This is a genomic window from Zoogloea sp. (genome assembly GCF_028689785.1).
Lineage (GTDB): Bacteria > Pseudomonadota > Gammaproteobacteria > Burkholderiales > Rhodocyclaceae > Zoogloea.
In genome coordinates this window covers 1-57,671 of record NZ_JAQVCN010000029.1, presented here as the reverse complement: position 1 = coordinate 57,671, position 57,671 = coordinate 1, and the positions used below count along the sequence as shown (strand labels likewise).

The window sequence follows — 57,671 nt, the reverse complement described above, 5'->3', positions numbered from 1 at the left end:
GCGCCCACCGGCAGATCACCCTGGTCCGCGACACCATCCGCCTCGAAGAGCAGGCGGCGAAGAAGAAGGTGCTCAACGCCGGCCCCGGCGACAGCGGCCCGCGCATCGGCGTCATCACCTTGCCCGGCTTCTACGAAGACTTCCAGGGCCGCCGCAGCGGCGACAAGGACTACCGCAGCGCCAGCCGCGACGTGGCCCGCCTGATCGACGAACTGAAAGCAGAGAAGGTGGACGGCCTGATCCTCGACCTGCGCAACAATGGCGGCGGCTCCCTGCGCGAAGCCGTCGAGCTGACCGGCCTGTTCATCGACACCGGCCCCGTCGTGCAGCAGCGCCGGGCCGACGGCAAGATCGAGGTGGAGAGCGACGAGAAGGCCGGCACCGCCTGGGACGGCCCCATGGCGGTGATGATCAACCGGGGCTCCGCCTCGGCCTCCGAGATCCTTGCCGCCGCCCTGCAGGACTACGGGCGCGCCGTCATCGTCGGCGAGACCAGCTTCGGCAAGGGCACCGTCCAGTCCCTCATCAACCTCGACCAGATCGCCCGCAACGACACGCCCCGCTACGGCGAGCTGAAGATGACCATCGCCCAGTTCTTCCGGGTCAATGGCGGCACCACCCAACTCAGGGGCGTGACCCCCGACATCCGTTTCCCCTCGGCCTTCGACGACGCGGAGTTTGGCGAGGCCGCCTTCGACAACGCCCTGCCCTGGCGCCAGATCCCTGCCGCCCGCTTCACCCCCGCCGGCACCCTGGGCCCGATCCTGCCCGAACTCCAGCGCCGCCACGACGCCCGCATCCGCAATGACAAGGCCTTCAAGGAACTACAGGAAGATGTCGCCGAGGCCCTCCGCCTCAAGGCCCTGCGCAGCCTGTCCCTGGTCGAAGCCGAGCGCCGCAAGGAGAAGGACGCCCGCGAAGCCCGCCTCCGCAGCCGCAACACCCAGGACGCCGCCGCCCTCCGCGACGACGGCCTGCAGTCCGGAGAACGCAGCCTGAAGGCCGAAATCGACTCCGAGAAAGCACTGAAGGGCCGCAAGGACACCCCTCTCGACGAAGCCGTCCACATCGTCGCCGACGCCGCCACCCTGCAGACCGCAAAACAGGCCAGCCGGTAGCCCGCCCGGGCCTGTTCGCGGGGTCGCGTTCATCCGCTCCCCCCGAGGGCTGGCGATGCTCAGGGCAGGGTCGCGGCGTCCCAGTGTTCGACGATCCTGCCGTCCTGGATGCGGAAGAGGTCGAACCAGGTGGAGGTATAGGTCTTGCCGGGAGCCCTCGGGTCCGGGTACTCCCGCACGAAAGCGAGGCTGACCAGATCACCCTCCGCCACGATGCTGACGAGGGGCGTACGCACCCGGGCCTCGATCGGCACCGCTTTGACGCGCTTGCCGAAGAACTCCACGAAGGCCGCACGGCCCGTCGGAACCCGCGGGTTGTGCTGAATGTAGGACTCGGCCAGGTAGTGCTCGGCCCGGTCCAGATGGCCGCCCTCGAAAACCTCCCGCCAGAAGTCATACACCAGCCGCTTGTTGGCGGCGAGGCGGGGGTCGGGGCTGGCGAGCAGGCGGGCGTGGTCGGCTTCGCCCTGGACCGGCACCTGAGCCGCGACACGGCCCCCCAAAAGCAGGCCACCCACGAGCAGCAAGAACACAAAACGGATTTTCATCGGACGATTACCTGAAGGAAAAGGGAAAGCCCGGACAGCGTGCAAGGATCGGGCCGGTCTGCGCAAGCCCGCCGACCGGCCTTCCGCCGGTGGTCACCACACCCCCGGCTGCTGCGATCGCAGACATTCCGTTGCCCGGGTGTTCGGCACGCAGCAGCTCAAGCCTCGTCCCCCAAGCCCCTCCGGCATCTGCCGATGCCACGCAAACCGCGCTCATCCCGGGCCCGCACATGCTTTGCCGGTGCCGGATGAAAGCTGGCCCCGGACTTGCAAAAGGGAGGCAATCCAGCGAGGAGCCTACGCAACATGAAACCCACCAACACACACCCCACACCACCGTGGTTTGCCTTCTGGCATGCCTTCATGGAGGTGCTTCTGCCCAGCCGGCCCCACCGCGGGCGGCGCAAACCGCCCCCCATCCCGGTGCAAGCCCGTCTCGCCCCCATGCACGGGGCGCAACAGCCCGCCGCACAGGCCTGATGAGCAGGCAACAGCCAGGCTCGGCCGCCCTCCGCGCCGAACAGGAAGCCCCCCTACGGATCAAGACCTTGCCCGACTGCCTCGTCTTCGCCAAGCCGGCGCGAATGTTGCAACTCACGACCGGAGGATGCGTCGCCAGGCGCCTCCCGACATTTCATATTCAGCCAAGAAAGACATCATGAAAACCGCTTTCCTCCTCGCCGCCCTGCTGGCCGCCGGCACCACCAGCGTCTTTGCCCAACAGGCCGCCCCCGCCCAACCTGCTGCGGCTGCAGCCAAGCCCTACGTCGCCCCGCCCTGGACCTACAAGACCAAACAGCTCAGCCGCGCCGAGATCGACGCCCTGCTGGCCAAGCCCGGCGAAGTGCTGGTGCTCGACGTGCGCCGCCCCGACGAACTCATCACCCGCGGCAGCTTTCCGATCTTCCTGAGCGTCCAGTTCAACGAAGTCGAGAAGTACCTGGCCTACATCCCCAAGGACCGCAACATCATCACCGTCTCCAACCGCGCCCACCGGGCCGGGGACATCGGCGACAAGCTCAGCGCCAAGGGCTACAAGATCGCGGGCGCCGCCGGCTCCCTCGACTACGAAGACCAGGGCGGCAAGGTTGCCCGCATCACCGCCCCGCCCCCCCGCGCCGCGGCCAACTGAGCCCGCCGCCATCAAGGCTGCAACCTCCTGACGGCACCGGAGGCCGGCAGCCTGACCGCACACCATCCCAGCGCCCCGCCGCGGGCAGGAGACTCCATGAAGCGCCTCGTCGGCGGCCTGTGTGCCGTGGCAGCCTTCGGCAGCGTCGGCGCAGCCGGCCTGCCGGCCCTCAAACCCGAAGCCCGCCAGGCCGACGCCGCGCGCTACACCGCCCAGCTTCTGGGGCACGCCCACTACCTGCCCACCGCCCTCGACGACGCCCGCTCCGAGCAGATCTTCGAGCGCTACATCCGGGCCCTGGACCCGGAGCGGATGTTCCTGCTGCAGAGCGACATCGATGGCTGGAAAGAAGCCCGCACCCGCCTCGACGACGCCATCCTGTCCCGCGACCTGGCACTGCCCTTCGCGCTTTACCGGCGCCAGGCCGAACGGGCCGATGCCACCTTCGCCCGGGCCCTGACACTGCTGCGTCGCGGCTTCGACTTCCAGGTGGACGAGAGCTACCGGCTGAGCCGCAAGGATGCCCCCTGGGCCACCTCTCCGGACGAACTGGCCGAACTGTGGCGCAAGCGCCTCAAGCACGAATGGCTGCAACTGCGCCTGGCCGGGCAGGACGACACCCGGGTTGCCGCCGCCCTGGAGCGCCGCTACCTTGCCGCCCGACGGCGCCTGGCGCGCATGCAGAGCGATGATGTATTCCAGATCTTCATGGGGGCCTACACCGGCAGCGTCGATCCGCATACCGGCTACTTGGGCCCCCGCGCCGCCGGCGAGTTCGACATCTCCATGCGCCTGTCGCTGGTGGGCATCGGCGCCATGCTGGAAGAGAAGGACGACTTTGCCACCATCCGCGAGCTGACCCCGGGCGGCCCGGCGGCCCGCTCCGGCCGCCTGCAGGTGGGTGACCGCATCGTCGGGGTCGGCCAGGGCGAGCGCGGCCGCATCGAGGACGTGCAGGGCTGGCGCCTTGACGAGGTCGTCGCCAAGGTTCGCGGTGGCCCCGACTCGGTGGTACGGCTCGACGTGCTGCCCGGTGACGCCACCCTGGGCGGCACCCAGCGCACCGTGGCCCTGGTGCGCAAGACGGTCGGGCTGGAAGACCAGGCCGCACGCAAAGGTGTCGTCAATATCACTGACGGGCGACGCGTCGGCATCATCACCCTACCCACCTTCTACCAGGACTTCACAGCCCGCAACCGGGGCGAGAAGGGCTATCGCAGCGCCACCCGAGACGTGGCGCGCCTGCTTGGCGAGCTACGCAGCGAGGGCGTGGACGCGGTGGTGATGGACCTGCGCAACAACGGTGGCGGCGCCCTCGACGAAGCCATCGAACTGACTGGCCTGTTCATCGAGACTGGCCCCGTGGTACAGCAGCGGGACGGCCACGGGCGGGTTCAGGTGAACGGCGACCACGACCCGGCGATGGCCTGGAGCGGCCCCCTGGCCGTGCTCATCGACCGCCACTCCGCCTCAGCCTCGGAGATCTTCGCCGCCGCCATCCAGGACTACCGGCGCGGCGTCGTGCTCGGCGAAAACAGCTTTGGCAAGGGCAGCGTGCAAAGCATGGTCAAGCTCGAACGCCTGGGCGCCCAAGCTGCTCCGGGGCTCGGCGAGCTCAGGCTCACCATCGCCCAGTTTTTCCGCATCAACGGCGCCACCACCCAACTGCGCGGCGTGAAGCCCGACATCGCCCTGCCCATGCTGCCGACCCACGACGCCGCGGGCGAGACCGGCTTCGACAACGCCCTGCCCTTCATGCGCATCCGCGCCGCCAATTACGACACCCTGGCCGGGCTGGACGAAACCCTGCCGCACCTGGAGGAACGCCACCGCGCCCGGATCGCGGCCAACCCCGAGTTCGGCCGCCTGCTCGGCGAGATCGCCCGCCGCAAGGCCCTCCAGGCCCGCACCGAGATTTCCCTGCACGAGCCCACCCGGCGGGCCGATCCCGCACCCCTGCCGGCACGGGCAACGCCTGCCGACGGCCCGGACCTGCTCCAGGTGGAAGCGGCCCATATCGTCGTGGATCGGATCGAGCTGGAGCGCCCCGGTCAGCAGGCCGGGGGCCGATGAGCGGGGGCGGCTTCATCCCGCCTCGGACGCCGGATCGACGGCATGCTGGTCACTGGCGTGAACAGGTCGAGTAAATTCGACCCCACGGGCGATCCGGATGCACCGGGGGCGGCTGGAGGGACGATAGGGGCGACTTCAGTCGCCCGCGGACTTCGATCAAGGGCATGACGGCAATCAACACGCGGATGGGCGGCTGAAGTCGCCCCTGCGGAGAGACCGCGTCGACCGTCAGACGACGCGTCAGTCAGGGGCGGCACCGCCCTGTCGGGCTCAGTCCTTCTTGCGGAAGTCGTCGTGGCAGCCCTTGCAAGTGGCACCGAGCTTGCCGAAGGCCACCTTGACGGCGGCGGCGTCGCCGGTGGCGGCGACCTTGGCGAGTTCGTTGGATTCGGTGACGAACTTGCGTGCGGCCTCACCGGCCTTGGCGGTGTCGGTGAACAGCTCGGGCTTGACCGTGGTTTCACGCCAGCCCTTGCCGGTTTCGGTGCCGGCCGGGTAGAGGGCGCCGAGGCCGGAGTTGGCGATGGCGGCGATGGCGTTGGCGGCGCGGATCACTTCATCCTTGTTGTAAGTGCCGTCCACACTGGCCTTGATGCGGCCATTGTTCCAGGCCAGCACCTGGTAGACCGACTGACGCCACTTGATGACCTGTTCGGGTTTGGGCGCCTGCTGGGCGAAGGCGGCCGAGGCGGCGGTGAGGGCGAGGACGGCGAGCAGAGGTTTGACGAGTTGTTTCATTGAAGCTCCGGATGGATGAGGTTTGGATTGAAGGTGGGAGGAAGGGATTGCCCCGTGCGGAACTCAGGCCTTGAGGTGTGTCCTGAAGAAATCCACCGTGCGCTGCCAGGCGAGCTTGGCGGCGGCCGGCTGGTAGCGGGGCGTGGTGTTGTTGTTGAAGCCGTGCAGGGTGTCGGGATAGAAGTAGATCTGGTGCTTCACCCCGGCGGCGGTGAGGGCGGCCTCGAACTTCGGCCATCCGGCGTTGATGCGTTCGTCGTCGGAGGCGTAATGAACCAGCAGCGGCGCCTTGATCTTCGCCACGTCCTCCAGCGGCGGCTGGCCGCCGTAAAAAGGCACGGCCGCGGCCAGGTCGGGGATTCGGGTGGCCAGGAAGTTGGAGATGCCGCCGCCGTAGCAGAAGCCGGTAACCCCCACCTTGCCGTTGCCCTGGGGCAGGCCCTTGAGGATGGCGACGGCGGCGATGAAGTCTTCCCGGCTCTTGGTCTGGTCGAGCTTGGGAAAAAGCTCCCGGGCCTTGTCCTCGTCGCCGGGGTAGCCGCCGAGGGGAAACAGGGCATCCGGGGCAAAGGCGATGAAACCGTCCAGGGCCAGGCGCCGGGCGATGTCCTCGATGTGCGGGTTGAGGCCGCGGTTCTCGTGCACCACCAGCACGGTGGGCAGCCTGCCTTTGGCACCAGCAGGCTGCACCAGGTAGCCGCGCAGGGTGCCGTAGCCCTTGGGCGAGGGGTATTCCACGTAGCGGGCCTGGATGCGCGGGTCGCTGTGCTGCACTTCCTGGGCGTCGGCAAAGCGCGGGCTGAGGGCGTTGAGCAGCCCCTCGGCGGTCACGCCGGCCACGGCGTACTGGCCGGCGCGGGCCAGAAACTCCCGGCGCGGGATGAGGCCATGGACGTACTTGTCGAAGAGCTGGAGCACTTCGGGCTTGAAATCGGCGGCGGTTTTAAGGCTCATGGCGGACTCCGGAAAAACGGGAAACTTACTTGACGCGACCGGCGTAGCCGGCGGTCAGCACCGGAATGCGCCAGGCCGAGCCGCTGCCCACGACGTAGAGGGTCTTCTTGCCCGGGCCGGCAAACGCCAGGTTCTGGGGGCGCTTGGGCAGGGCGATCACGCCCAGGGCCTCACCCTTGGGGCTGAACACCTGGACACCAGCATTGGAAGCCACGTAAAGACGCCCCTCCGCATCCACGGCCAGGCCGTCGGCGCCACTGGTGGGGCCGCTGCCAGTACCACTATCGGCCTGGCGGAAGCCCTCCAGCCTGGCAAACTCGCGCTTCGCGCCGAGCTTGCCGTTGGCGGCGATGTCATAGGCCAGCACGTGCTCGCCGGCGGTGTTGGCCACGTAGAGGGTCTTCTCGTCGGGGCTGAGCTGGATGCCGTTGGGGCGTTCGATATCGTTGGCCAGGCGCTCGATGGCGAACTCCGGCGAGATGCGATACACCGCCGGCTTGGCGATCTTGCTGGTGTCGGGCTTGGGGTTGGCATTGGCATTCACGCCCGAATCGGTGAAATACACAAAGCCCTTGCGGTCCACCACCAGATCGTTGGGCCGCCCAAAGCCCAAGCCACCGTCCACCTTGGCGGCCAGGGTGCGGATATTGCCGACGGGCAGGATCACCCCGACCTTCGGGTCGAGGGTCTGCACGGCCACCAGATCGCCGTTGGGGGCGTAGGCCAGGGCATTGACGCCGTTGGTGTTGTCGAGAAACACCGAGGTGCTGCCATCCGGCGCGATGCGGATGACCCGGGCGTTCTGGTTCTCGGTGAACAGCACGCTGCCATCGGGCGCGGCGATGGGGCCTTCGGTGCCCTTGAAGCCGTCCTTGATCAGCTCGATCCGGGTGCCGGCATTGACGACCCCGGCGATGGCGGGGGTCAGGGCTTCCTGGGCCTGGGCGGCCTGGAAGGTGGTCAGGGTCAGCAGGGTGGCCAGCACGGCCTTGACGGGAGCATTCACGGTGGCAGTCACTTTCATGGCAGGAATCGGCAAAAACACGGGCAACACGGGCCTTGGCCCACGTCCCCACTTTGCACGGGGCGTGCCAGCCCGCCGGCAAGCGCCCCCATAACCGCCCCCGGGTGGCCCCATTCACTTGATTCATCAGGACAAATCCGACCAGGCGGAAGGGTTATGGGCCCCGGCCGCCCGCTCCATGCTGCACTACGGACTGTTGCCGGGCGCGCACCCGGCCCGGCCGACCTGCTCGAAATTCAACGGCGTTGCTGCACTGCGTGCACTCAGGGCTGGCGGGTGAGCCGCGCCAGGGCCTCGCTCAAGGCGGCGGCCTCGGCACTTCGGCCACGCCGGCTCTCCACCTGTGCCAGCAGACGCAGCAGGGACGGATCGTCGGGCCGGCGCTGGCGGCTGTTTTCGAGCACACCTGCGGCGGTATCCAGGCGCCCGGCCTCCATCAGCGCCACCGCCACCACCAGGGCGTAGCGGCCCTCGTCCGGGGCCAGGGATGCGGCCTCCTGGAGCAGCGGCAAAGCCTCGGCCCGCCGCCCCTGGCGCACCCGCAGCAGACCCAGGGCATGGCACGCCTCGGCAGAACGGGGCGCTGCGGCGACGGCCCGCAGCAGCAGGCCCTCCGCCTCCCCGTCGCGCCCCGCCGCCCGGTGCAGGTCGGCCAGGTTGATCAGGGCTGGCACGAAGGCGGGGTCGAGCCTGAGGGCCATCGTCAGGGCCTGCCCGGCTGCCGCGCCATCGCCCCGGGCCTGGAGCAGGCGGGCCCGGTTGACGTGGGCTTCGGGCCGGTCGGCAGCCACGCCTTCGGCTTGCAGGGCCTCCGCCATACCAGCCTCAAGGCGGGCGCGGAGTGGCTGGGGCAACGGGTCGCTGCTGCGCCCGGCCAGGCTGCGGGCGGCCTCGATGCGCACCGCCCGCAGGGGGTCGTCCAGCAGGGGCGTGCCGATGGCCAGCGCCTGAGGGGGCGGCAGCGCCACCAGGGCCCGGGCCAGGCCCAGGCGCAGCAGGCCGTCCCTGTCTGCCGCCGCCTGGCTGAGCACATCGGGGGACGGCAGGGGGCGCCCCGCCGTCAGGCCGGCGAGCAGGCTGGCGCGCTGAATGCCCGGATAGCTCAGTTCCAGGGCCTGGCCAAGGGAAAGGGGCCCCAGCCAGCCGCCCCGCCACTGGGCGGCCAGGGCGCCGGCCAGGGGTGGCTCTCGGCCTTCGCCCCGGCCCCGGCGGGCCAGCGCGGCGGCGGCCCAGGCCGGCCCCTTGTCGGTATGGCAGGCACGGCAGGCGTCGGGCGTCCCGAGCCGCCCGGACTGGGCCGGCCGGGGTACGGAGAAGCGGTGGTCGTGGCGCACATGCACGCCCATGTAGGTGCGGGTGGGCATGTGGCAGGCTGTGCAAGCCGCGCCGGGTGAGCCGGCCCGGTGGCCGTGGTGGGCGGCAACGTCATAACGGGCCGGCAGGTGGCACTGGGCGCACAGGGCATTGCCCGGGGCCCGGGGCCGGCCGTCGTGGGGGTCGTGGCAGTGGGTGCAGCTCACCCCGGCCCGGTGCATGGCGCTCTGGGCAAAAGAGCCGTATTCAAACACCTCGTCGTCGATCTGCCCGTCGGAGAAATACAGGCCGGGCTCCACCAGCGCGGGGGTGTAGCCGTCGAGAAAGGGCGCCTCCGGCCGGGGCGCCGCCACCAGCTGCTGGCGCCGGGCATGGCAGGGGGCACAAACCTCGGTCGTGCGCTGGCCGGCGCCAGCCTCGCCGCGCAAGCGGGCGATGGGGGCGGTGCCGTCGAAGGCAAACACCTGGCGCCGCAGCCGGGCAGTGAGCACCGGCAGCCCTGCGCCGGCCCGGGGCGCCCGGGCATGATCGGCGCCAGCGCCGTGGCAGGCCTCGCAGCCCACCCCGATCTCGGCCTGGTGGCCTGCCGGGCGGCCGCTGCCCGGGTCGGCCGCCTGCACCCGCCCGGTGGTGTGGCAGGCGGCGCACATGAAGTTCCACTCCAGCTCTCGCCCGGTCCAGTGCAGGGCCTCGCCGGGCCGGGCCCCGGCATGGGCGGCCAGGGCAAACCAGCGCTGCCCGCCCTCCTCGCGGGGCCGCGCATCCCAGGCAACATCAAAGGCCTGCAGGCGGCCGCCGGGCAGGGGCAGCAGGTATTGCTGCAGGGGATACACGCCGATGGTGTGGCTGACCCGGAAATCCCCGGGCCGGCCGTCGGGCCCTTCAGTGCGGATGAAAAAGCCGTCGCCCCGCCGAAAGAAGCGCACCCGGCGTTGGCCATCGACGAAATCCACACCGGCAAAATCCCCCAGCACGCGCTGCGGGCTGGCCACCTGCATGGCCAGGGCATGGTGGGAAGCCTGCCAGCGCCGTCCCTCCTCCGCGTGGCAGCTGATGCAGGCAGCACTGCCGGCGTGGGCCGGCCGCCCGGCCTCGGCCCGGAGCAGGCCGGGGCATACCAGCAGCAGGCCCAGGAGAGCCACCCACGCCAGGTAGGCGGCGCGGCTCAGAGCAGCTCCACCTCGACCTTGTCCAGGCGGCCGGTAAAGCTGAAGGGCACGGCGTAATCCCGGCTCACCGGGGTGCCCAGGTCGGCGCCCACGTCGAGGGTGTCGTAGCTGCCATAGGCGATCTTGCTGATGCGCCCCTCGCCCACCTGGCGCCCATCGACGAACAGCCGCCCGACGCCGGGCACCGCCGGCTGGGGCTGACCGGGCGCCGGATTGGTGACGGCGGCCGGCGGGGTGCCCTCGGGGGTGAAGCGGAACTCCACCTTCACCGGGCCCCGGGGCAGGCGCCCGTCGGCCACGATGTGGCTGCTGCGGTGGCCGTGGGCGTTGGATTCGTACACCAGCCGCCCGTCCTTGACGAACAGGCTGAAGCCGCCCCAGCGCCCACCGTTGGCAATGATGACCCCGTCGCCGCCCTTGCCCGACAAATCCAGCTCGGCGCTGATGCGGTGGGCCCGGCGGGTGACGTCCGGGCCGTTACGGGACGGAATCCGCCCCACCCCGGCGCGATAGGTGAACAGGGTGCGGCCGGCGGTCAGGCTGGGCCGGCCCACGCCCACGTCGGGCTGCAGGGGGTATACGTCGTTGGCCCAGGCTTCCTTGTCGAAGGCGGCCACCAGCTCGGCCAGCTTCTCGGGGTGGGTGGCAGCCAGGTTGCGGGACTGGGTGAAGTCTTCCTGCAGGTTGTAGAGCTCCCACTGGCGGGTGCCGAAGGGCGCCTGGTTGAGGGCCGAATTGGCCCCCGGATTGACCTGCCGCGACCCGGCCCACCAGCCATCCTTGTAGATGCCCCGGCTGCCGCGGATCTCGAAATACTGCACCCCGCGCGGGCTGGCGGCGCCGGGCTGATCGAAGCTGTAACGGAGGCTCCTGCCCGCCAGGGGCACCTGGTCCACGCCCTCCACCTTGTGGGGAAACGGGATGCCGGCGAGCTCGTAGATGGTCGGCGCGATGTCGGTGGCGTGGCTGAACTGACTGCGCACCGTGCCCCTGTCCTTGATGCCCTTGGGCCAGGACACCACCAGGGGGTTGCGGGTGCCGCCCAGGTAGGCCGGGATGCCCTTGCCGTACTGGAAGGAGGTGTTGTCGGTCCATGCCCAGGCGGAGCCCACCTGGTTGTCGAAGGCCGGGCCGCCCAGCTCCTCGATGCGCCGGACCCGCTCGGCCACCGTGGCCGGGGTGCCGTCCGGCGCCACCAGGTCGCGGCCCAGCAGAGCGGTGTTGGCCTCGGCGCCGTTGTCGCCGACGATGTAGAAGACGATGGTGTTGTCCCCCTTGCCCTGGGCACGGATCTCGGCCAGCAGGCGGCCCACTTGATAGTCGGTGTAGGCCAGGAAAGCGGCGGTGACCTCGGCCTCCCGGGCGAGCAGGCGGCGCTGCTCGGCGGGCAGGGAATCCCAGGCCGGCAGCTCGGGCGGACGCGGGGTCAGCACGGCGTTGGCGGGGATCACACCCTTGGCTTTCTGGCGCGCAAAGATCTCCTCCCGCAGGCTGTCCCAGCCCTTGTCGAACTTGCCCTTGTAGCGCTCGATCCAGTCCTTGGGCACGTGGTGGGGCCAGTGGGTGCCGCCAGGGGCAAACCACACGAAGAAGGGCTTGTCGGGGTACACCGCGTCCACATTACGCAGCCAACGGGTGGCCTCGTCGGTCATGTCGGCGGTCAGGTGGTAGCCCTGGGCCGGGGTGGCCCTGGGCTCCACGGCGCTGGTGTTGCGGAACAGGCGCGGCTCCCACTGGTTGTCGGCGCCGCCATGAAAGCCATAGAAGAACTCGAAGCCCAGGCTGGTGGGCCAGTGATCGAAGGGGCCTACCGGGGTGATCTCCCACTCCGGCGTGTTGTGCCATTTGCCGAAGGCCGCCGTGCTGTAGCCGTTCTGGCGCAGCACCTCGGCCAGGGATACGGTGTCCTTGGCCCACACCGAGTTGTAGCCCGGAAAGCCCGCGGAGGCGTTGGCCACATTGCCGAAACCGACCTCGTGGTGGTTGCGCCCGGTAAGGAGCGCGGCGCGGGTCGGCGAGCACAGGCTGGCCACGTGGAACTGGTTGTAGGACAGGCCACTGCGGGCCAGCTCCTCCAGGGCCGGGGTTTCGGCCACACCACCAAAGGTCGAGGCCTGACCGAAGCCCACATCGTCGAGGAGCACCACCACCACGTTGGGGGCGCCGGGGGCCGCCTTCACCTGTTTGGGCCAGGCGGGGGTGGACCGGGTCTTGTCCTGATCAATGCGGCCGGCAAAGGGCTCAGGCGGGCGGGGCAGATCCTGGGCGAGCACGACCTGGGACACCAGGGCGAGGCCCACGGCAAGGGGAAGGGTCTTGGGTCTCATGGACAAAAAGGCGTTTCCGGTGACGAAGGGACGGGACGAGCCTCAGCACGGACCGTACCAGGCAAAACCCGCCCCGCAGCCCGCCCGCCACCGCCTGCGGGCCACCGCGGCTGCTGGCCAGCCAACCGCAGTGCAGCAAAGCTGTTGCCCAGCCAACACAGGCCCCGCCGACCCCTCAGCCCCAAAGCCGCATCCGGCGGGCCCCGGCGGCCGTGGAACGGATATTGCCCAGGGAAAGGGTTTGCTTGCTCCCGGCGCGCCAGCCCCTGCCCCCATGTGGATCGTCAACATCGCCCTGCGGCGCCCCTACACCTTCCTGGTGATGGCGCTGCTCATCCTGCTGTCCATGCCCTATGTGCTGCGGAAGATGTCCGTGGACATCTTTCCGTCCATCGACATCCCGGTGGTGGCGATGCTCTACAACTACAACGGGCTGCCGGCGCCGGAGATCTACAGCCGCATCACCCGCTCGGCCGAGCGGGCCATGACCCAGTCGGTGGACAACATCGAGCACACCGAGTCCATCTCGGTGGCCGGCGGAGCCATCATCAAGGTGTTCTTCCAGCCCGGCACCGACATCGGCACCGCCCTGGCCCAGGTGCAGTCGGGGGCCAACGCCGCCTACCGGTCGCTGCCGGTGGGCATCGCCCCGCCCCAGGTGGTGCAGTACTCGGCCACCGACCTGCCCCTGCTGCAGCTGGGCGTGTCCAGCGCCACGGTGCCCGAGACCGAGGTGGGCGAGCTGACCAATGACGTGGTGCGCAACACCCTGCGCACCAAGCGTGGGGTGGAGCTGACCGCCCCCTTCGGCGCCCGCAACCGCCAGATTTCGGTGGACATCGACACCCCCTCCCTGCTGGCCCGCGGCCTCACCCCCGCCGACGTGACCAATGCCATCGGCAACCAGACCCTGACCCTGCCCACCGGCATCATCAAGATCGGTAGCCAGGAGTACGACGTGGCCCTCAACGGCTCGGTGGCCACCATTGCCCGCATCGGCGACATCCCCATCCGCAGCGTGGACGGCCGGACCATCCATGTGCGTGACGTGGCCAGCGTGCGGGACGGCGCCGGGCCGCTACAGACCATCGTGCGGCAGAACGGCGAGCGCGGCATCCTGACCTCGGTGTTCAAGGTGGGTGGCGTGTCCACCCTGGAGGTGGTGGACCAGGTGCGCCGGGAGATTCCCCGCATCATGGAGAAGCTGCCCGAGGACATGACGGTCAAGCTGATGTTCGACCAGTCCCTGTTCGTGCGGGCGGCCATCGGCAACGTGCTCCACGAAGCCCTCATCGCCGCCTCCCTGACCGCCGCGATGATCCTGCTGTTTCTGGGCAACTGGCGCACCACCGGCATCATCGCCGTGTCCATCCCCCTGTCCATCTGCGTCTCCCTGATCGTCCTCTACCTGCTCGGCGAAACCCTCAACCTGATGACCCTGGGCGGCCTGGCCCTGGCCGTGGGCATTCTGGTGGATGACGCCACCGTGGAGATCGAGAACATCGAGCGTCAGATGGCCCTGGGCAAGCCCCCCCACCAGGCCATCCTCGACGGCGCCCAGGAGATCGCCGCCCCGGCCTTCGTGTCCACCCTGTGCATCTGCATCGTCTTCGTGCCGATGTTCTTCCTCACCGGGGTGGCCCGCTCCCTCTTCGTGCCCCTGGCCGAGGCGGTGATCTTTGCCATGCTGGCCTCCTACCTGCTGTCGCGGACCCTGGTGCCCACCCTGGTGATGTACATGATGCGCCGCCACCCCGGCGGCCACGCCCCGGCCCCGGCCAGCGGGCTGGCGGCGCGCCTGCATGGCATCCACCTGGGCTTCGAGGCCGGCTTCGGCCGCTTCAGGGCCCACTACACGGTGCTGCTGGCAGCCCTGCTGCGCCAGCGCCGACGCTTCGGCAGCGCCTTCCTGGGGCTGTGCCTGCTGTCCCTGGGGCTGGTGCCCCTGCTCGGGCAGGACCTCTTTCCGGCAGTGGATGCAGGCCAGATCCGCCTGCACCTGCGGGCCGCCTCGGGCATCCGCCTGGAGGAGATGCCCCGGCTGGTGGATCAAGTGGAGGCGACGATCCGCGAGACCGTGCCCGCCGCCGAGCTGGAGGACATCCTGGACATCGTCGGCGGCCCCTACTCCACCCGCAACACCCTGTTCGGCAACTCCGGCACGGCCGAGACCGCCGACACCGAGATCATGGTATCCCTCAAGCGCGGGCACGCCCCCAGCGGCGACTACATCACCCGCCTGCGCGCCCTGCTGCCCGAGCGCTTCCCAGGCATCGAGTTCTACTTCCAGCCCGCCGACCAGGTCAGCCAGACCCTCAACTTCGGCACCCCGGCGCCCATCGACATCCAGTTCACGGGGGGCAAGCCCGCCGACATCGCCCCTCTGGCGGTCGAGCTCAACAACCGCCTGCGCGCCGTGCCGGGCGTCGTGGACGCCCACGTCTATCAGCGCTGGAGCAAACCTGCCCTGGCCCTGGACATGGACCGGGTGCGCCTGCAGCAGCTCGGCCTGGCCGCCCGCGATGTGGCCCAGAACGTGATGATCTCCCTGTCGGGCAGCATGCAGGCCTCCCCGGCCTACTGGCTCAACCCCGCCAACGGCAACACCTACACCATCGGCGTGCGCACGCCGGAGACCGCCATGGAAACCCTCGACGCCCTGCTGCGTACCCCCGTGGGCAGCAACGCCGACGGCGCCCAGCTGCTGGGCAACGTGGTGTCCCTGAGCCGCCAGGCCATGGCCCCGGTGGTCACCACCTACAACACGGTGCAGACCTTCAACGTGTACGCCAACGTGGAAGGGCGCGACCTGGGCAGCGTGAGCCGGGAGATCGGCGCCATCCTCGACGAGATCCGCCCGCGCTTGCCCCGGGGCGCCGAGCTGACCCTGCGCGGCCAGGTTGAAACCCTGCACGACGCCTACGCCGGCCTGGCCCTTGGGCTGGCCGTGGCCATCGTGCTGGTGTACCTGCTGCTGGTGGTCAACTTCCAGTCCTGGCTGGACCCCCTGATCATCATCAGCGCCCTGCCCGCGGCCCTGGCCGGCATCGCCTGGCTGCTCTTCCTGAGCGGCACGCCCCTGAGCGTGCCGGCCCTGACCGGCACCATCATGACCATGGGGGTGGCCACCGCCAACGCCATCCTGCTGGTGTCCTTTGCCCGGACCCGCCTCGCCGAAGGCGTACCCCCCGTCACCGCGGCCCTGGAGGCCGGCGCCACCCGCCTGCGCCCGGTGCTGATGACCGCCTTCGCCATGATCGCCGGCATGCTGCCCATGGCCCTCGGGGTGGGTGAAGGGGCCGAGCAGAACGCCCCCCTCGGCCGCGCCGTGATTGGCGGGCTGGCTTTTGCCACCACCTCCACCCTGCTCTTCGTCCCCCTCGTCTTTGCCGCGGTCCACCTGTGGCTGGAAGGCCGCGCCCCCCGCGCCAGCCTGGCCCACGCCTGACCGTCACCGGAAGCCCCACCATGTCCGACACCCCCGCCTCTCCCCTCGCCGCCCACACCAACGGCAAGACCCTGCGCTACGCCCGCTTCGCCGGGGTCAGCCTGCTCGGCCTGCTGCTGGCCGGCGGCGGCCTGCGCCTGGCCCTGGAACACCAGGAAGCCCGCGCCCTGGAACAGCGCACCGCCGACAGCCTGACCCGCAACGTATCCACCGTGGTAGCCCGCCCCGGCAATGGCCAGCGCAGCGTGACCCTGCCCGCCACCCTCCGGGGGCGCAGCGAAACCACCATCCTGGCCCGCAGCGGCGGCTACCTGGCCGCCTGGCACAAGACCATCGGTGACAGGGTGGGCAAGGGCGAGCTGCTGGCCACCATCGAAGCCCCCGAGCAGGACCAGGAACTGGCCCAGGCCCGGGCCGCCCGTGACCAGGTGCGGGTCCGCGTGGACCTCACCCGCGACACCCTCAAGCGCTGGGAGCACCTCTCCAGCCTGGACAGCGTGGCCCGGCAGGACCTGGACGAAAAACGCAGCGCCGCCGCCCAGGCCCGGGCCGACCTGGCTGCCGTCGAAGCCAACGTGCGCCGCCTGGAGCAGCTCAAAGGCTTCCGCCGCATCGTGGCCCCCTTCGCCGGCGTCATCACCCGGCGCAGCGTCGAAGTAGGCGACCTGGTGGCAGCCAACGGCAAGGAACTCTTCGCCCTCGCCCAGACCGACCCCCTGCGCCTGAGCCTGTGGATTCCCCAGGTATATGCCAGCGAGATCAGCACCGGCCAGGAGGTGAGCCTGGGCATTCCGGAGCTCCCCGGCAAGACCTTCACCGCCCGGGTGGCCCACGCCGCCGGAGCCCTCGACCCCACCACCCGCACCCGCCAGGTCGAACTGGAACTGCCCAACCCCGACGGCAGCTTGCTGCCCGGCACCTACGGCGAAGTCAGCTTCAAGCTCTCTGCCAGCAGCAAGGCCCTTCTCGTACCCACCAACGTGCTTGTCACCGGCCAGCACGGCAACCAGGTGCTGGTGGTGGACGGAGACAACAAGGTGGCCTTCCGCAAGGTCACCCTGGGCCGCGACCTGGGCCGGGACATCGAGATCCTGTCGGGCCTGAAGGCTGGCGAGGTGCTGGTCAGCAGCCCCTCCGACCTGCTCGCCGAGGGCGAGACGGTCAATCCCCGCGCCCTGCCCGACAAGAAGGGCAAGGGCGGCGCCAACACGCCCCCCGCCACAAAGGCCGCCGCCAACGACGCCACCCCCGACACCCCGAAAGCCCCCAGGGGCTGAGCCCCACCGGAGAACCGCCCCATGAAAGCCCTTTACGCCATTGCCCTCATTGCCACCACCGGCACCGCCGCGCCGGCCCTGGCCGGCCCCATCGACAACGGAGCCTGGACCCACGCCTGCGGCCCCCGCCCCGCGGCCGTGAGCCTCGACCTGAAGAACGCCGACGCCTTCAACAAAAGCGTCGGCACGGTCAATGCCTACCGCCAGGCCCAGCGCGCCTGGCTCGACTGCCTTCAGAAGGAAGGCAACGCCGACATCAAGGCCACCAGTGACCTGATCAGCCAGACCATCAACAGCGAAGCCCAGGCCGCTCGGGAAGCCAACGAAAAGATCGCCGCCGACGCAAAGGCGGCGGACAGCAAGTTCGGCGGCGGGAAGTGAGCCTGCCCCTTTGACGAACACATCGGCGCCCCCATGACGCACAAACTGACCACCGCTGGCCTGGTGCTCGCCGCCCTGGCCCTCTACGCCGCCGGCGCCGACAGCGGCAGTGCCGGCTTCGTCATCGCTGGCGTGGCCTTCGAGATGGCATTCTGGGTCCGGCGCCTGCCCCGGCGGCAGGACGCAGGCTGAGCCTCGCGCAGCAATGACGCCTCGCCTCCCGGCGAAGATGGCCTTCACCGGTCTGCTCGCGCTGGTCGGCCTGACTGGCTGCGCGAGCTTCGAAGGCCTGCAGAGCAGCCTGATCTTCCGGCCCACCGATACGAAGCTGACCATCGACACCCCCGCCCTGACGGAAATGCAGGAACGGTGGATCGATTTCACTTCGGAAGCATCGGGCAAGCCCGTACGCCTGCATGGTCTCTGGCAGGAGGCCACCAGCGGGGCGACCGATGCACCGATCATCCTGTTCCTGCACGGCGCCCGCTGGGACGTGACCAGCTCGTCCTACCGCTTCCGGCGGCTACGGGACCTGGGTTTCGCGGTGCTCGGCATCGACTACCGGGGCTTCGGCAAGAGCAGCCCCGACCGGCCCACCGAGACCCTGGCCTACGAGGACGCCCGCGCCGCCTGGGCATGGCTGGCCCGGCACCATCCCCAGCGGGCCCGGTACGTCTACGGCCACTCCCTGGGTGGCGCCATCGCCAACTCGTCCTGCACGGCGACGCCGCCAAGTACGCGCCGGCCCTGGCCGAGCTGTTCAGGCTGCCACGGGCGGAGCGCTAAGTGGAAGACAGCAGGCCGAGTGGTGCTTCCGTGGGGTCGAATTCATCCTAGAAAACTCAGTTGACCGTGCATTTCCGGCTGAAAGCCTTATGGGACAAGGGTTTCGGCAATTTCTGTCCAACTGCTCTGCAGATAGCACAGACTCGCCGAAACCCGCGCTGACAAAGGATTTCAGCCTGCCAAGGCCTTTCAACTGAGGTTTTTAGGTTCATTCGACCGCGGACTTTGATCATCGGCTTGCCGGTCATTGCGTGAGCAGGTCGAATAACTTCGACCCCACGGGGAAAGCCACGGAGCCCCCGGCTCAACACCTCCCAGCCACCTCACGAGCAGGCCTGGGCGCCCTCGGGGATGCGGCCGGCGAGGGTGCTGGCGGTGGCCAGCACTGCACCGTCGCGGAAAGCCCACAGGGTGCCGGCCGGCATGGCCACCCAGTGTTCGTTGCGGGTCAGGGGCACGGTGGCCAGCAGTACGGTACGCATGCCCGGGTCAAGGCTGGTGGTGAGGTCCAGGCCCAGGTTGGCGTCCTGCAGATGCACTTCACCGAAGGGCGCCTGCCGGATCACGTAGTGCAGGCGGGTCGAGCAATGGGCCAGCATCACGTCACCGTCGGAGAGCAGGAAGTTGATGACCCCGTGGCGGGTCAGGGTGATGGCGGCCTCGCCGAGCCACCCGAAGAGCCGGTCGAGGGACGGGCGGACCTGGCCGAAGTGGCGGCGCATCTCCTGCATCAGCCAGCAGAAGGCCCGCTCGCTGTCGGTGGTGCCGACGGGGCGGAAGCTCCCGTCGAAGTCCGGGGTGAAGTCGAGCAGCGTGCCGTTGTGGGCAAAGGCCCAGTTGCTGCCCCATTGCTCCCGGGCGAAGGGGTGGGTGTTTTCCAGGCGCACGGCGCCCACGGTGGCCTTGCGGATGTGGGCCACCACGTTGCTGGCCGGAAAGGGGTGGTGGCTGATCATCTCTGCCAGGGCCGAGCGGCAGGAGGGCTGCGGCTCATTGACGATGTGCAGCCCGGGGCCGTCGAAGAAGGCGATGCCCCAGCCGTCCCCATGCACGTCCGTGCCGCCGCCCCGGGCCTTGAAGCCCTTGAAGGAGAAGCAGATGTCTGTGGGCAAATTGCTGTTGAGCCCGAGGAGCTGGCACATGGTCGCCGGAATCGGAAAAAAGTCGGTGGGCCGGACGGTGCCGGGGCCTGTAGGGTTGAGAACGCGCGAAGCCGGCGCCAGGTGGACCGGCTTCGGAAATCCGGCTGCCGGCCCGTGATGTGGGTCACGGGCCGTTACCGCCTTACCAGCTATACCCGGCCTTCAGGTAGGCAAAGCGGCCGTTGAAGCCAAAGGGCGAGCTCTGACTGTAGGGCAGCACGGTATTGGGCGTGGTGGCCGCGGTGAGGCGGTTGGGATAGCGGTCGGTGAGGTTGTCCACCCCGGCCGTGAAAGTCCACTTGCGCAGCTTGTAACTGGTGGCCAGGTCCAGCACCCAGGCGGCGTTGAAGGTCTGGTCCAGGGCCGGGTTGCTGGCGTGGAAGGCGGTGAACTCGCCGTAACGGGTGAGCAGCCCGCGCAGGTTCCAGGCGCCAAAGCCATAGTCGGCGCCGAGGGTCAGCTTGTCCGAAGGCACGCCCTTGGTGATGCGCCCGGTTTCGGCCCGGCCGATGCGCGTCACCGCCAGGCCGTTCTGGGCCAGGATGGCCGGGTTGGACGCCACGTGGGTGATGTCGGTGGTGTTGTAGTTGAAGCCCAGGCTCAGATCCACCCTGCCCCGGCTGCCCAGATCGAGGCGATAGGTGCTGACCAGGTCGATACCGCGGGTGCGGGTGTCGATGCCGTTGGTGAAGTAGCGCCCGCCATCGGTGTTGGGGTAGCCGTTGGCGGTAAGAAAGTTGCGCACCGCCGTACCGGTGAGGTTTTCGGACAGCACGATGCGGTCGCGGATGTCCACCTGGTAGGCGTCGATGGAGGTGGTGAGGTTGCGCACTGGCTGCAGCACCACGCCCAGGCTGAAGTTGGTGGATTTCTCGGCCTTCAGGTCTTCGGCGCCAAGCTGGCGGGCCACCGGGTCGGACACCGCGAAGGTGCGCACGTCGTAGGGCACGCTGCTGATGAAGCTGGTGGTGGTGGTCGAGTAATACTGCTGCACCAGGGAAGGTGCCCGGAAGCCGGTGGACGCCGTGCCGCGCAGGGCCACCGCCGGCGACACCGCATAGCGCCCGGCCAGCTTGGCCGAGGTGGCGTCGCCGAAGTCGCTGTAGTTCTCGGCGCGCAGGGCCACCGAGCCACTCAGCTTCTTGGTGATGTCGGCCTCCAGGCTGGCATAGACGGCCTTGCTGTTGCGGCTGTTGGTGCCTGCGTCGGTGGGCCGGAAGCCGGCAAACACCTGGGCGCCGGTGCCGAAGTAGGAGTTGGGCTCGCCCGCCGAGATGGCGTACTTCTCGTTGCGGGTCTCCAGACCCCAGGCCAGGGTCAGCGGGCCGGCCAGGGCGCCGACGGTGAACTCCCGGGCGAAGTCGGCATTGATCACCGTCTGCACGTTCTCCAGCTCGCCGTCATAGAAGCGCGTCGGGCTGCTTGCCCCCAGGCTGGTGTTGAGGCTGTTCTCGATGTTGAGGCGGTAGCGATTGACGCCGTAGTTGGCGCTCAGATCCCAGCGCCAGCCCCCGTCGGTGACGCCACGCACACCGGCCACGAAGGCCTGGTCGATGCTGTTGCTGGCCTCGATGGGCAGGTAGCCGTTAGGGTAGATGGCGCGGATGTTGCGGCTGTCCAGGGCCGGGCGGTAGAAGCCCGCCGCGCGGGTGTTGCGATTGGTGTAGTTGCCGAAAAAGTAGGCCTCCACATCTGCATTGAAGGCGAACTGGCCATTGAGGAAGACCGATTCCTGATCGCTGTCCGGGTCGCCGAAGCGCTGGCTGACCTTGCCGTAAAGGGGCTCGGCCGGGTTGCGGAAGTCCGGCAGGGCACGGTTGGTGGAATTCTGCTCGCGCTTCTCCACCGCCACCCGCAGCCAGCCGCTGTCCGACAGGGGCAGGCCGAAATGGGCGCTCTGCTTGTGCTGGGTGCCGTCACCCTCGCTGTACTGGCCGAAGCTGGCCTCTACCTCGCCGCCCTCGGCGCCCTTCTTGAGAACGATGTTGATCACCCCGGCGATGGCATCGGAGCCGTACTGGGCCGCCGCACCGTCGCGAAGCACCTCGATGCGCTCCACCGCCGCCAGGGGAATGGCGTTGAGATCCACCGGCGCCGAGCCCCGCCCCTGGGTGCCGCTGGAGTTGAGGATGGACGTGGTGTGGCGGCGCTTGCCATTGACCAGCACCAGGGTGTGGTCGGGAGACAGGCCGCGCAGCTGGGCCGGGCGCACCGCGTCGGTGGCGTCGGTCACCGAGGGCCGCGGAAAGTTGAGGGAGGGCAGCAGCCGCGCCAGCACCGTGGCCAGCTCGGTGGCGCCACTGCTTTCCAGTTCCTTCGCGGAGATCTGGTCGATGGGTGACAGGGACGAGGTGACGGTGCGGGCCTTGGTACGGGTGCCGGTGACGATCACCGTATCCAGATCAACACCGTTGCCGGCGGCCTGCTGGGCGTGGGCACCCCCGGAGAAGGCGGCGGCGAGGCTGAGGGCCAGCAGGCTGGGACGAAGAGGGCGAGGACGCAACATGATGGAGGCCTTGTTGTTATTGGACGGTCAGGCTTCCGTTTGCAACTTGTGCGCCATGGGGCGGCCGGGCGCGGCGATGCGCACCGAAGGCCTTCATTCCAAAGACAAATGTGGCCGCCCAGCAGCCTCAGCCAGCCCCCCCGGCTTGGCCCTGGCTGTTGCCTGAGCAACAGCTGCAGCACATTCCTGCGCCGGGATCATCATCACTTCAGGCGATAAGCTTTTTACAAGGCCGGACCGGGCCTCATCAGGCTCTCAAAGCCTGGCGGGGTGATTACATGCCGGCGCAGAACTCGCCCCAAGGACGGCCGGTGGGCTTCCGTGGGATCGAGTTCATTCGACCCCACAAGGGAAGCTCCAGCCTGCCCCTGCCCTGACCCTCAGTGCGCCTGTGACTTGGAAAAGACCTGGATGATCACCACTCCGGCGACGATCAGCCCCATGCCGATGAGAGCCGCGGTGTCGAGCTTCTGGCCGTAGACGAAATAGGCCGCCACGCTGATCAGCACGATGCCGGCCCCCGACCAGATGGCGTAGGCGATGCCGATGGACAGGTGGCGCAGGGCCAGGGACAGGAAGAAGAAGGCCGCGCCATAGCCCACCACCACCAGCAGGCTGGGCATCAGGCGGGTGAAGCCGTCGGCGGCCTTCAGGGCCGAGGTGGCGAAGATCTCGAAGACGATGGCCAGGGCCAGGTAGAGGTAGTGCATGGGATGCGAGGAATCGGAGGATGGCCCGAGCTTAACCCGGAACCGTGCCGCGGCCACTCCCGGCGAGGGAGTACTCCCAGCCGCGATTCAGCGTCGCTGGCGTTTCGGGCCTTCGCTGGCGATGACCGAGCCGATGGGGTACTTCTGCCTGCGGATGACGATGGCGCCCGTCCGGTCGAGAGTGCCGCCGGGCCCGGTGACAAAGCCCAGGCCTGCGGCATGCGGGAGATACCGTGACGGCGCAAACAGGCGGACCCGGTACCACTTCCTGAAGTAGTTCTGGATCAGCTGGATGGAATCATCGACCGCCACCGCGTCGCGCACGCCGCCCAGGTTGGTGGCGGCAAAGGATTGGTCGACCTGAGCTTGGGTCGCGACGTCTACGCCTTCTCCACACGTTCTCCAAGATAGCTACATCGTGGCTCAATCGGCGGTTGGCAAAATCACGGCTTCGGGCGATTCACACCTGTAGCACGCGTAGCCTATTCACCCAGAAGGACATTCCCGATGCAATGGCGCAATAACAAGACCCGATTTGGTGCTTTGGCAAAGCTCTTCCACTGGACGAGCGCGGCGGCCTTCATCGGCGCTTACATCGTCGTCTATTACGTCATCTGGTTCATGGACTACGATACCCAGCCCGAATCCCTGCTCGTGCTCAACATCCATTGGATACTTGGCTTGCTGGTCGGTTTTCTGGTGTTGCCCCGGCTGCTTTGGCGTCTGCTGGATGTGCAACCCGAAGAGCCTCCGGGATCGAAGCTGGAGCACTGGCTTGCCCATGTCGCGCACGTGGGACTGTACGGCCTGTTGATTTTGATGCCGCTGACGGGCTACTTGGGCACGCACGCTTCGACCGACTTCGGGCTGTTCTCTGTTACGGGATTCAATGAAACCGCGCTGTTTTCCTGGATCAGCCGAACCTTCGACGTTACCTGGAAGGCATTCGAGATGCCCATCGACGTGGTGCATCACTTCCTGGGCAAGTGGGTGGCCTGGGGCGTCGTCGCACTGCACGTGGCCGCGGCTTTGTTTCATCACCGGGTACGCCGCGACGACGTATTGACCCGTATGTTGCCCTGTTCAAAAGCAGGGTGAAACGGGCTGCCCCGGGGCTATCCGACCTCGACCATCGGTACCACCGCTTCACTTCATGATGCCCTGTCGTGTCCACGCAATCTCCATGGCGCCTGCGGCGTGTGTGCATCGGTGGGCGCCCGAATGATGGGTTCAGACGACCTTACTGGCCACACCTTGGCGAGCCGGATCGCCGTCTTTGGATGATAGAGAGAGATGCAGGCACCAGCAGAACCGTCCGCAAACTCGCGGCAGGACTACGAGGAACTCGCCGCCGCACACGTTTCCATGAAGCGGGTGTTCGCCTTGTTCATGCCCTACCGGCTGAAAGTTCTAGCGGTCGTGGTGCTGTTGATAGTTGGCTCCATGATCGGCATGGCCGCGCCCTTTTTGCTGCGGGCCATCATCGACGATGCATTGCCTGGCGACAATTTTCCCCTGTTGCTCTGGCTGGTCGGCGGGCTGGTTGCGGTGGCGGTGCTGGGGGCTGCGATCAGTACGGTGCAGACCATTCTGTCGGCCCGTATCGGTCAGGCGATCCTGCACGACTTGCGGGTGCGTGTGTACGCACACCTGCAGTCGCTGTCGCTGCGATTCTTCGCGGGCAACCGTACCGGCGAGATCCAGTCGCGCATCGCCAATGACATCGGCGGCCTGCAATCGCTGGTGACTGATGCCGGCAACGAGCTGGCGCGCAGCCTCAGCACGGTGCTGATGACGGCGCTCGCCATGTGGCTGCTTGACTGGCGGCTGGCGCTGTTTTCGCTGCTGGTCGTTCCGCTGACGGTCGTGATCAGCCAATGGGTCGCCAAATTGCGCGAGGCCATTACTTTCGAGCAGCAGGCCAGGCAGGCGGATCTGTCCGCGGCGGTGCAGGAGTCCTTGTCGCTTTCCGGCATCATCCTCGCCCGCACCATGGGCCGCAGTGGCTTTCTGGTTCGCCGGTTCTCGCGAACTTCGCGGGAGGTCGCGGCACTGGAGGTGCGCTCGCGTACCGCCGGCGAATGGCAGTGGGCACTGATCGGTTTGACGCTCTCGATCCTGCCTGCGCTGACGCTGCTGCTCGGTGGCTGGTTGATGGGCGGCAGCACACCGCTGACCATCGGCACGCTGGTGGCCATGATCGCCCTGCAGGAGCAGTTGCTCTGGCCTTTCGAGCAGTTGCTTCAGTTGGGGCGTGACCTGCGTACCACCCGCGCGCTGTTCGCGCGCATCTTCGAGTACCTGGACACTCCCGTCGAGATCACCGAGCGTGCCGCTGCGGTGAGCCTAGAGCGCGCGCAGATGCGCGGCCAGGTGACGGTCGATGGCGTCAGCTTCCGCTATGACCCGCACAGTGCGCCGGTACTGGAGGACATCAGTATCGACATTGCGGCAGGCACCCACGTCGCCATCGTCGGCGCCACCGGATCGGGCAAGACCACGCTCGCCCACCTGCTGGCCCGGCTGTACGACGTGGATGGCGGCTCGATCCGCTACGACGGTGTCGACGTGTGCGATCTCAGCTTCCAGTCATTGACCGACATGCTCGGTGTGGTTTCCCAGGAGCCGTACCTGTTACATGCCTCGGTGGCGGACAACCTGCGTTTCGCCAAGCCGGATGCGACCGATGACGAACTGTTGGCCGCCGCCAGGGCCGCGCAACTCGATGCCGTCATCGAGGCGCTGCCCGACGGGTACGAGACGCTGGTCGGTGAACGCGGCCAGCGTTTCTCAGGCGGAGAGAAACAGCGCCTGGCGCTGGCTCGCACCATCCTGCGCAATCCACCAGTGCTATTGCTCGATGAAGCCACCAGTGCGCTCGATGTCCGCACCGAACAAGCCTTGACCAAGGCGCTGGAGGCTCTGTCGAAAGACCGCACAACCATCACTATCGCGCATCGACTGTCCACCATCCGCCGCGCCGATCTTATCGTCGTGCTGCAGCGGGGGCGGATCGTGGAGCGCGGTAACCATGACGAACTGCTGGCGCAGGGTGGCGTCTACGCCGGGCTAGTCCGGTCTTTTTCGTAACAGACGCAGACTCGGCCGATCAGGATCTCGATAAACGAGAGTTCGGGGGCGTCGCTTGCCTCGATCTGGCGTGAATCCTCTTCCGCTGCGGCCAGGCCCAGCCCGGCGACGATCGCGCCAAGCACCGAGAGCCAGACGAAGAGAGTGATGTTGCGCATGCACGGACTCCTTTCGGGGAGGCCACCAGCGGCCGGGGGTAGCGGCACCCTCAATCCTGCTTGTACACGTTGTGGCAGCTCTTGCAGGCGCGGCCCAGTTCGGCGGATGCGGCGGCGGCCGAGTCGAAATCCTTGGCGGCAACGGTGACGACGATCTGCTTCGACAGCGCGACACTCTTTTCCGAGAGTTTCACCCCTTCTTCCGCATCCCCCTTCTTCACGTAGTGGTCGACCACCTCGGCAAAGAGCTTCTCCAGCTCCTTGGCGTCGGCGGTGGCGGTCTTGGCATCCTTCAGGCCAATGGCCGAATCGGCGCTTTTGAAGGTGTCTTCGATGTTGCGCATGAAGTCTTCATCCACGGCACTGGTGGCGGCATAGGCACTGCCGGCAAAGATGGCGGTCAGGGCGAGATAGGCAAGCTTGGTTTTCATGGTTCCGGTTTATTGAATGCGGGGAACGGCGTGCGCCGCCCCGGTCGGGTCTTACGAAATGCCTGCGCTCACCAGGTCGCCAAAGGCCATGGCCACCAGGGCACTCTTGCAAGCAGTTGGATGAAAGGGCTCATGCCCTTGAAAAGGTGATTCGACGGCACCCGCACAGCGGCTTTTCCTCGGCGCCCCAATACGCGGCTGCCTGCCAGGCCGACACCCTGCTCAGGGGAGGCCCGAAAGGTAGCTGCTCAGGGCCCGGATCTCCTCATCGCTGAGGGGGCGGATCTGGCTGTTCATCACCCCATCCCGGCTGTTGCTGCGGTCCCCGCTGCGCCAGTCGAGCAGCTGCTTTTCCAGGTAACGCCACTCCTGGCCACCGAGCCGCGGCGACTCGGCCCCTGCCCCGGCGAGGCCCTTCCCGCCGGGCCCATGGCAGGTGATGCAGGCGGCAATGCCACGGCCTGCATCACCCCTCTCGTACAGCCCCCGGCCCACCGGGTTGTCCCCCGAGCCATCCCCCTTCATCGGCGGCTGGCTGGCGAAGTAGGCGGCGATATCGGCCAGATCGGCGGGTGTCACTGTCCGCGCCATCATGCTCATCACATCGTGCTTGCGGGCGCCGCTGCGGAAGTTGTCCAGCTGTTTCAGCAGATACTCCACCGGCTGCCCGGCCAGCTTGGGCAGGCGCCCTTCAGAACCCTCGCTGTGCCCGAGCCCGTTGCCATCCGCCCCGTGGCACTCCTGGCAGCGCTCGTCATCGGACTTCTTCAGACCACGGACAGGATCACCCCGGAGCCCCTGAACCTGGGCCGATACCACTGCCGCAGCCGGAGCCTTGCCCTGCCCCCGGGCTGCCGGGGGCTTGGCCGACTGCGCCCCGGCCGGCGCTGCCAGCAGGCATCCGGCCAACACCACCCCCACCATTGCCATGGCCGGGCGCCACCGCGGGGCCCACTTTGCCCCCCTCGAATCCGTCATCGAAACCGGGCCCTCAGCGTCGTGCCAAGGCCAGACGGTTCACGGTCTCAAGGGCCTTCTCCACGTTGGCCACAGGGGCCACGCCGCCGATGGTGGCTGCCACCTTGCCATCGGGCTTGATGACGAAGGTCACCCGATCCACCCGGCCATGGTCGATGTCCTGCCCACGGGTGTCCTTGCGGCCCGCCGGGATGTCGGCCACGGCCAGATCGAAGGAGCGCGCAATCCGGCCCTCCGGGTCGGAGGCCACGGCCAGCTTGCCGGCGCAGTATTCGGGGTCGGCCGAGAAGGCGTTGAGGCGCTTGATGCTGTCCAGGGACACGCCGATCACGGTGGCCCCGGCAGCAGCAAACTTGTCGATGTTCTCGGCGAAGGTGTGGGCCTGCAGGTTGCAGCCGCCGGTAAAGGCCGAGGGATAGAAATAGACCACCACGGGGCCCTTCTTCAGGGCGTCCTTGAAGGTGTAGTTGAAGGCCTTGCCCGCCAGGGATGCCTGGGCAGTGAAGTCCGGGGCCTTGTCCCCTTCCTTGAGATCGGCCAGGGCGGGGGTGGCAAGGGCAGCCGACAGCAGCAGGCCGGACAGAAGGGTATTTCTGATCAATTGCTTGTTCATTGGGGTTTGTCCCGGAAGGGCAGCCGGCCATTCATGCCGGCCGCCTTCCTTGTTGTCATCGAAGGAAGCGGAAGCCGACCGGCATCAGGCCAGCAGCTCCTTGACCACCTTGCCATAAACCACCGTCGGGCGCTCGGAGCGGCCATTGTTGACGAAGGTGGTCTTGAGGTGATCCAGGCCCAGCAGGTGCAGCACGGTGGCGTGGAGGTCGTAGGTGTCCACGCCCTTGTCCTTGTCCGCCACCTGCACACCAAGCTCGTCGGTCTCGCCGTAGGTAAAGCCAGCCTTGACGCCACCACCGGCAATCCACTGGGTGTAGCCCCAGGGGTTGTGGTCGCGGCCGGTGCCGCTCTCGCCCCACGGGGTGCGGGAGAACTCCGACGCCCACACCACCAGGGTGGAGTCGAGCAGGCCAAGGGTCTTCAGATCCTGCAGCAGACCGGCGATGGGCTTGTCCACCATGCGCGCCTGGGTACCGTGGTTGCCGTCCAGGTCACTGTGGGCGTCCCAGCTGCGGCGCTCCTGGTCGGAGATGTTGCTGGGGTAGCCGGACACCACCTGGACAAAGCGCACGCCCCGCTCGACCAGCCGGCGGGCGCGCAACAGCACACGACCATAGCTTTCGCTGGTCGGATCGTCGATGCCGTAGAGCTTGAGGGTGGCCTCGGACTCCTTGGAGAGATCGACGGCCTCCGGCGCAGCCTTCTGCATGCGGTCGGCCAGCTCGTAGGACTCCAGGCGGGCGCGCAGCTCGGTGTCGTTGGGGCGACGCTCACCGCCCAGACGGTTGAGGTGCTTGAGCAGATCCAGGGAGGCGCGCTGCTGGTCGGCGGAGCGCAGTTCGGGGCGGTCCAGATAGATGATGGGGGAATCCCCAGGCCGGAAGGCCGTGCCCTGATAGACGGCCGGCAGGAAGCCGGAGCTCCAATTGACCGAGCCGGCGCTGGGCTCCTGCTCGCCGTTGTAGAGCACCACATAGGACGGCAGGTCGGGATTGAGGGAGCCCAGGGCGTAGTTGACCCACGCCCCCAGGGACGGCCGGCCGGGATTGAGGTCGCCGGTGTTGAGCTTGAGGATGGAGATGTCGTGGGTGGCGCCCACCGTGACACTGGATTTGATGAAGGCCAGCTTGTCGGCGTGCTGGGCCAGATTGGGCAGCAGCTCGGAGAACCAGGCGCCGCTCTCGCCGTACTGCTTGAACGTGCGCTGATTGGAATAGAACAGCTTGTTCACCCCCCCCTGGGTGGAGGTCTTGATGCCCTTCATGAAGGAAGCCGGCACCGGCTGCCCGGCGAGCTTCACCAGCTCGGGCTTGTAGTCGTACAGGTCGAGAGTCGAGGGCGCGCCGTTCTGGTGGAGCCAGATCACCGACTTGACCTTGCCCGGGAAGTGCGGCTGCTTGGGGGCCAGCGGGTCGATCAGCTCGGCGGCGGTGGCCGCGTTGATGAAGCCCACGCCCGGGATGAAGCCGCTGGCGGCAATGCCGCCCACACCCAGCCCGGCCTTGAGGAGAAAGTCTCGACGGTTGGTACTCATGGTCATTGTTCCTTATGGAGTCTTGTTGTCTGCTATTGGGGGCTTACTCAGAAGCGATAGGCGAAGTCGTTGGAGTTGGCCACGGTATGCACCAGATCCACGAAGGCAGCACCACGCACCGGATTGATGAGGCTCGGGTCCTTCAAGCCAGTGGGCACTGCAGCTTCGAACCTGCCGGCGGCCACCTTCTTCTGGACAAGGCCCTCTTCCTTCGCCAGGAAGGCCTTGAGCGCGACAGCTTCGGCCTTGTTCGGCTCCCGGGAGAAGAGGATCTGGTAGAGGCGGTTGAACTGGGCCGTCTCGTCCTTGCCCACTTCATTGATGATCCGGCCAGCCAGCGCCTGAGACCAATTCACGACGATGTCGCTGTTGAACAGGGTGAGGGCCTGCAGTGGTGTGGTGGTCACGTCACGCTTGTGGTGGGCCTGGGAAGGATTGGCCGGATCGAAGTTCTGCAGCAGCGGGTAAGGCAGGCTGCGGCGGCTGAAGATGTAGATGCTGCGACGGTTCCAGTCGGCCTTGTCGGTGGACACCGTCCATTGGCGGTTGCCGTCGAAATCGGCGCGGCCGTTCTCCAGCACCTTGGCGATGGGCGGGAACACGGACGGACCGCCAACCACGTCGGTCAGCTGACCGGATGCATACAACAATGCATCGCGGATCTCCTCGGCCTCCAGGCGCTTGCGGGGATAGACCGCCAGCAGTTCGTTCTTCGGATCGAGCTTGGCCACATCATCCCGCGGCGCAGAGGACTGACGATAGACGCTGGACAGCAGGATCTCCCGCTGCAGCTTCTTCACACTCCAGCCGTTCTTGACGAAATTCGAAGCCAGGTAGTCGAGCAGCTCCGGATGGGTCGGCTTCTCGCCGGCACGACCGAAATCCGCAGGGGTATTGACGATGCCCTTGTCGAAGTACTGGCTCCACACCCGATTCACATAGACCCGTGCCGTGAGAGGGTTGTTCGGGCTGGCCAGCCAGCCAGCCAGGGCGGTGCGGCGCCCCGACGAATTGGCCGTCGGCTTGATGTCGATCTTGTCGCCGCCCCACAGAGCCGGAATGCCCGGCTGAACTTCTTCAGTGGGACGCTCGTGGATGCCGCCGAAACGGACGAAGGTCGGAGGCGAATCGGTCTGGCCCAACTCGGTGGCCGCGGTGATGAAGTTCGAACCGCCAATGGGGCGCAGATGCTCGAACTTGCGCAGCTCCGCCTGGAGCTTCTGGTACTCCTTCCAGGCGGTGATCCGCTCCGGCGAGTGGTCCGCGTGATCCTTGGTCTCGGCGGTCAGCCTCAGGTAGCCCGCCAGATCGGTATCGGCATTGAAGACCATCTTGTGACGGAAGTTGACCCAGCGATCAAGGGCGTTCCAGTCCTTCTCGGCCTTGAAGATGGACTCCCGGCTGTCGGTCAGGTAGCGCTCCTTCTGATACTTGATGCCGGCTTCACGATAGGGCGCCACAACGGCGGCCATCTTGTCGCGGATCTCTTTGGTGGCCTCCCTGTACCTGGCCTGTTGTTCGGCAAACTTCTTGTCCCAGGCGGTTTCGGTGCCCTTGGCAAGCGGCGTGCGCAAATCGAAGGCCGTATTGGCAAAGAAGGCCTGGAGCTGGAAGTACTCCTTCTGGCTGAGCTTGTCGGCCTTGTGATTGTGGCAACGGGCGCAGCCCGTGGTGGAAGCCAGGAAGGTTTCGCCGATGGTGTCGGTGATGTCGGTGGTGATCTGGTATTTGCGTTGCACCAGATCGCGGGAATTGTGGTTGTCCGGGTAGCCTCCCAGGAAGCCGGTCGCTACCTTGGCATCCTGACTGTCGGGCCACAGCTCGTCCCCGGCCACCTGCTCCTTGATGAAGCGGTCGAAGGGCTTGTCGGCATTGAAGGCGCTGATCACATAGTCGCGATAACGCCAGTTGTTAGGCCGGGTCGTGTCGTTCTGGAAGCCCGAGCTGTCGGCATAGCGCGCCAGATCAAGCCAGCGCCGCGCCTGGCGCTCACCAAAATGATGGGACGCCAGCAGCCGGTCCACGAGCTTCTCGTAGGCGTTGGGAGACTTGTCATTGACGAAGGCCTGAACCTCCTCCGGCGTCGGCAACAGGCCCCAGGCGTCCAGCGTGGCGCGGCGGATGAAAGTGGCCCGATCAGACTCGGCGGCCGGCTTGATGCCCTTTTCCTCCAGGCGCGCCAGCACGAAATTGTCGATGGGGGTACGTGCCCATTTGGCCTGCTTGACGGCCGGCACCTCCGGGGACTTCACCGGCAGATAGGCCCAGCCATTGGGAACAGTGGATTTAGCCGCCACCGCGGGCTTCTTTTCCGTTTCCGCACCAATGACCGACGTCGTCACGGCCATCATGACCGCCACATACACAGCTTTTCTCACAAGCATCAAGAGACTCCCTGAAACACGATTGATCAGGCGCCGCCCGGATTGCCTATCTGGCAATTCCGGACATCGCCACAACGAATGCACCGCAAAACCCGAAACACATTCCGACTCGCTGAAGCTGCCTCGCAGCCCACGGGCCCAGCGCCCTTCCCTTTGCAGCTATCGTGCCAAGCCTCCAGATCGCTCTCCGCCCCCTTCTCTGCCTCAACAACCCCTTAATATTCAACACCATGACGACATACCCGGCAGAACGCCAGGCCATACCGGAGATGCACGCCAGCAAACAGCATGCTGCGCCGCAAACAGCCAGCAGAACGCAGTTGCTGCCCACCCCGCACCCCTGCTCATCCGCCAACAGTTTCAGAAAAATCCGCTTCCAGCGTATTGAAAATCGTCCGCCCCGGCGTCATGTTCAATTCCGTTCACCATTCCGCCCATATTTGATTGCAGCGCAACAAAAGACTGAATGGCAATTAAGGTTCAACGCAAAAGATATAAATCATGATTTGAATGGCATTTTCCATTTACACATGCAGACACCGGCTTCAATTCCACCCTGAAAATGGATAAAGGCCACCCAAATACCCATGGCACGCCAAATGCTATTTCACCGGAACCCATTTCGTGTTCCCTGAGTGAAAGACCATGAGCCATAGAAAAGAAACAAGCAGAGCCCCCCGTGCCCCCTTTCTGCCGTCCCGACGGACTCCGATTGCCCTGCGGGTGGCCAGCCTGGCCTTGGGTGCCTCCGGTGCCCTGCATGCCGCCGAGCCGCCCTCCGCCAGCGAGCTGGAAGCCCGCCTGCAGAAAGCCAATGCCGAGATCCAGGAACTCAGGCGCCAGCTCGGCCAGCATCAGACCACCCCAGCCGCCACCGCAACCACAGCCGCTGACGTATCCGCCGACACGCCCCCCGCCACCACAGCCCCCCAGACCCTCGATTCGGTGGTGGTGCGCAGCCGTCGGCAACTCGAGAAACTGCACGACGTGCCGGTATCCATCTCGGTGGTGAGCGGCGCCGAGCTGGCAAGGGAGCAAGCCTCCGACTTCGAGGCCATCACCAAGCGCCTCGGCAACATCACCTTCAATCAGAACAACACCCGGGGCTCGTCCCTGTCGATCCGCGGCCTCGGCCGCCGGGGCTTCACCGAAACCCAGGACCCCAGCGTCGGCCTGATCGTGGATGGCGTGCCCTATGGCCTCGCCCAGCTCGGCAACTTCGACTTCTATGACGTGCAATCAGTGGAAGTGGCCCGCGGCCCCCAAGGCACCCTGCAGGGCAAGGGCGCCAGTGCGGGCGCCATCACCATCAACAGCAAGGCCCCGTCCTTCACCCCCAGCTCCGACCTGGAACTGACCTACGGCCTCCGCGAAACGGTACTGCTCAAGGGCGCACTGGGCGGCCCCATCATCGATGACCTGCTGGCCTGGCGTGGTTCCTTCGTGGTGAACAACCAGCGCGGCTACTACACGGTGGCGGACGACACCGGCAAGGATCTGGACACCATGTTCAACCGCAACCGGGTCAGCGCCCGCACCCAGTTTCTGCTGACGCCCACGGCAGACTTCAACGCCAAGCTCAGCCTCGACATCCAGCCCCGCGCCACCCAGGTGCAGAACGGCCTGACCAACTTCGTGGACGTGCCCCTGCGCTATGCCAACGGCACCCTGGTGGACCCGAACGGCACCGGCAACCGCTCCCGCCTGACCCGCAGCTGGTTCGGCAACCGCAGCTTCACCTATGCCGATTTTCTGAATGCTCCCACTCGCATCGGAAAGATGTATCAGAACGAAACCCAGGGTCAGATCGCCTCCAGCAGCGGCGCGGTGGCAGAGCTCAACTACACCCTCAACGACACCCACACCCTGACCTCCATCACCGGCGTGCGCCAATACACCTTCCAGGCGCGCAACGACGAAGGCACGCCTTTCGACATCAGCCGGCTGGGGGGCGGCAGCGTCTTCTACAACCAGGCCAGCCAGGAGTTCCGCCTGACCGGCAAGCCCAGCAAGCGCATCGACTACCAGACCGGCATCTTCCTGCTGCGCACCGAGGACGAGGTGGAGAGCCGTTCGAGCTACGGCGCCGACGCGGGCGCCTGGTTTGCCAACAACAACCAGTACAACACCCTGGTTGGTACCGCGGGCACCAACATCGGTGCCGGCCGCTCCCTGGCATCCGATTCACTGAACGGGCTGTACCGCTGGAGCGAGCAGTACATCAAGACCTTCAGCAAGGCCATCTACGGCCAGGCCAACATTCACCTCAGCGACGCCCTGACCGTCACCGCCGGCCTGCGCATCGGCACCGAGTCGCGCTCCACCACCCAGTTCAGCCAGCTCAACAACCAGGGCTACGGCGCCTTCCTCAACCCGGTGTCGTCGCGCACCAACGGCGTTGGCGGCACAGCCTCCCAGGGCGGCTTCAACTCGGTGGCCTACTCCGCCGCCAGCGTCGCCAACGGCACCGCCGGCAACCTGGCTGGCGCCAACAGCGCGGAGCAGATCGCCAAGGCCGATGCGGTGGCCCAGCAGTATTTCGGGGTGGCCACCTATGCTGCCCTGAGCGCCGCCCAGAAAGCCCAGGTGGCCGCCGCCAAGGCCATCCGCGCCTCGCAGATCGGTGCGCTGATCAACAATGTGCGCAGCGACTACAAGGACCAGCTCCACTCGGCCGTCCTCAGCCCCAAGTACAAGATCAACGACAACATCACCGCCTACGCCAGCTGGCAGTACGGTGAAAAGTCGGGCGCTGCCCTGGTGGTCAATGGTCTGCCCACCACGGTCAAGCCGGAGCGCACCAACGCTTATGAACTGGGGGTGAAGACCTTCCTGCTCAACAAGACCCTGACCCTCAATGCCGACGTCTTCCTGATGGACATCAAGGATTACCAGCAGACGGTGGTCGCCATTGATCAGTTCGCCACCCAGGACAACATCAACAACAACATCGCCAACCCCACCGCCTATGCCAGCATCCAGGGCAATGTGGCCAAGGTCCAGGTTTCCGGGGTCGAAGTGGACGCCGCCTACAACGGCATCCCCTTCACCACCTTCCGGGTGGCGGCGTCCTACAACGATGCCCGCTACAAGGACTTCCAGAACGCCGGCAAGCCCTCCGAGCTGACCTACCTGTCCAGCCCCTTCCTCGACCGCAGCGGCCAGCGCCTGGGCGAAGCCCCTTACTGGACAGCCAACATCAGCGGTGAATACCGCCGGCCGGTGCTGGGCGACAAGGTCTTCCACGCCAGCTTCACCACGGCCTACCTCGGCTCCACCAACAACGACGAATTGCTCTCCGACTACGCGTGGATCCCCGACCGCGCCACCACCGACCTGGCCATCGGCCTTGGTCACCACAAGGGCAATTACGACGTGACTTTCGTGGCCAAGAACGCCTTCAACGATACCGCCCACGAGAAAGGCTGGGCCAGCTACACGCCCTACCCCTACCCCCGCTGGTACGGCATCGTCTTCAGCGGCAAGCTCTGATGCACTCCCTGCGCCGCAGCCCTGCCCCATGGGCGGATCGCTGCGGCGCATCAAACAGCCCGCCACCGGAACTGTTGATTGCCCAGCATTCCACCCTGGAACAGCCCGCCACGGCCCCGGGCGCGCCCCCTATGCCAGGCGCGTTTCCCGTTTCCGGGCACACCACCGAAACGGCTGTTTTTTCAGAAGAAACCCGAAGGGAATAAGAAATCCAGAAATCCATATATCCCGCTCCCGGCGCGTGGCATGTCTATTGCCAAAGGAGGTGACGGAATTTCAAACAGGAAAGTCTCGTCATGAGCCAAAACAATACCCATCGGGCGGCCCGCCAGCGCCGCACCCATGAAGGCCGTCAGTTTCGCCTGAGCCCCTTCGCCACCGCCGTGGCAACCGTTGCCCTCCTTGCTGCGGGCGGCGTGCAGGCCCAGGAAAAATCCGCTGCCGAACTGCAATCCGAAGTCGCCCGTCTGCGCCAGGCCCTCGACAAGGCCCAGGCCGATCTGGCCCGCCAGCTGGGCACGCCGGCCCCCGCCGCAACGCCTGTCGCCGCCGCAGCCGAACCCGCCGCCGCCCCCGAAGAGGCCGTGGCCCTGGATTCGGTGGTGATCCGTTCGCGCAACCGCATCGAGCGACTGCAGGACGTGCCCCTGTCGGTCTCCGTGGTCACTGGCCGCGAGCTCGACCGCACTGGCGCCGACGACATCAAATCCATCACCCAGCGCCTCGGCAATGTGTCCTGGAACCAGGGCAACCAGCGCACCTCCAGCCTGTCCATCCGCGGCATCGGCAAACAAGGCCAGACCGAAGCCCAGGACCCCAGCGTCGGCGTCATCGTGGACGGTGTTAACTACGCCTACAACGCCCTCACCTCCAGCTTCAACTACCACGACGTGGAGGCCGTGGAAGTCACCCGCGGCCCCCAGGGCACCCTGCTGGGCAAGAACACCAGCCTGGGCGTCATCAACATCACCACCCGCAAACCCTCCTTCACCCCCAGCGCCGACTATTCCCTGACCCTCGGCCAGAACGACCGGGTGATCGGCAAGCTGGCCGCCGGCGGCCCCATTGTGGACGACCTGCTGGCCTGGCGTGGCGCCTTCGTGGTGGACAAGGGCCGCGGTGACATCACCAACCTGGACAACCGGGACCAGTCCTACCAGAACATCGACCGGGTATCGGGCCGGGTGCAGTTCCTGCTCACCCCGACCACCGACTTCAATGCCCGCCTGGCCCTTGAACTGCAGCCCCGCTCGGGCGAGTACACCAACGGCCGGAACATCAACACCCCCACGCCGGCCATCTACTCCAACGGCTCGGTGAACGCCCTGGGCACCGACGCCTCGACCCGCCTCGGCCGCAGCTGGTTCACCCAGCAGAGCAATTACAGCTACGCCAATGACTACCTCTATGGCGGTGGGCGCAACGCGGTCAACGCCGACTCGGCCCGCCCCCTGGTGACCGGCAGCAAGGGCGCCTCCTTGGAGCTCAACTGGAACGTCGCCAACCACACCCTGACTTCCATCACCGCCTACAAGGACTACCACTTCAACGCGGTCAATGACGAAGGCACCCCCTTCGACATCTACCGCAACTCCGGCGGCTTCTGGAACGACTACACCCAGCGCAGCCAGGAGCTCCGCATCAGCTCCAAGACGGGTGGCTTCGTGGATTACCAGGCCGGCCTGTTCGTGATCAACGTCAGCAACAGCTCGGAATACCAGCGTGAGTGGGGCAGCGATGCCGGTGCGTGGTTTGCCAACACCGCCCAGTACAACCGCCTCGCGGCCAGCTCTGGCGGTCAGCTGCTGATGCAGAACTCCCTCAACCGCCTGACCATGGCCTACAACTCCCCCACTGGCCTGCAGAGCATCAAGAACAAGAGCACCGCGCTCTTCGCCCAGGCCAACTGGCACCTGAGCGAGCCCCTGACCCTCACCACCGGCATCCGCCTGACCCGTGAGGATCGCAGCAACGTGGGCTCCAGCTTCATCCGCGACAACGGCAACGGCGCCGAGCTGAACCCGGTCGCAGTGAATGGCGTGCAACTGGGCGGGTTTGCCTCGAACAGCAGCGGCGTGCTGGGCGCCAACAACTCCGCCGCCCAGCTCTCGGTGGCCGACAAGGTGGCCAACAAGTATTTCGGCACGGCCATCAACCCGAACAACCCAGGTGCCGCCTACAACAGCCTGACCGCCGACCAGAAGCGCCAGGTGGCCGACGCCAAGGCCATCCGTGCCTCCCAGATGGGCGTGCTGTTCAACCAGACCAAGGCCGAATCCTTCCGCGACACCCAGCCTTCCTTCGTGGTCAGCCCCTCGTACAAGCTGAACCCCAACCAGACCGCCTACTTCTCCTGGCAGTACGGCGAGAAGGCCGGGATCTCCCAGCTCACCAACGGCTACTCCAACCTGGTCAAGGCCGAAAAGACCAACTCCTTTGAAGCGGGCCTCAAGTCTGCCCTGCTCGACAAGACCCTGATCCTCAACACCGCCCTGTACCTGACCAAGATCCGCGACTACCAGCAGTCGGTCCGCGTGCTTGACCAATACACCACCAACGCCACCAACGACGGCACCAACTACTACACCGCCGCCACCGGCAACGTGCCCAAGGTGGAGGCCAAGGGTGTCGAGGTGGACGGCGTGTACGCGGGCATCCGCAACGTCACCATCCGCTTCGCCGGCGCCTACAACGACGCCAAGTACAAGGACTTCACCAACGCCGCCCTGCCCAACGAAGACAACTACTCCGGCGCCCCCGCCTACAAGGACCTGACTGGCAAGACCCTGCCGGGCGCTTCCAAGTGGAACTTCAACATCGGCGCCGACTACCGCAAGCCGGTGCTGGGCGACAAGGAATTCCACGCCAGCTTCAACACCGCGTACTACAGCCGCTTCAACTCCGACAACTCCCTGTCGAGCTACGGCTGGATTCCGGACTACAGCATCACCGACCTGGCCATCGGCCTGGGCAAGGCCGACAAGTCCTACGACGTAAGCCTGCTGGTGAAGAACGCCTTTGCCGACAGCACCCCCCTGTCCAAGACCTGGAACAGCTACTCCCCGGCCACCCAGCGCTGGGTCGGGCTGATGTTCACCGGCAAGCTCTGAGTCTCCTCCGCGCCCGGTGTGCCACGCCTGCCGTGGTGTGCCGGGCGCACCCCGTTCTCCTCGCCCGAGTCGCCATCAATCCTCGGCACTTTCCCCCGGGGTTCTCCCCGGGGACCTTTTTGCTGCATTGCACACAGTGCTGCGCATTTCCCTGCAGCGCCCCACCCCCGGATCTGCCCGGGAATCAGCACCTCGCCTGAACACATCGCCAAGCACTTGTTATCCATGGATTTTTTCATCGACCCGGAGTGGCATCAAGCTTGCCTTGCCAGGAATCCTGCACTCCGGGGCACAGGCGCCCCCCGCTCCTTCGATCAGGAAAGGTCCGCTTCATGACACGTCTGCTGTATCAGATTCACCGCTGGGTCGGCGTCGCCCTGGCCCTCTTCATGGCCATCTGGTTCAGCTCCGGGCTGGTCATCATGTACGCGAGCCCCTCGGCCCTCGGCCGCGCCGCGCAGCTCGCTGGCGCCGAACCCGTCCAGCCCGAATACGGATGGCTAAGCCTGGGCGAAGCCTGGCAGCGCAGTGCTGCCCAGCGCCGGGCGGCCGAAGCAGGCAAGGAGGCGCCCATCGCCGACGCCCGCCTGGTCCGCCAGGGCGGTACACCCCGCTGGCTGGTGGATGACACCCTCGGCCGGCGCTTCGCCCTGTCGGCCACCGACGGCCAGCTCGCCCGGATCTCGGTGAACGACGCCCAGGCCATCGCCCGCCAGTGGGCCGGGCCGGGGGCGGCCATCCTCTACGTGGATACCGGCATCCAGGACAGCGCCGTGCGCAACCACGAAGCGCTGCGCCCCTTCCACCGCTTTGCCGTGGGCAGCGGCAGCCGCGAGCTGCTGGTCTCGGCCCGCAGCGGCGAGGTCGTGCGCGACAGCACCCGCCTGGACCGGGCCCTGTACTGGAGTGGCAACTGGATTCACCTGATGCGCCCCCTCGAAACCGCTGGCCTGTCCGCCGACGGGCGGCGCAGCGTGCTCGCCTGGCTGGGCTTCCTGGCCTTCGCCGCCAGCCTCACCGGGCTCATCATCGGCTGGCAGCGCTGGCGCCCGGGTTGGGGCAGCCGCCCCACCTACAGCCAGGGCCGCGTTCACCCCTACCGCGACGTGTGGAACACCTGGCACTTCTGGAGCGGCCTGCTCGGCGGCAGCTTTGCCCTGCTGTGGGCCCTGTCGGGCTACCTCAACAACAACCCCTTCAACCTGTTCTCGCCGGCCACACCGAACCGCGCCGAACTGGCCCGCTACCTGGGCACCGAGGTGCCGGTGCCGCTGCTCGACTGGCGTCCCTCAGCCTTCGTCACTGAAATCGAGAACCGCGACATCGTCGAAATCGCCCTGCGCCGGGTCGGCAGAGAGGTGCAGATACTCGGCGTAAATCGCGATGGCCTCAGCACTCCGCTGCCCGGCAGCGGCAACACCACCCGCTTCAGCGACACCGCCCTGGTGGCCGCCACCGCACGGCTGGTGGATGCCGCCCCCGTCCTGTCCCATGGCCTGCTCGACACCTACGACGACTATTACTACGCCCGCCACAACCAGGGCGCCGTGGAGCGCCCCCTGCCCGTGCTCCAGGTGGAGCTGGCCGACCCGGGCCACACCCACGTCTACCTCGACCCCCGCGACGGCCGGGTGATCCTGCGCCAGGACGACAGCCGCCGAGCCTACCGCTGGCTGTGGTCGGCCCTGCACCACTGGGATCTGGAAACCCTGCGCCAACGCCCCGTGTGGGACGCCTGGATGCTCACCTGGGTGCTGCTGGGCTTGGTACTCGGCTACAGCGCCGCGGTGCTGGGCTGGAAGCGCCTGCGCCGCACCCTCCAGCCCGGCAAACCGGGAAAGGCCGCTCCGGCCCGGCCCGCCAAGGCAGAGCCGGCACCTCCCAGGCTGGCCCGGGACGGCCAGACCCCCTGAGCCCTGAGCCCCCGGCCGAAGGATCTTTTCACCGCAACACCCCACTAAGGAAAACCATGATGAACCGTATGTTTCTTGCCAGCGTACTGCTTGCCGCTTCCGCCGGCGCCTTCGCCCAACAGGCTGCCCAGCCTGCCGCCCCCCAAGCCCCGCTCGGCTTCTTCGTCACCAGCACCGGGCTGGGCAAGGGCGCCGACCTGGGCGGCCTGGCCGGCGCCGACGCTCACTGCCAGAAGCTCGCTGCCAGCGTTGGTGCAGGCAATCGCAGCTGGCGCGCCTACCTGAGCACCCAGGCCAGCGGCGGCCAACCCGCCGTCAACGCCCGTGACCGCATCGGCAAGGGCCCGTGGGCCAACGCCAAGGGCGCCATCATCGCCAACAGCGTCGCCCACCTGCACGGCGACACCGTCGAGCTGGGGCAGCTGGGCAGCAACCTGCACCGCACCACCGCGCTGACCGAGAAAGGAACCCCCATCAAGGGCGTTGGCGAAACCCCCAACGAACACGACATCATCACCGGCACCAAGCCCGACGGCACCGCCTACACCGACGCCGCCGACCATACCTGCCGCAACTACACCAGCAGCGGCGAAGGCTCCGTCCGCGTCGGCCACTCAGATCGCACCAACCGGGGCGCGACCGGCGGCAACGTATCCTGGAACTCCACCCACGACAGCCGCGGCTGCAGCCAGGAGAACCTGGTGAGCACGGGCGGCGCGGGCTACTTCTACTGCTTCGCCGCCGACTGACGGCCCGGCACCACCCCGCCGGCTCTGACGAGCCGGCACCAAGGACCTTCCCATGAACCAGCCCCATCGCGCCCTCTCCACCGCCCTTCTGGCCGGCCTCTGCGCCAGCCTGCCGGGCCTCGCCTCGGCCGCCGGCGCCAGCGCCGACACGCCCCATGTGAAGGCCGCCCTGCTGGCCCCGTTCAGCGCCGTGCAGCCCGGCGAGACGATCCGCCTGGGGCTGCAGCAACGCATCATTCCCCACTGGCACACCTACTGGCTCAACCCCGGTGACTCCGGCCTGCCGACACGCATAGAGTGGTCCCTGCCGGCCGGTGCCAGTGCCGGGCCCATCGAGTGGCCAGCCCCCCGCCGCTTTGCCACCGGCCCGGTGAGCAACTACGGCTACGCCGACCAGGTCATCCTGCTGACCCCCATCCAGGTTCCTGCCGACCTCAAACCCGGCAGCCACTTCACGGTGCAGGCCAGCGTGGACTGGCTGGTGTGCAACGAGGTGTGCATCCCCGAACAGGTGGTGCTGAGCCTCGACCTGCCGGTGGTCGCCGCTGGCGTGCCGCGCCAGCCCGGCAGCCCCTTGATCGAACAGACCCGGGCCGCCCTGCCCCGGCCCAGCCCGCTTCCCGTCACCCTCGAAAAGGGCGCCCGCAGCCTGCGTCTCGGTGCCGAGGGTCCGGCCCTGGCCGCCCTCAAGCCCGTAGAAGGCTGGTTCTACGCCGCGGAATGGGGCAAGACCCACCACGGCGCCCCCCAGGCCCTGAAACGCGACGGCGACCGCCTGAGCCTGGAGATCCAGGCCGGCGAAGCCCCCCCGGCCATCGGCGAGAAGGTGGAAGGGGTGCTCAGCCTCACCGACGCGGATGGCCGCCGCCACGATTTCCAGATCGCCCCCCAGGCCATCGCCGCCGCCCCCGGCAGCCTGGACGAAGCCCCCACCGCCGCAGCGGCAGCAATGCCAGCGGGCACGGCCCCGGGCGCCGACGACAGCCTGCAGCTCGGCGCGGCCCTCCTCTTCGCCCTCCTCGGCGGCCTCATCCTCAACCTGATGCCCTGCGTCTTCCCGGTGCTGTCCATCAAGGCCCTGTCCTTGCTGCGCCATGCCGGACAGGCCCCCGGCCACACCCGCCTGCAGGGCCTGGCCTACACGGCCGGGGTGCTGGCCAGCTTCGGTGTGCTGGCCGGCGTACTACTGGCCCTCAAGGCCGGTGGTAGCGAGGTGGGCTGGGGCTTCCAGTTCCAGTCGCCGGTCTTCGTGCTGGCAGTGGCCTACCTGATGTTCGCGGTCGGGCTGAGCCTGTCGGGCGTGCTCAATTTCGGCGCCTCCGCCGCCGGTCTGGGTGGCGGGCTGGCCGACAAGCCGGGCTACGCCGGCAGCTTCTTCACCGGCGTGCTGGCCACCGTGGTGGCTACCCCGTGCACAGCCCCCTTCATGGGTGCCGCCCTGGGCTTTGCCCTGAGCCAGCCCGCCCCGGTGCTGCTGGCGGTGTTCCTCAGCCTGGGCCTGGGCCTCGCCCTGCCCTACCTGCTCTTGTCCTTCTGGCCGGCCCTGCAGCGCCTGCTACCCCGCCCCGGCGCGTGGATGGAGCGCCTCAAGGAAGCCCTGGCCTTCCCCATGTATGGCGCCGCCGTGTGGCTGGTGTGGGTGCTGGCCCAGCAGGCCGGCCCCAACGCCATCGCCATTGCCCTGGGCGGCATGCTGGCCATTGCCTTTGCCGCCTGGCTGGCCGGCCACAGCCACGGCGCCCGCCCCCTGGCCCGCCACAGCGGCCGCGGGGTGGCCGCGCTCAGCGTGCTGGCGGCCCTGGCCGGCGGCTACCTGGGGGTCAGCGGCGAGACCGCCCGGGCGGCGAGCGCCCCCCAGACCGCCGGGAAGATCTGGGAGCCCTACAGCCAGGCCCGCTTCGACGCCCTGCGCGCCGAGGGCAAGCCGGTGTTCATCAACTTCACCGCGGCCTGGTGCATCACCTGCCTGGCCAACGAAAAAGTGGCCCTCTCCGCCCCCCAGGTGGAAGCCGCCTTTCGCCAGGCCGGCATCACCTACCTGAAGGGCGACTGGACCAATCAGGACCCGGAGATCTCCGCCCATCTGGCACGCTTCGGGCGCTCCGGCGTACCCCTCTACCTGCTCTACCCCGGCGGCAAGGGCGACGTGGCCCCGGCCGTCCTGCCCCAGCTGCTGACCCCGGCCACCGTGCTCGGGGCCATCGACACCGCCACCGTCAGATCCCTTTCTCTTTCCCTTGCCAAGGAGTAATCCCCATGTTCCTGCCCACCCTCCTCCGCCGCAGCCTGCTCGCCACCGGCATCGCCCTTACCGCCACCACCGCCCTGGCCGCCGCCGAGATCGGCCAGCCCGCCCCCGCCTTCACCGCCCAGGGCGCCGACGGCAAGCCGGTGAGCCTGGCCGCCTACAAGGGCAAGACGGTGGTCCTGGAATGGACCAACCATGAATGCCCCTTTGTGGTGAAGCACTACGAAAGCGGCAACATCCCGCAACTGCAGAAGGACTTCACCGCCAAAGGCGTGGTCTGGCTGCAGGTCATCTCCTCCGCCCCGGACAAGCAGGGCCACGTGGATGGCCCCTCCGCCATCAAGATCAACCGCGCCCGCAACGCCGTACCCACCGCCGTGGTGCTCGACCCGGACGGCAAGATCGGCAAGGCCTACGGCGCCCAGACCACGCCCCACCTCTACATCGTCGATCCGGCCGGGCAGCTGGTGTACAAAGGCGGCATCGACAGCATCCCCTCCGCCAACAAAGCCGACATCGCCAAGGCCGACAACTACGTGAAACTGGCCTTCGCCGACCTCGCCGCCGGCCGCAAGGTGAGCCACGCCAGCACCAAGCCCTACGGCTGCTCCATCAAGTACGCCGACTGAGCGACGCTCGGCCCCATGGCCGGAGGGGCTGTGGGGTCGAATTCGATTGGGTGGGGTCTTGCGGGGCGGCTTTCCGTTTCGAGTTCAATTAGGTGAGCCCTTACAGGACGGCTTTCCGGTGTATTGCGTCACATTGGCCGGGGACTCGCCCCCACCGGAGCGCCCCCGCCCCGGCGCATAAGGTTTCCACAATTTCTTGGTTCCCCCGCCCCGCCCGGGGCACTAGATTGGCGGCTCGCGAGTATTCACCCCCTTCGAGGAGCGCCCCCATGGCCGACGCCGATCTTTCCCTCCATCCCCTGGCCCTCGCCTTCCTGGAACGCCTGCCCCGTCAGAAGGCTCCGGACAAGCAACTGCACCGTCGGGACGACGGACGGGTGGTGGGGGACTGGGTCGGCCTGGAGCTGTCGAGCGCTTTCCAGCCCATCGTCAATGCCGAGGGCCGCGTTGTCGGGCACGAAGCCTTCCTGCGCAGCGCAAGTGATGACGACCAGGGCCTTTCACCATGGACCCTGTTCTCCACCGCCACCGACGACACCCGCCTGATCGCTCTCGACCGCCTGGCCCGCACCCTGCATCTGCTCAACGCGCTGGTGGTCGGCAACACGCTGCCGCTCTTTCTCAACGTCCATGGGCGTCTGCTGGCCGCCGTGGGGGATGACCACGGCCGGGCTTTCCGGCGTGTAGTGGACGCGCTGGGGGTGCGCCCGGAGCACATCGTGATCGAGACGCCGGTAGAGGCCAGTGCTCAGCCCGATCTGCTGGCCTTCGTGCTGCGCAACTACCGCAACAACGGCTTCCGGGTGGCTGTGAACGTGGCCTCCGCCGCCCAGTGGCAGGACATCGCCAGCGCCATCCATCCCCACTTCGTGAAGATCGACAGCCGCAAGCTGGGCCGTGGCCCCGAAGCGCACGAGCGCCTGAAGTGGCTCAGCGCGCTGCGCGAGGACGCCACCCTGATCGTCACCCACATCGAAAACGCCTCTACCGACTATCAGGTGGGGCAGTCCCTGCAGCAGGGCTATGCCTTCGGCCGCCCAACGGCGGCCCCCGCCCAGCGCTCAAGCGTTCCGTCGCGCTGAGCCTCAGGTGTGCAGCCAGCGCCGATGCAGGCTGCGGGCGGCGTGATCGAGCAGATAGCCCAGCACGCCAATCACCAGGATCGCCGCCATCAGGTCCGAATAGGCCAGCCGGTCGCGGGCATCGAGGATGAAGTAGCCCAGGCCCGCCGACACCCCAAGCATCTCCGCCGGCACCAGCACGATCCAGATGATGCCGATGGCCAGACGCACCCCGGTGAGGATGTGGGCGGTGATGCCCGGCAGGATCACCCGCAGGATGGTCTCCCGGCGGGTTGCCGACAGGCTGCGCGCCAGCAGCAACCAGTTGGGGTCGAGCTGGGCCACCCCCGCCGCCGTGTTGAGCAGGATCGGCCACACCGCGGCAAAGGCCAGCAAAAAGTACACCGGCGCGTCCCCCACCCCCAGCACCATCACCGCGATGGGCATCCACGACAGGGGCGAGATCATGCGAGCAAACTGGAACAGGGGCGTGGTGGCCTTGGAGAACCACGCCGACAGCCCGGTGAGCACCCCCAGAGGCACGCCCAGCACCAGGGCGATCACCAGCCCCACCGCCACCCGCTGCAGGCTCAGCCATATGTGCTCCCAGAGATCACGGCCCTGCACCAGTTGCAGCAGTGCCTCGCCAGTGGGCACGGGTGCAAAGGCGCTGGCGACCGGCGTCACACCGGCCAGCCAGCCCGCACCCGCCGCCCACAGTAGCGCCGCTGCCAGCAGGCCGGCCAGAGGCAATACAAGATTCAGCACCATCACACCGCCAGCACTTCCTTGCGCAGCAGATCGGCCGGCAACCCGAAGGCCGACGGGCCGCCCACCGCGTTGATGGCCCTGCGCACGAAGCGCTCATCCACCAGATCGCGGGCGGCGAAGCGCGGGTCGAGCTTCTGCAGGAAGGCGTTGTCCCCCTCCAGCTTCGTCTTCTGCAGCACCTTCACCAGCTCCTCGGTATAGGAGGCGAAGGGATAGGGCTGAAAGTCGATACGGCGCTGGTACCAGCCCTTGTTGCGGGCGGCGCCGCTGGCCTCGTAGCTGGCGTAGTCGGTGGTGGCCAGCACCTTGGCCAGCACCTGGGGGCTGTGGGGGGTGTAGCGCCTGTCGTCGCTGCTGGACAGCAGCTTGGCCGCCTCCAGCTGGTTGCTGCGGGTCCACAGCTGGGCCCGGACGATGGCGTTGGTGACGCGCTGGGCCCACTCGGGGCGCTCGGCGATGTCCCGCTCGGCCAGGAAGGTGACGCAGCAGGCGTGGTTCTTCCACACGTCGCCCGACAGGCGCAGCACCTTGCCGATGCCGGCGGTCTCGGCGGCGGCGTTGAAGGGCTCGGCCACGATGAAACCGGCGATGGACTTGCCGGCCAGGGCCGACACCATCTCGGCCGGCGGCAGCACCACCAGGTTCACCTCGTTGCGGGCCACGCCGGCATCCCGGGCGCGGGTCACCGGGGTGAGCCCGTTGGCCTGCAGCAGCTGCTGCAGGATCACGTTGTGGATCGAATACCAGAACGGGATGGCCACGGTCTTGCCGCCCAGATCGGCCACGCTGTTGATGGTCGGCGCCACGGTGAGGGCCGAGCCATTGACGTGGTTCCAGGCCACCACCTTGGCCGGGAAGCGGGTGCCGTAGCGCACCCACAGGGTGGCCGGCGAGAGCAGGTGGATCACATTCACCTGCCCGGCCACGAAGGCCTCGACGATCTGCGCCCAGGTGCGGAACAGGCGCGGCTTCTCCACCGTAAGGCCCTCGGCCTCGAAGAGCTTGCGACCATGGGCCACCAGCAGAGGCGTGGCGTCGGTGATGGGCAGGTAGCCGATTTTCACCGGCACGTCGCTGCCGCTGCCCTGAGCACGGGCGTCCCCGGCCGACAGCAAGGGGGCGGCCACGCTGGCTGCGGTGAGGGCCGACAGGCGCAGGAAGTCGCGGCGGCTCATGCCGCAGTCGCAATCGGACGACTGACAAATATGGATGGGGCGGGACGCTTTGACGTCGTGCATGGGGAGTCTCCCGGGGGATGCGTTCAACTGGAATGGCGCAGGGCGCCGAGAATGGCCAGCCGCAGGGCGGTCAGGGCCTCGGGGTGTTCGTCACGGGGATGGGGCATGTCCACGGTCCATTCCCGCAGCACCCGGCCGGGGCTGCCGCCCATCAGCAGGATGCGGTCGGCCACCAGCAGGGCCTCGTCGATGTCGTGGGTGACCAGCAGCACCGCCGAATGCCAGCGGTGCACCACGTCCACCAGCAGGGCCTGCATTTCGGCGCGGGTGATGGCATCGAGGGCCGAGAAGGGTTCGTCGGCAAACAGCAGCTCGGGCTCCCGCGCCAGAGCCCGGGCCAGGGCGGCGCGCTGGGCCATGCCGCCCGAAAGCTGCGCGGGGTAAGCCGCCTCCCGCCCGGCCAGCCCCACCGCCTCGATGGCGGCGGCCACCCGGGCCCGGCGTGCAGCGCCATCGCTGCGGGGCTGATGGGCAAAGTCGAGGCCGAAACCCACGTTGTCGGCCAGCGTCAGCCAGGGCAGCAGGCTGGGCTGCTGGAACACCAGCGCACTGCGGGGGTGAGGCTCGGCCAGCGGCGCATCGAGAAAGCGCACCTCGCCCCTGGCCGGCTGCGCCAGCCCGGCCAGCACCCGCAGCAGGGTGGACTTGCCGCAGCCGCTGCTACCCAGCAGGGCGACGATCTCGCGCCGGCGGATGCGCAGGGACACCCCCTCGAACACCGTGCCGATGCCCGGATGGGCGAAGGACAGGTCGCGGGCGGCCAGCACGGCCTCGCTGGCCGGAGCTGGCGCCAGCGCCGAAGGGGCGACGGCCGGGGCGTTCATGCGGCCAGCGCCGCCTGGCGGGCCAGCTCGCCATGGAGCTGGGTCAGGCTGGGAGTGACCACCGGCACAAAGGCCGCCTCCAGCCAGCGCCGGGCAAAGTCACCGGTAGTGGCCACCAGGTAGGCCCGGCCACCGGTGGCGTCCAGCTCCAGGTCCACCGCTTCGCGCACCAGCGCGGCCAGGCGGATGCGGATGTGGAACAGGGGCGCGGCCTGGGGTGCAAAACGCCCGTCGAGCACGCCAGCCTTGAGTTCGGCCACCGCCTCGGCCAGCTCGGCGTCGACCCGCTCGACGCGCGGCAGCAAGCCGGAGCGCGCCGCGCTGCCCGAGGCCCGGGAGGCCGCCAGGCTGGCCCGGGCCAGACCGATGGCCATGCCGCACTGCAGGCCCAGAAAGCCCGGCCGCACCGTGGGGATGAAGCTGCGTGCATCGGCATGGATCAGGTGTTCGGGCCCGGAGGCCACGCCACGGATGTCGATGGCGGCGGTGTTGCTGCCGCACAGGGCCAGCAGCTCAAGGTCGGCACTGCGGTGAATGCCCGGGGTGTCGTCGAAGAAGGCGACGATGGCCGGCGGCTCACCGCCCGTCGGCTGCACCGCGGCAGCCACGCCAAAGCCGGGCCGGCGCAGGTTGGTAACCCAGGGCAGATGGCCGTCCAGCCGCCAACCCGGCCCCGCCGGGGTGGCGCTGATGGACAGGCTCTCGATGCCCGACAGGAACTTCATCGCATTGGACAGCCCGGTGGCCCCGGCCAGCTCGCCCGCCAGCAGCGCCGGCAGACGGTGCGCGCGCAGGGTGGCGTTGGGGCTGTGCAGCAGATATTCGATGAAGGTGCGCTGGCCCCAGAAAACGAAGGCGGCAGTGAGCGAGCGCTCGGCCACCCGGGCAATGGCCTCGATGGCGTCGGCAGTGCTGCCGCCGCTGCCCCCCTGGGCCTCGGGCACGCCGATGCGAAAGAAGCCGGCGGCGCCCAGCACGGGGATCACCGCATCGGCATCGGTCGCCCCCGCGTTGAGGGACCCGGCGTGGGCGCTCACCCAGGCCAGGGCGTCATCCTGACTGCGGATCGGAGTCGTCATTGTTCCAGGGCTCCCGGCCGGTAGGCCTGCAGTTCGGGGTTGATCCCGGTGCCGGCCAGATTGTTGGCGAAGTTGCACAGGGTGGCCAGGCTCACCCCCAGCAGCACCTCCAGCACCTGCTGCTCGGTGAAGCCGGCGGCCACAAAATCGGCCAGCTCGCCCGGGGCCACATTGCCTCGGGTCAGGATCACCGCCCGGGTGAAGGCCACCAGTGCATCCACCCGCGGCTGGCCGGTGCCGGCCCGCGCCTGCAGGGCGCGCACCAGGGCCTTGTCGAGCCTGGCCTTCTTGAGGGCGATCGCGGTGTGGCCGGCGACGCAGAAATCGCAGCCATGCACGCTGGCGGCGGTGATCTGCACCACCTCGCGTTCGGCCAGGCTCAGGCTGGCACGGGCATTGATGCCCGACACGGTGAGGTAGGTCTCCAGGGCCACCGGCGCATTGGCCAGCACGCCGATGAGGTTGGGCAGAAAGCCGTTGTTGTTGATCACCGTGTCGATGAAGGCACGGCTGCCCTCGGGGGCGGTATCGGGGGTATGGACGGTGAGGCGGGTCATGGAGCGGCTCCGGAATGCGTTGCGTGATGGACCCCATTCTCCCCATCTCACCCGTCACGCTCTACGCACGGGCATCGCAGGTTTTTGTTCGTTCGTCCCAGCCGCCTCGATGGGCACGCTGGAAGGCCCCGGGCTGTTCGCCGATGACTTTCTTGAAAGCCCGGGTGAAGGCAGCCTGGGAGTGATAGCCCACGTGCTCGGCGGCACGCAGCACGCTGTCGCCCCCTTGCAGGCGACGGGCAGCGATTTTCATGCGCACCTGGAGCAGAAAACGCGCCGGCGGCTGGCCGCAGGCCTCGACGAAATGCCGGCAGAAACTGGCCCGGGACATGCACGCCACCCGCGCCATGTCGTCGATGGACCAAGCCCGGCCCGGGTCGCGCAGCAGATCGTCCAGCAGCGGTGCAAACTCGGGCCGCCGGGCCACGGCAAACATGCCCGAGGCCACCTCGTCGCGCCGGGCCATGTCCCGCGCCACATAGAAGAACAACAGCTCGGTGAGACGTTCGATCAAAGGCGAGGCCGCTGTCTGGTCACGTTCCGCTTCGGCCAGGATGAGCGCGAACAGGGACGCCACGGCCCCTGCCGACGGCGACCCGCTGCGGATCGGCACCACCTCGGGGAAGGCCTCCAGCAGCAGCTCGCCAAACGCCCCCCGGAACTGAAAGAAGCCGCAGGCCAGGGCGCAGGCGCCGGGCAGGGCCGGCTGCATGGGCTGCATGGCGCAGGGCTGGCATTCGGCACCAGCGTGGGGCCCGGGGGTGAGGCTGTGGGGGATGTCACGCAGGATGAACACCCCCTCCCCGGCCTGCAGGCGCAGGGGCGGCTGGCCCTGGCGCTGCAGCCAGGACTCGCCACGCAGCACCAGGTGAAAGCTGGCCCGCCCCCGGCCGGCGGTGGACGCCCGCCAGGGCCCGCAATACTGCCCCACATGAAAGACGCTGGCGTCCAGCTCCAGCCCGCTGACCAGCCAGTGGGCCAGGTGATCGGCGGCGGTATGGCTGCAGGCTTGCGCCGGCAAGGGGGCATTCATGCTCACAGCACCCAGCTGTAGCCGAGGGTGAACACGTCTTCCCGCAGGTCGACGTCGGCCTCACCACCACCGAAGTTCGCCGGAATGGAGCCCTGCCCGGCCACCCGGGTGCGGGGCGCACGGGTGTAGGCCGCACTCCATTCCCCCGAGCCGGTCTTGAAGCTGGCACCGAGGCTGAAGTGATTGCGCACCACGCCGGGGGCCAGCACATTGAAGAAGGTCTGGCTGGCCGGGACGGGCTGCTGGGTCCGGCTCAGGCCGGCGCGCAGGGTGATCCGCTCATCCACCGCATAGATCGCCCCCAGCTTGATAACCGACACATCCCGCCAGCCGAAACCGGCGCCCTTGTCGGCACCCAGCTGACCGCCCTGCAGCAGCACCGACAAGGGGTTGCCCACGGCCTTCACGCTGCTGTATTCGATGCGCTGCCAGTCAGCCGCCAGGGTCAGCGCCGGAAGCGCCTGCCAGGCCACACCGACGCCGTAGTTGGCGGGAATGTCAAAGCCGCCGCCGCCTTCAAACAGGCCCCGGTAACGCCCCAGCTCCCCCATCTCGATGCGCGACGACCAGCTTGCCCCCAGCCTCAGGCTGGGCAGCACCTGCCCGGTCCAGCCGAGCTTGAGGCCCCAGCCGGTGGCGCTATCGTGCCCACGGTTGGTGACGGCCCCCGGGCTGGACGACACCATCGGGTTGTCAAAGGCCTGCAGCCCCTCGGCGGCAAAGCGCTGATAGGCAAAGCTCAGGGCGGCGCCGAAGGCGTGGTTCTCCACGGGCCGGAAGGCCACCGAGGGGGTGACGAAGAGCTGGGACAGATCGACGCCCGCCGAGCCGCTTCCGCCGTAGGCCGCAAAGGGGTTGCGCCCATAGTCGGTGTTCATGCCGCCGTTGCCATATACCGCCACCCCCCAGGCCAGATCCGGCGCCACGCGGCGGACATAGCCCGCCTCGGGGATGACGAAATTGCGGGTCTGGTTGGCCGAATAGTCCCCGTCGGCGCCGTAGGCATTGCCGTGGATCGACGCGCCCCGGTCGGGGCGGAACAGGGACACGCCCAGGTCAAGCCGGTCGCCGACCAGGGCCGTGCCGGCCGGGTTGGCCGCGGCGGCCAGGCCATCCTGGGGCAAGGCAATGGAGACCCCCGCCACCCCCTGGGCACGCACGCCGTAACCATGGGAGAAGTAGCCGTTGGTGGCCGACGCCAGGCCTGGCCAAGCGAGAGCTCCGAGCAGGACAAGGGAGCCGGCCCGGGACGATGCAATCTGGAATTTCATGGATTCTCTTCCTGCGGGCTCAGGTGTGCCCGCCAAAGTCGGGGGAGCCCCCGGGGCCTGCCGGATGGGCGCCCGCCCGTGCGGGGGGCTCCTCGGCTTCCTCCACCAGTTCCGACAGGGGCACGCCGAAGGCGGCGGCGATCTTCAGGGCGGTGGCCAGGGACGGGATGGAATAACCCCGCTCCACCTCGCCACTGTAGGAGCGGCTCAGGCCGGCCCGGTCGGCAAACTCCTCCTGGGACAGGCCCGCCGCCAGACGCCGCCGCCGGATGACTTCACCGAAGCGTTTGTGCAGCTGGGTCATGGAGCCCGACCCGGTTTGCCCGACTCGGCGTGCTGCAGGGAAGCCTGGGTAATGTGGCTGCCCGGCGGCACGCTGTGGGTCAGCCACACGTTGCCGCCGATGCTCGCCCCCTGGCCGATGACGATTCGCCCGAGAATGGTGGCACCGGCGTACACAACCACGTCGTCTTCCAGCCGGGGGTGCCGCGGCAGCCCCTTGGCGAGCCCGCCGTCCTCCCCTACCTCGAAGCGCTTGGCCCCCAGGGTCACGGCCTGGTAGAGGCGCACCCGGTTGCCGATCACCGCCGTTTCGCCGATCACCACACCGGTACCGTGATCGATGAAGAAGCTGTGGCCTATCTGGGCACCCGGGTGGATGTCGATACCGGTGGCCGAATGGGCCAGCTCTGCCACGATGCGGGCCAGCAGCGGCACGCCGAGCTCGTACAGGCGGTGGGCGATGCGGTAGTGGATCACGGCATGGATGCCGGGATAGCACAGCACGATCTCGTCCACGCTGCGGGCCGCCGGGTCGCCCCGGAAGGCCGCTTCCACGTCGGTGTCGAGCACGGCCCGGATCTCCGGGAGAGTCCCGGCAAAGGCCCGCACCAGACCGGCAGCCCGGCCCCGGGCCAGGGCTTCGTCCTCGCCGGCATGGCGTGCCTGGTAGGCCAGTTCCAGGCGCACCTGTTCGACAAGCAGGTTCAGGGCAGCATCGAGGGTGTGGCCGACATAGAAATCCTCGCACTCCTGGCGCAGGTCGGTGGGCCCCAGGCGCATCGGAAAGAGCGCGCCGCAGAGCTGCTCGACCACTCGGGCGAGAGCCTCCCGGGACGGAAATTCACGCCCGCCCGCCTCCTTGGTGCGGCCCTGGGCCTGACGCCAGCGATCACGGACCGCGTGCAGGCCCGCCACCACCTCGTGGAGATCCCAATGCTCGGCCCCCGGATCGGCGACATCGGGGGCCCCTCTCCCGGCGATGTCCGCGAGCGGGGCCGACAGCCTCTCCTCCTGGAGCACGCCGGGGGCACTCATGCTGGCAGACCTGCCGCATCGAAGACCCCTTCGAACAGCACCGAGCTCAGGTAGCGCTCGCCCGAATCGGGCAGCACCACCACGATGGTCTTGCCGGCATTCTCGGGGCGCTTGGCAAGGCGCACCGCCACCGCCGCCGCCGCACCGCTGGAGATGCCGGACAGGATGCCCTCCTCCCGGGCCAGGCGGCGGGCCACCTCGACGGCCTCCTCGTTGCTGACCTGCTCGATGGCATCCACCAGGGACAGGTCGAGCACACCGGGCACGAAACCGGCACCGATGCCCTGGATCTTGTGAGGGCCGGGCTTGATGGGCTCACCGGCCCGGGTCTGGGTCAGCACCGGGCTGGCCGAAGGCTCCACCGCCACCGACTGGATGGCCTTGTTGCGGCCCTGCTTGAAATAACGGGACACACCGGTGATGGTGCCGCCGGTGCCAACGCCGGAGACGAAGATATCCACCTTGCCGTCGGTGTCATCCCAGATCTCCGGGCCGGTGGTGGTTTCGTGGATCAAGGGGTTGGCGGGGTTCTTGAACTGCTGCAGCAGCACGTACTTGCCCGGGTCGGAAGCGGCGATCTCCTCGGCCTTCGCCACCGCGCCGCTCATGCCCTTGGCGCCCTCGGTGAGCACCAGCTTGGCCCCGTAGGCCAGCAGCAGCTTGCGCCGCTCGATGCTCATGGTTTCGGGCATGGTCAGGGTCAGGGGAATGCCCCGGGCCGCGGCCACGAAGGCCAGGGCGATGCCGGTGTTGCCGCTGGTGGGCTCCACCAGCTCCTTGCCCGGGCCCAGCAGGCCGCGGCGCTCGGCGTCCCAGATCAGGGCGGAGCCGATGCGGCACTTGACCGAATAGGCCGGGTTGCGCCCCTCGATCTTGGCCAGCACGGTGGCCTCGGCCCCGTCGGTAATGCGGTTGAGCCGAACCAGGGGGGTATGACCGATCGAAAACGCGTTGTCCTCGAACCACTTGGACATGGAAATCTCCTTCAAGCTGTCGAAGCCCGGGGGCCCGACGGAAAACGGTGGGATGGGACTGTCAGGGAAAGACGATACCGGCGCCCCCCGGGCGCGCGAACCAACATAAATTCCAAAGATCTGCAGCCCGTTCCAGATAAGCAATCCAGCATTCCGGAATAGGGCTGCGCATGTCTGAGCCCGCAGGGCGAGTTTGCGCAGACCCCGCCTGACGGGCCCGGAAAGAGGGAACCCCCGAAGGGGGCGCGACAGCGGGGTACGTTTTCTTGCCTTCTTCTTTGTCGTACAACAAAGAAGAAGGTCGCCCGCCGGGGGCGAGTCCCCGGCCAATGTGACGCAAGAGAACGGAAAACCGTCCCGTAAGCGCTCACCGGTTCGAGGTCGAACGAACGGAATGAGTCAACGACGTTCGGGCGAAGTCTGGCGCTTCCACCCCGCAAGCCTCCTCCGCTTCACCCTGACCGGTGTCGGGCCTGGGTTTACGTCTCTCTCAGGGCGACAGTTCGGTGAACACTTCCCAGTTGAAGCGGGTGCGGTGGCGCAGGCGTGCCAGGGCGCCGCGCTTGCCCTTGTGGGTCAGCCGGGCGTCGTCGATGCTGCCCAGGGGCAGGCCGGTGTAGGAATCCTTCAGCGCCGCCAGCAGGGCCAGGCCCTGAGGCCAGGGGCCGTGCCCCGAGTCCAGGTTGATGTGCCCGGCCTGGCCCAGGTCCACCAGCAGGCTGCCCCAGGCGTCGGCCCAGCGGGCACTCACCTCGAAGGGTGCCCAGGGGTCGTCGCGACTGGCCACCACCATGCTGGGCACGCCAATGGGGGCCGACGGAATCCACGACGCCAGCCCCTCCCGGTCGGCACCGTGGCGGGCCTCGCGCAGGCCGAAGGCGCTGAAACGGTCGGGGTCGGGCGGGGCCACAAGCAGCAGGCCGGCAACCCGCTCGGGGCGGTCGGCAGCGGCCACCACCGAGGCCAGACAGCCGTAGCTGTGGGCCACCAGCCACACCACCCCCACCGCTTCGTCGATCTCGCGGCGGACCTCCGTGGCCCAGCGCGCCAGCACCGGAGCGTCCCAGTCGATGTGGCGGACACGGCGGACATCGGGCAGTTGCCCTTCAAGCCAGCTCTGCCAGTGCCCGGGGCCACTATCGTTGAGCCCCGGTACGATCAAGGTGGTTTCGAGCACCTGAATGCTCCAGATCAAAATGGAAAATGCGCCAGACCGGTGGCCTGACGCACGGGGAAGAACACCCCCGCGGCAGGGCGGGGGCTCCAGGGCTTATCTGACGCTGATCTGGTCGAACACGCCGCCGTCACCAAAGTGCACCTTCTGGGCCTTGGCCCAACCGCCGAACACGTCGTCGATGGTGAACAGCTTGACCGGGGCAAAGGTCTTGGCGTACTTGGCGGCAACCTTCGAATCAGTCGGGCGGTAGTAGTTCTTGCCGGCGATGTCCTGACCTTCCGGGGAGTACAGGTACTTCAGATATTCCTCGGCGACCTTGCGGGTGCCGCGCTTGTCCACCACCTTATCCACCACCGACACCGGGGGCTCGGCCAGGATGGACAGGGACGGGGTGACGATTTCGAACTTCTCCGGGCCCAGCTCCTTGACGGCCAGGTAGGCTTCGTTCTCCCAGGCGATCAGCACGTCGCCGATGCCGCGCTCGGCAAAGGTGGTGGTGGAGCCGCGGGCGCCGGAATCGAGCACCTTCACGTTGCCGTAGATCTTCTTGACGAAGTCCTTGGCAGTGGCGTCGTTACCGCCCGGCTGCTTGAGGGAATAGCCCCACGCCGCCAGATAGTTCCAGCGTGCGCCACCGGAAGTCTTGGGGTTCGGGGTGATGACCTCGATACCCGGCTTGGCCAGATCGTTCCAGTCCTTGATCTTCTTCGGGTTGCCCTTGCGCACCAGGAACACAATGGTGGAGGTGTAGGGCGAGGCGTTATGGGGCAGGCGCTTCTGCCAGTCGGCCGGGATGAACTTGCCGTTCTCGTGGAGGGCATCCACGTCGGCCGCCAGGGCCAGGGTCACCACGTCGGCCTCAAGGCCGTCGATCACCGAACGGGCCTGCTTGCCGGAGCCGCCGTGGGACTGCTTGACGGTGACGACCTCGTTGTTCTTGGCCTTCCAGTACTTGGCGAAGGCGGCGTTGTAATCCTGATACAGCTCACGGGTCGGGTCGTAGGAGACGTTGAGCAGGGTCACGTCGGCATGGGCCAGGCTGGACAGGCCGAGCACCAGCGCCAGGGACAGGACGGAGCGGCGGGCAAAGCGAGATTTCATGAGACGACTTCCTATGGGCTAAAAGTAAGTGGAACCGAGTCTAGAGAGGGGCGCCGGCCAGGCGAACCAAGAAAAACTTTTATGCTTATTCGCCAGTGCATGAATATCTATGCACGATCGAAAAGCACGGCCGGCGCGAGATTCAGCAGGCGCCTCAACGGGCGGCGCTTTGTTCGCCAATGGCACTGCGCAGATCGGCCAGGGTGACCACGCGGGGGCCGTGCAGCGCGGCGATCTGCTCCACGTCCAGCCCCAGCCTGCGGATGTTGTCGTGGAGATTCACCGCGTAGGGGTTGGGGCGGGCCGGGGCCGGAGCGTTGGCGGCGGCGGGGGTATAGGCATCGCCCTCGACGAGGATCTTCTCGCCCGGCAGATAGACCAGGGCGAAGGCGTCGCTGTGGCCGCTGCCAACGATGCTGTGCACCTCGATGCTGCGCCTGCCATCACTGAGCACGCGCTTGCCATCCACCTCGGCAAACACGGCGCCCTTGCGCGAGCGCGCCAGGCTGTCCGGGTTGAGGCTGCGCGGCGCCGACCACACCTTGCGGTAGTAGGGCACATTGGCCTTGGGCGTGACGATCACCGCCCCCTCCCGGGCGAAGGTACGCAGACCGCCGGAATGATCGAAGTGGGCGTGGGTATTGATCAGGTACTTGATGGGCTTGCCCGGCACGGTCTCCTTGGCCTTGGCAATCACCGCCAGGGAGCGCTCTTCGTTGAGGGGCGCCTCCACCACCACCAGGTGGTCGGCCTGCTCGATCAGCACGCTGTGGTGGGTGCCGCCGGTAAGGTAGTAGACGCCGTCGGCAAGCTTGTCGGCCTTGACCACGGGCGCCGTCGGGGTGGCGCTGGCCACCTCGGGCGGCACGGCGATGCTCGCCGCACCATTGATGCGCACCTCATTCACCTTCAGGTCCAGCACCGGGTAGCCCCCCTGGCTGCGCTCGATGTGACCGGGGAAGGGAACGCCCCCAAAGTCGCGGTAATCGGAGAAGCGCGTCTCCACCAGGGTGTCGCCGAGCACCGGGTTGTCCACCCAGGTGCGCACCAGCGCTACCTCGTTGCGCTCATTGATGTGCCCGACGAAGCGGTATTTGCCGCCGACGGTGAAGACCACCTCGCTGCCGCCTCCCTTCAGGGGCCGCGAGCGGGCCTTGCTGGCCAGGGCTGCGCGCAGGAAGCCCTGGGGGGTGGACAGGATCCCGGCGCTCCGTTCGGCCACAGCGGCCAACTGCGGCACCGGAGCAGCCGGCGCGCCACCCGTAGCAACGACCGGCAGGTTCCAGGCCA

Annotated in this window: 48 protein-coding genes (1 of these 48 running past the window's edge); 19 read left to right on the top strand and 29 right to left on the bottom strand. The window is 67.7% G+C overall.

What is annotated here, in order from left to right:
* Window positions 1-1,118: the 3' portion of a carboxy terminal-processing peptidase gene (locus PHI64_RS13685; RefSeq protein WP_299883709.1), read on the top strand. Its footprint begins 961 nt before the window's first position; 1,118 of the gene's 2,079 nt are visible here — the last part of the coding sequence; the start codon falls outside the window, past its left edge; its stop codon occupies window positions 1,116-1,118.
* Window positions 1,119-1,177: 59 nt separating this feature from the next.
* On the opposite strand, the gene PHI64_RS13680 is transcribed toward PHI64_RS13685, so the two are convergent.
* The gene (locus tag PHI64_RS13680; RefSeq protein WP_299883707.1) at window positions 1,178-1,666 is read right to left on the bottom strand and encodes a nuclear transport factor 2 family protein; all 489 of its coding nucleotides are present in this window, start codon (window positions 1,664-1,666) and stop codon (window positions 1,178-1,180) included.
* Window positions 1,667-1,972: 306 nt separating this feature from the next.
* On the opposite strand from PHI64_RS13680, the gene PHI64_RS13675 reads away from it, so the two are divergent.
* The 3 genes from PHI64_RS13675 (at window position 1,973) to PHI64_RS13665 (ending at window position 4,871) form a co-directional block, all read left to right on the top strand.
* A complete protein-coding gene (locus PHI64_RS13675) occupies window positions 1,973-2,146 on the top strand; it encodes a hypothetical protein (protein ID WP_299883705.1) in 174 nt (57 codons plus the stop codon).
* A gap of 178 nt (window positions 2,147-2,324) precedes the next feature.
* Window positions 2,325-2,798 carry a rhodanese-like domain-containing protein gene (locus PHI64_RS13670; protein ID WP_299883703.1) on the top strand — a complete coding sequence of 158 codons (474 nt, stop codon included), beginning with the start codon at window positions 2,325-2,327 and terminating at the stop codon, window positions 2,796-2,798.
* Between the two features lie 96 nt (window positions 2,799-2,894).
* Window positions 2,895-4,871, top strand: coding sequence for a carboxy terminal-processing peptidase (locus PHI64_RS13665; protein WP_299883701.1), 1,977 nt, complete (start codon window positions 2,895-2,897; stop codon window positions 4,869-4,871).
* Window positions 4,872-5,141: 270 nt separating this feature from the next.
* Here the strand turns inward: PHI64_RS13665 and PHI64_RS13660 are convergent, their stop codons facing one another.
* From PHI64_RS13660 to PHI64_RS13640, 5 genes are all read right to left on the bottom strand, one after another.
* Complete coding sequence (locus tag PHI64_RS13660; protein ID WP_299883699.1) at window positions 5,142-5,609, bottom strand: cytochrome c; 468 nt, start codon at window positions 5,607-5,609, stop codon at window positions 5,142-5,144.
* 63 nt (window positions 5,610-5,672) lie between these two features.
* Window positions 5,673-6,563 (bottom strand): dienelactone hydrolase family protein, encoded by an 891-nt coding sequence (locus tag PHI64_RS13655; RefSeq protein ID WP_299883697.1) that lies wholly within the window; start codon window positions 6,561-6,563, stop codon window positions 5,673-5,675.
* A gap of 25 nt (window positions 6,564-6,588) precedes the next feature.
* Window positions 6,589-7,587 (bottom strand): SMP-30/gluconolactonase/LRE family protein, encoded by a 999-nt coding sequence (locus PHI64_RS13650; protein ID WP_299883695.1) that lies wholly within the window; start codon window positions 7,585-7,587, stop codon window positions 6,589-6,591.
* Between the two features lie 263 nt (window positions 7,588-7,850).
* Window positions 7,851-10,043 (bottom strand): tetratricopeptide repeat protein, encoded by a 2,193-nt coding sequence (locus PHI64_RS13645; RefSeq protein ID WP_299883693.1) that lies wholly within the window; start codon window positions 10,041-10,043, stop codon window positions 7,851-7,853.
* 23 nt (window positions 10,044-10,066) lie between these two features.
* Window positions 10,067-12,397 (bottom strand): arylsulfatase, encoded by a 2,331-nt coding sequence (locus PHI64_RS13640; RefSeq protein ID WP_299883691.1) that lies wholly within the window; start codon window positions 12,395-12,397, stop codon window positions 10,067-10,069.
* Window positions 12,398-12,671: 274 nt separating this feature from the next.
* Here PHI64_RS13640 and PHI64_RS13635 point away from each other — a divergent pair, with 274 nt between their 5' ends.
* The 5 genes from PHI64_RS13635 to PHI64_RS13615 are packed head-to-tail and all read left to right on the top strand — an operon-like array spanning window position 12,672 to window position 18,353.
* Entirely contained in the window at window positions 12,672-15,845 is a 3,174-nt protein-coding gene (locus PHI64_RS13635) for an efflux RND transporter permease subunit (protein ID WP_299883689.1), read from the top strand.
* A gap of 20 nt (window positions 15,846-15,865) precedes the next feature.
* Window positions 15,866-17,122, top strand: a complete 1,257-nt coding sequence (locus PHI64_RS13630; RefSeq protein WP_299883687.1) for an efflux RND transporter periplasmic adaptor subunit — start codon at window positions 15,866-15,868, stop codon at window positions 17,120-17,122.
* A gap of 21 nt (window positions 17,123-17,143) precedes the next feature.
* Window positions 17,144-17,503 carry a hypothetical protein gene (locus PHI64_RS13625; RefSeq protein ID WP_299883685.1) on the top strand — a complete coding sequence of 120 codons (360 nt, stop codon included), beginning with the start codon at window positions 17,144-17,146 and terminating at the stop codon, window positions 17,501-17,503.
* A 33-nt stretch (window positions 17,504-17,536) separates the two neighbouring features.
* A complete protein-coding gene (locus tag PHI64_RS13620) occupies window positions 17,537-17,695 on the top strand; it encodes a hypothetical protein (RefSeq protein ID WP_299883683.1) in 159 nt (52 codons plus the stop codon).
* Window positions 17,696-17,708: 13 nt separating this feature from the next.
* Window positions 17,709-18,353, top strand: a complete 645-nt coding sequence (locus PHI64_RS13615) for an alpha/beta fold hydrolase (protein ID WP_299883681.1) — start codon at window positions 17,709-17,711, stop codon at window positions 18,351-18,353.
* Between the two features lie 259 nt (window positions 18,354-18,612).
* Here PHI64_RS13615 and PHI64_RS13610 read toward each other — a convergent pair whose 3' ends face one another.
* From PHI64_RS13610 to PHI64_RS13595, 4 genes are all read right to left on the bottom strand, one after another.
* Window positions 18,613-19,431 (bottom strand): class II glutamine amidotransferase, encoded by an 819-nt coding sequence (locus tag PHI64_RS13610; protein WP_299883679.1) that lies wholly within the window; start codon window positions 19,429-19,431, stop codon window positions 18,613-18,615.
* Between the two features lie 142 nt (window positions 19,432-19,573).
* The gene (locus tag PHI64_RS13605) at window positions 19,574-21,937 is read right to left on the bottom strand and encodes a TonB-dependent receptor (RefSeq protein WP_299883677.1); all 2,364 of its coding nucleotides are present in this window, start codon (window positions 21,935-21,937) and stop codon (window positions 19,574-19,576) included.
* Between the two features lie 380 nt (window positions 21,938-22,317).
* Window positions 22,318-22,647: an SMR family transporter gene (locus tag PHI64_RS13600; protein ID WP_299883675.1), complete on the bottom strand. Its 330-nt coding sequence runs from the start codon at window positions 22,645-22,647 to the stop codon at window positions 22,318-22,320.
* A gap of 87 nt (window positions 22,648-22,734) precedes the next feature.
* Complete coding sequence (locus tag PHI64_RS13595) at window positions 22,735-22,959, bottom strand: hypothetical protein (protein ID WP_299883672.1); 225 nt, start codon at window positions 22,957-22,959, stop codon at window positions 22,735-22,737.
* Between the two features lie 195 nt (window positions 22,960-23,154).
* Between PHI64_RS13595 and PHI64_RS13590 the strand changes: the two genes are divergently transcribed.
* Both PHI64_RS13590 and PHI64_RS13585 read left to right on the top strand, forming a co-directional pair.
* Window positions 23,155-23,745, top strand: a complete 591-nt coding sequence (locus PHI64_RS13590) for a cytochrome b (RefSeq protein ID WP_299883670.1) — start codon at window positions 23,155-23,157, stop codon at window positions 23,743-23,745.
* Window positions 23,746-23,940: 195 nt separating this feature from the next.
* The gene (locus tag PHI64_RS13585) at window positions 23,941-25,737 is read left to right on the top strand and encodes an ABC transporter ATP-binding protein (RefSeq protein ID WP_299883668.1); all 1,797 of its coding nucleotides are present in this window, start codon (window positions 23,941-23,943) and stop codon (window positions 25,735-25,737) included.
* Here the strand turns inward: PHI64_RS13585 and PHI64_RS13580 are convergent.
* The 6 genes from PHI64_RS13580 to PHI64_RS13555 form a co-directional block, all read right to left on the bottom strand.
* Entirely contained in the window at window positions 25,707-25,895 is a 189-nt protein-coding gene (locus PHI64_RS13580; protein WP_299883666.1) for a hypothetical protein, read from the bottom strand. The genes PHI64_RS13585 and PHI64_RS13580 overlap by 31 nt on opposite strands.
* Window positions 25,896-25,945: 50 nt before the next feature.
* Entirely contained in the window at window positions 25,946-26,326 is a 381-nt protein-coding gene (locus PHI64_RS13575; RefSeq protein WP_299883664.1) for a hypothetical protein, read from the bottom strand.
* Window positions 26,327-26,548: 222 nt separating this feature from the next.
* A complete protein-coding gene (locus tag PHI64_RS13570; RefSeq protein WP_299883662.1) occupies window positions 26,549-27,256 on the bottom strand; it encodes a c-type cytochrome in 708 nt (235 codons plus the stop codon).
* A 61-nt stretch (window positions 27,257-27,317) separates the two neighbouring features.
* Window positions 27,318-27,917 carry a peroxiredoxin gene (locus PHI64_RS13565; protein ID WP_299883661.1) on the bottom strand — a complete coding sequence of 200 codons (600 nt, stop codon included), beginning with the start codon at window positions 27,915-27,917 and terminating at the stop codon, window positions 27,318-27,320.
* 84 nt (window positions 27,918-28,001) lie between these two features.
* Complete coding sequence (locus PHI64_RS13560) at window positions 28,002-29,453, bottom strand: DUF1501 domain-containing protein (RefSeq protein WP_299883659.1); 1,452 nt, start codon at window positions 29,451-29,453, stop codon at window positions 28,002-28,004.
* Between the two features lie 47 nt (window positions 29,454-29,500).
* On the bottom strand, window positions 29,501-31,837 hold the full coding sequence (locus tag PHI64_RS13555; protein ID WP_299883657.1) for a DUF1549 and DUF1553 domain-containing protein: 2,337 nt from the start codon (window positions 31,835-31,837) through the stop codon (window positions 29,501-29,503).
* Between the two features lie 269 nt (window positions 31,838-32,106).
* On the opposite strand from PHI64_RS13555, the gene PHI64_RS13550 reads away from it, so the two are divergent.
* The 8 genes from PHI64_RS13550 to PHI64_RS13515 all read left to right on the top strand — a co-directional run bounded on the left by PHI64_RS13550 (window position 32,107) and on the right by PHI64_RS13515 (window position 45,060).
* Window positions 32,107-32,397 carry a hypothetical protein gene (locus PHI64_RS13550; RefSeq protein ID WP_299883655.1) on the top strand — a complete coding sequence of 97 codons (291 nt, stop codon included), beginning with the start codon at window positions 32,107-32,109 and terminating at the stop codon, window positions 32,395-32,397.
* Window positions 32,398-32,482: 85 nt separating this feature from the next.
* On the top strand, window positions 32,483-35,329 hold the full coding sequence (locus tag PHI64_RS13545; protein ID WP_299883653.1) for a TonB-dependent receptor: 2,847 nt from the start codon (window positions 32,483-32,485) through the stop codon (window positions 35,327-35,329).
* A gap of 296 nt (window positions 35,330-35,625) precedes the next feature.
* Complete coding sequence (locus PHI64_RS13540; RefSeq protein ID WP_299883650.1) at window positions 35,626-38,439, top strand: TonB-dependent receptor; 2,814 nt, start codon at window positions 35,626-35,628, stop codon at window positions 38,437-38,439.
* Between the two features lie 332 nt (window positions 38,440-38,771).
* Complete coding sequence (locus PHI64_RS13535) at window positions 38,772-40,352, top strand: PepSY domain-containing protein (protein WP_299883648.1); 1,581 nt, start codon at window positions 38,772-38,774, stop codon at window positions 40,350-40,352.
* A gap of 59 nt (window positions 40,353-40,411) precedes the next feature.
* Entirely contained in the window at window positions 40,412-41,101 is a 690-nt protein-coding gene (locus PHI64_RS13530; RefSeq protein WP_299883646.1) for a lectin, read from the top strand.
* Window positions 41,102-41,153: 52 nt separating this feature from the next.
* On the top strand, window positions 41,154-43,352 hold the full coding sequence (locus PHI64_RS13525; RefSeq protein ID WP_299883644.1) for a protein-disulfide reductase DsbD domain-containing protein: 2,199 nt from the start codon (window positions 41,154-41,156) through the stop codon (window positions 43,350-43,352).
* A gap of 5 nt (window positions 43,353-43,357) precedes the next feature.
* The gene (locus PHI64_RS13520; RefSeq protein WP_299883642.1) at window positions 43,358-43,978 is read left to right on the top strand and encodes a redoxin domain-containing protein; all 621 of its coding nucleotides are present in this window, start codon (window positions 43,358-43,360) and stop codon (window positions 43,976-43,978) included.
* A 269-nt stretch (window positions 43,979-44,247) separates the two neighbouring features.
* A complete protein-coding gene (locus PHI64_RS13515; protein WP_299883640.1) occupies window positions 44,248-45,060 on the top strand; it encodes an EAL domain-containing protein in 813 nt (270 codons plus the stop codon).
* 3 nt (window positions 45,061-45,063) lie between these two features.
* Here PHI64_RS13515 and PHI64_RS13510 read toward each other — a convergent pair whose 3' ends face one another.
* From PHI64_RS13510 to PHI64_RS13450, 13 genes are all read right to left on the bottom strand, one after another.
* On the bottom strand, window positions 45,064-45,810 hold the full coding sequence (locus PHI64_RS13510) for an ABC transporter permease (protein WP_299883638.1): 747 nt from the start codon (window positions 45,808-45,810) through the stop codon (window positions 45,064-45,066).
* The gene (locus PHI64_RS13505; protein WP_299883636.1) at window positions 45,810-47,048 is read right to left on the bottom strand and encodes an ABC transporter substrate-binding protein; all 1,239 of its coding nucleotides are present in this window, start codon (window positions 47,046-47,048) and stop codon (window positions 45,810-45,812) included. The genes PHI64_RS13510 and PHI64_RS13505 overlap by 1 nt, the downstream gene beginning before the upstream one ends.
* A gap of 23 nt (window positions 47,049-47,071) precedes the next feature.
* Window positions 47,072-47,872, bottom strand: coding sequence for an ABC transporter ATP-binding protein (locus PHI64_RS13500; protein WP_299883634.1), 801 nt, complete (start codon window positions 47,870-47,872; stop codon window positions 47,072-47,074).
* A complete protein-coding gene (locus tag PHI64_RS13495) occupies window positions 47,869-48,951 on the bottom strand; it encodes an acyl-CoA dehydrogenase family protein (protein ID WP_299883632.1) in 1,083 nt (360 codons plus the stop codon). The genes PHI64_RS13500 and PHI64_RS13495 overlap by 4 nt, the downstream gene beginning before the upstream one ends.
* Window positions 48,948-49,508, bottom strand: coding sequence for a carboxymuconolactone decarboxylase family protein (locus PHI64_RS13490; protein WP_299883630.1), 561 nt, complete (start codon window positions 49,506-49,508; stop codon window positions 48,948-48,950). Before PHI64_RS13490 ends, PHI64_RS13495 begins: the two co-directional genes overlap by 4 nt.
* Before the next feature lie 61 nt (window positions 49,509-49,569).
* Window positions 49,570-50,541: an AraC family transcriptional regulator gene (locus PHI64_RS13485; protein ID WP_299883628.1), complete on the bottom strand. Its 972-nt coding sequence runs from the start codon at window positions 50,539-50,541 to the stop codon at window positions 49,570-49,572.
* Window positions 50,542-50,543: 2 nt separating this feature from the next.
* On the bottom strand, window positions 50,544-51,812 hold the full coding sequence (locus tag PHI64_RS13480) for an outer membrane protein transport protein (RefSeq protein ID WP_299883626.1): 1,269 nt from the start codon (window positions 51,810-51,812) through the stop codon (window positions 50,544-50,546).
* A gap of 19 nt (window positions 51,813-51,831) precedes the next feature.
* On the bottom strand, window positions 51,832-52,116 hold the full coding sequence (locus PHI64_RS13475; RefSeq protein WP_299883624.1) for a helix-turn-helix transcriptional regulator: 285 nt from the start codon (window positions 52,114-52,116) through the stop codon (window positions 51,832-51,834).
* The gene (gene epsC / locus PHI64_RS13470; RefSeq protein ID WP_299883622.1) at window positions 52,113-53,129 is read right to left on the bottom strand and encodes a serine O-acetyltransferase EpsC; all 1,017 of its coding nucleotides are present in this window, start codon (window positions 53,127-53,129) and stop codon (window positions 52,113-52,115) included. The genes PHI64_RS13475 and epsC overlap by 4 nt, the downstream gene beginning before the upstream one ends.
* Complete coding sequence (gene cysK, locus PHI64_RS13465) at window positions 53,126-54,103, bottom strand: cysteine synthase A (protein ID WP_299883620.1); 978 nt, start codon at window positions 54,101-54,103, stop codon at window positions 53,126-53,128. The genes epsC and cysK overlap by 4 nt, the downstream gene beginning before the upstream one ends.
* Window positions 54,104-54,593: 490 nt before the next feature.
* Window positions 54,594-55,280, bottom strand: coding sequence for an alpha/beta hydrolase (locus PHI64_RS13460; protein ID WP_299883618.1), 687 nt, complete (start codon window positions 55,278-55,280; stop codon window positions 54,594-54,596).
* A gap of 93 nt (window positions 55,281-55,373) precedes the next feature.
* Window positions 55,374-56,381 carry a sulfate ABC transporter substrate-binding protein gene (locus PHI64_RS13455; protein WP_299883616.1) on the bottom strand — a complete coding sequence of 336 codons (1,008 nt, stop codon included), beginning with the start codon at window positions 56,379-56,381 and terminating at the stop codon, window positions 55,374-55,376.
* Window positions 56,382-56,535: 154 nt separating this feature from the next.
* On the bottom strand, window positions 56,536-57,671 hold a 1,136-nt coding region (locus PHI64_RS13450), incomplete at its 5' end, for an MBL fold metallo-hydrolase (RefSeq protein WP_299883614.1).

Bases quoted from the DNA above. Each gene is read 5' to 3' on its own strand.
- PHI64_RS13680 (WP_299883707.1), bottom strand. From the start codon at position 1,666: ATGAAAATCCGTTTTGTGTTCTTGCTGCTCGTGGGTGGCCTGCTTTTG.
- PHI64_RS13675 (WP_299883705.1), top strand. From the start codon at position 1,973: ATGAAACCCACCAACACACACCCCACACCACCGTGGTTTGCCTTCTGG.
- PHI64_RS13670 (WP_299883703.1), top strand. From the start codon at position 2,325: ATGAAAACCGCTTTCCTCCTCGCCGCCCTGCTGGCCGCCGGCACCACC.
- PHI64_RS13665 (WP_299883701.1), top strand. From the start codon at position 2,895: ATGAAGCGCCTCGTCGGCGGCCTGTGTGCCGTGGCAGCCTTCGGCAGC.
- PHI64_RS13660 (WP_299883699.1), bottom strand. From the start codon at position 5,609: ATGAAACAACTCGTCAAACCTCTGCTCGCCGTCCTCGCCCTCACCGCC.
- PHI64_RS13655 (WP_299883697.1), bottom strand. From the start codon at position 6,563: ATGAGCCTTAAAACCGCCGCCGATTTCAAGCCCGAAGTGCTCCAGCTC.
- PHI64_RS13650 (WP_299883695.1), bottom strand. From the start codon at position 7,587: ATGAAAGTGACTGCCACCGTGAATGCTCCCGTCAAGGCCGTGCTGGCC.
- PHI64_RS13640 (WP_299883691.1), bottom strand. From the start codon at position 12,397: ATGAGACCCAAGACCCTTCCCCTTGCCGTGGGCCTCGCCCTGGTGTCC.
- PHI64_RS13635 (WP_299883689.1), top strand. From the start codon at position 12,672: ATGTGGATCGTCAACATCGCCCTGCGGCGCCCCTACACCTTCCTGGTG.
- PHI64_RS13630 (WP_299883687.1), top strand. From the start codon at position 15,866: ATGTCCGACACCCCCGCCTCTCCCCTCGCCGCCCACACCAACGGCAAG.
- PHI64_RS13625 (WP_299883685.1), top strand. From the start codon at position 17,144: ATGAAAGCCCTTTACGCCATTGCCCTCATTGCCACCACCGGCACCGCC.
- PHI64_RS13620 (WP_299883683.1), top strand. From the start codon at position 17,537: ATGACGCACAAACTGACCACCGCTGGCCTGGTGCTCGCCGCCCTGGCC.
- PHI64_RS13615 (WP_299883681.1), top strand. From the start codon at position 17,709: ATGACGCCTCGCCTCCCGGCGAAGATGGCCTTCACCGGTCTGCTCGCG.
- PHI64_RS13610 (WP_299883679.1), bottom strand. From the start codon at position 19,431: ATGTGCCAGCTCCTCGGGCTCAACAGCAATTTGCCCACAGACATCTGC.
- PHI64_RS13605 (WP_299883677.1), bottom strand. From the start codon at position 21,937: ATGTTGCGTCCTCGCCCTCTTCGTCCCAGCCTGCTGGCCCTCAGCCTC.
- PHI64_RS13600 (WP_299883675.1), bottom strand. From the start codon at position 22,647: ATGCACTACCTCTACCTGGCCCTGGCCATCGTCTTCGAGATCTTCGCC.
- PHI64_RS13590 (WP_299883670.1), top strand. From the start codon at position 23,155: ATGCAATGGCGCAATAACAAGACCCGATTTGGTGCTTTGGCAAAGCTC.
- PHI64_RS13585 (WP_299883668.1), top strand. From the start codon at position 23,941: ATGCAGGCACCAGCAGAACCGTCCGCAAACTCGCGGCAGGACTACGAG.
- PHI64_RS13580 (WP_299883666.1), bottom strand. From the start codon at position 25,895: ATGCGCAACATCACTCTCTTCGTCTGGCTCTCGGTGCTTGGCGCGATC.
- PHI64_RS13575 (WP_299883664.1), bottom strand. From the start codon at position 26,326: ATGAAAACCAAGCTTGCCTATCTCGCCCTGACCGCCATCTTTGCCGGC.
- PHI64_RS13570 (WP_299883662.1), bottom strand. From the start codon at position 27,256: ATGGCAATGGTGGGGGTGGTGTTGGCCGGATGCCTGCTGGCAGCGCCG.
- PHI64_RS13565 (WP_299883661.1), bottom strand. From the start codon at position 27,917: ATGAACAAGCAATTGATCAGAAATACCCTTCTGTCCGGCCTGCTGCTG.
- PHI64_RS13560 (WP_299883659.1), bottom strand. From the start codon at position 29,453: ATGAGTACCAACCGTCGAGACTTTCTCCTCAAGGCCGGGCTGGGTGTG.
- PHI64_RS13555 (WP_299883657.1), bottom strand. From the start codon at position 31,837: ATGCTTGTGAGAAAAGCTGTGTATGTGGCGGTCATGATGGCCGTGACG.
- PHI64_RS13550 (WP_299883655.1), top strand. From the start codon at position 32,107: ATGCACGCCAGCAAACAGCATGCTGCGCCGCAAACAGCCAGCAGAACG.
- PHI64_RS13545 (WP_299883653.1), top strand. From the start codon at position 32,483: ATGAGCCATAGAAAAGAAACAAGCAGAGCCCCCCGTGCCCCCTTTCTG.
- PHI64_RS13540 (WP_299883650.1), top strand. From the start codon at position 35,626: ATGAGCCAAAACAATACCCATCGGGCGGCCCGCCAGCGCCGCACCCAT.
- PHI64_RS13535 (WP_299883648.1), top strand. From the start codon at position 38,772: ATGACACGTCTGCTGTATCAGATTCACCGCTGGGTCGGCGTCGCCCTG.
- PHI64_RS13530 (WP_299883646.1), top strand. From the start codon at position 40,412: ATGAACCGTATGTTTCTTGCCAGCGTACTGCTTGCCGCTTCCGCCGGC.
- PHI64_RS13525 (WP_299883644.1), top strand. From the start codon at position 41,154: ATGAACCAGCCCCATCGCGCCCTCTCCACCGCCCTTCTGGCCGGCCTC.
- PHI64_RS13520 (WP_299883642.1), top strand. From the start codon at position 43,358: ATGTTCCTGCCCACCCTCCTCCGCCGCAGCCTGCTCGCCACCGGCATC.
- PHI64_RS13515 (WP_299883640.1), top strand. From the start codon at position 44,248: ATGGCCGACGCCGATCTTTCCCTCCATCCCCTGGCCCTCGCCTTCCTG.
- PHI64_RS13510 (WP_299883638.1), bottom strand. From the start codon at position 45,810: ATGGTGCTGAATCTTGTATTGCCTCTGGCCGGCCTGCTGGCAGCGGCG.
- PHI64_RS13505 (WP_299883636.1), bottom strand. From the start codon at position 47,048: ATGCACGACGTCAAAGCGTCCCGCCCCATCCATATTTGTCAGTCGTCC.
- PHI64_RS13500 (WP_299883634.1), bottom strand. From the start codon at position 47,872: ATGAACGCCCCGGCCGTCGCCCCTTCGGCGCTGGCGCCAGCTCCGGCC.
- PHI64_RS13495 (WP_299883632.1), bottom strand. From the start codon at position 48,951: ATGACGACTCCGATCCGCAGTCAGGATGACGCCCTGGCCTGGGTGAGC.
- PHI64_RS13490 (WP_299883630.1), bottom strand. From the start codon at position 49,508: ATGACCCGCCTCACCGTCCATACCCCCGATACCGCCCCCGAGGGCAGC.
- PHI64_RS13485 (WP_299883628.1), bottom strand. From the start codon at position 50,541: ATGAATGCCCCCTTGCCGGCGCAAGCCTGCAGCCATACCGCCGCCGAT.
- PHI64_RS13480 (WP_299883626.1), bottom strand. From the start codon at position 51,812: ATGAAATTCCAGATTGCATCGTCCCGGGCCGGCTCCCTTGTCCTGCTC.
- PHI64_RS13475 (WP_299883624.1), bottom strand. From the start codon at position 52,116: ATGACCCAGCTGCACAAACGCTTCGGTGAAGTCATCCGGCGGCGGCGT.
- epsC (WP_299883622.1), bottom strand. From the start codon at position 53,129: ATGAGTGCCCCCGGCGTGCTCCAGGAGGAGAGGCTGTCGGCCCCGCTC.
- cysK (WP_299883620.1), bottom strand. From the start codon at position 54,103: ATGTCCAAGTGGTTCGAGGACAACGCGTTTTCGATCGGTCATACCCCC.
- PHI64_RS13455 (WP_299883616.1), bottom strand. From the start codon at position 56,381: ATGAAATCTCGCTTTGCCCGCCGCTCCGTCCTGTCCCTGGCGCTGGTG.